This is a genomic window from Marinospirillum perlucidum (assembly GCF_003336805.1).
Classification (GTDB): Bacteria; Pseudomonadota; Gammaproteobacteria; order Pseudomonadales; family Halomonadaceae; genus Marinospirillum; species Marinospirillum perlucidum.
On record NZ_QFWJ01000001.1, the window covers coordinates 1 to 57,545 of the forward strand.

A 57,545-nucleotide genomic window follows, 5' to 3' on the forward strand; every position below is an offset into this window, starting at 1 on the left:
TCCTTCAAAACCCTTCCCCTTGAGAAAAATGATTCAGGGAAGGTACTGGTTCTGGTGGCCAAAGCCACCCTGGAGGTGGGTCAAAATTAATGGCCAGAAGCGGGTCAGTTTAGTTGGCCATTAACAAAAGGGAAACGAAGGAATCACCCCACCCCCGCAGGATGCGAGTCTCACCATGACCCCATTCCCTGGGGCGGTAGCGTGAAAGCGCTGCCTATACCTTGCACACTTTGTCTGCCAGCCATGCTCAAAAGGGCGCTGATCAATCCAAAAAAAGCAATATATTCAAAGGACTGGGGATGCAACTGCGGAGATAGAGAGCAAAGCAAACATTGGAAATTGTGTGCACACGGTTTTACTGGCAAATAGTTAGTCGGTATGCATGGAATAAGTTGCTAAGAATCAACATGTTAAGAGCAGCGGAGGCCTTCGGCTGGATGGCAAATAACGAGGGGGTCTCATGAATAAAAATGTTATGTGGTCGCTCCATGCGGACGCACCGAACCTCTGGATGTTCCCTAGGCTTGCGCGAATCAATTTTCAGAATAAGGGCATTCGGGTGTCGTAGGCATAGAAAACGAGATGAGCTCTGTCACTGAGGTTGTCGAGAACAGCCGGGGGGTGGAAAGCTTTTATGGTAGGGATTGCCCTTGGTTACCAAGCTTGCTTCGTTCACCCTATTTCGATAGAATGCCGGTAATCGCAGTAAAAACGGTGAAAACTCTAAAAAATAGGGTTTTGGTTACCAAAACTAGGAGGCCGGCATGGCTACTGGCATTACCAAACGCGAACAGCACTCTCAGGACGCGATTTCTGCATTGGACTTCTATCGGGAGCCCACCGCTCTTCCTCCAGATAATGCTGAAGTCACACTCAGTTATCCGAATAAGGCAAATCGGTCAGATATCATCAAGCCGGTGCCACGCCGTTTTCTCATAGTCGATGGCGGCAACACTACGGAAACTAGCAGGCTTCCGGAAAACGCGTTTGTCCTTGATGATAACTTTTTTGTGCTAAACGAGCTCATTCGCGAGAATGTGAAAGTCAACCTCTACTACCTTGACCCCCCTTATGGCACGGGCTTCGACTTCCACTCTCGCAACCTTGAGCATGCATATAAGGACAGCATGGGAGCTGCTGCTTATATTGAATTCATGAGACGACGTCTGATCCTTATGCGCGAGACTATGGCCGATGACGGTTCAATCTATGTTCATATTGGCCACCAGATGCTGGGGCATTTGAAAGTCGTTATGGATGAAGTTTTTGGTCCTACCAACTTTCGAAACCTTATCACGCGACGGAAGTGTAGCAGCAAGAACTTTACGAGCAAGCAATACTCAAATATCAACGATTACATTCTCTTTTATTCTAAGACCAAGTCTTATAAGTGGAACAAGCCAGGCATTGAACCTGAACAGAGCTGGATTGATAGGGAGTATCCGAAATTTGATAGCTTTGGACGGCGCTATAAGCTTGTTCCTGTTCATGCGCCTGGTACACGCAACGGAGAGACAGGGCAGCCTTGGCGCGGAATAATGCCGCCCGCAGGTAAGCATTGGCAATACGCACCTACCAAGCTCGAAGAGCTAGACCGGCAGGGTGATATCCACTGGTCACGTAACGGCAATCCGCGCCGCAAGGTTTATTGGTCGGCTGACAAAAAGATGGCGCTGACAGATTATTGGGATCTCTACCGCGATGCGCACCATCAAAGCATCAAGATTACCGGGTACCCAACCGAAAAAAATCTTTCAATGATTAAAATGATTGTCGGTGCCAGTTCCGATGAAGGTGACCTTGTGATCGATCCATTTTGCGGCTCTGGCACGACGTTGCACGCAGCCAGAGATCTCGGTCGTCGTTACCTTGGCGTAGACGCTTCCTTCAGTGCTGCCAAGGCAAGTTTGCATCGGATGCGGCAGGGCCTGGAACCGATGGGTGACTATGTGAACAAGCCAGTGAAGAAAGCTGATAGTCTGCCCTTGCCCCTTGGTGACGAGAAGGAAGAGCAGCGATGTGGCTTCGTGGTTGATAGCCGCCTTTTCGCCGCTTATCCGGATGAAATCAGAGATCTTTCGGAGATTTAGCTTTCCAGCCAATCGGGCGTGATGCGTTTTTCGGCGAGCTTTAATGTGACTACGCGCACACGTCCATCCCATTGCCCGTCTAACATGCAAGCCTCCTCCCATGTATCTCCATGCATGAGCCCAGGCCCGTCGGACAAGAAAATCAATTTGAGACGTGTAGGGGTCACTTGGTCAAAGGCCTTTGCCTTGTCGACCTTATTGGAATTCCCGCCTGTCCTATCATCTGACTGCGCGCCCCCGCGCGTGGAATCGTATCGGGCAAACCCGACCGCGAGTACTTGTTGATCGCTATTGCGGCGGACAACAAAATCACATGGATAAGAGCCTTTGAAGTCGGGGTAAATTTCAGATAGCTCTATATCACGCCCAGCTCCGCGCGGGCCTTCGATTGTGTACTGGTCAGCGAAATGGTCTTCAAACCAATCGAAGAACGCCCCAGTAAGTTGATACCCAAGCTGCCCCCGTGTGTCGTACTCCCCAACCAGCGCGGCCAGGGCGTATTTGTACTCCTTCGGAAGGTCGGAGAACTGTGCTTTAAGCTTATCGATTGGTTTAAATGTGTCGCTATAGGCTTCTACTAGGCTGTCGGTGCTGACTTTTTTTATTTTTTTCGTGGTTTCAGTGTCGAGCACAGGAGAAACGCAGCGGCGATACATCTTGAGAAGCGCCATTCGCTCGTCCGCGTCGCGCTCGGTCGTGCGGATTCTCTCGAGAACCTCAGCGCTTGATTCCGAGTCCTTGACAAGCTGGCAGAATACGTCAATTGCGTTATCGTATTTATCGATCAGGATATTGAGTACTTCGGGGAACCGGATCGTACTATCAATGGGTGTAATAATTTTGCTTACATCAGAAATAGTACGAAGAAAATTATTTTTGCTCAAACTGCTACTCCACTGTTACTGTTTGGTCTTGACTGGTGGACTCGGGCTGTTGAAGAGGGCTTACGTTGAATCACTTCGAACACCTACTGGCCGCATACCCGCGCCTTTCTAATCTTTTACAGAAGGTTCCTGCCTTTGAAGCATTGGAGCCCCAAGCTATTCCCATACCCGAGGCAATTACAAAAATTGTAGTGGGGCAAATGTTATCACGAACTGCTGCTGACGCGATATACCATCGCTTGACACAAAAACGAACCGCCTGTCAACAGGAGGGAGCGTGGCAGTTGTCCGAGGCTGATCTACTTGGCTGTGGGCTTTCTCGCCGGAAAGTCCGAACGATACGTGAATTCGCTGACTTCTATGAACGCGATCAGTTCAAGGTCGAGTCATGGCGCAATCTGGATCATGAGCAACTACGGGCGGTGGTTTCCGAGCATTGGGGGTTGTCCCATTGGTCCGCTGATATGCTGGCTATCTTCCACTTCGCGATGCCGGATGTATTCCCAGAGAATGACGGTGCGATTATCCGGGTCCGCCAAACTCTTGAAAAGCACTATCTAACGGGACCGCTGGAGCCAGAGTTCGCCCGCCCGTACCGGACTTCGCTAGCTCGCTATATGTGGGCGCTTCTAGACAGAAAGATCCTCAGCACTGCGGGGAGCAATTGAGAATTTTAGCTATTAGTATAGTTGTGCTGTCATGTATGTCACAGAGTAAGGATAACTTATAGATAGACTGGTCAGTGAACCCGATACTAGGCTCAAATGCTTGTTGTTCAGCAAGGTACATAGGTATCGTTTTTCGGGAAGTGAGGCATAATACCCACATAACACCTATGAGCCTTCTGCCTGTCAATAGGCCGCAGTGTTTTTTTATTGGCCGCGTGAGCGGCCAACATCAAATCCCTGAGCCAGTGATCCTACTTCATCTGTCATCGTTGGCTGTTGGTGGCTTACAGCAAACACCTATTGAGGCTCTCTTAACGTGGTTGTTCACCACTGCCAGACTGGGTTGCTCCTTGCAGGTTGGTCTGGGGCACTAGACATTCATCGGTTAACCAGCAGCTGTCCTATTCAAAAAGCGGGTTACTTTGCAGTCCCAGTTAGTTTCAGGTTCAGCGCCGGTGTAAGCCCACTCGCTCAGGGTATTGGCGCACGCCAGCAGGATGGATAATCAAAGCGACGGGCTTCGAGTTTGGGTGTAGAAGTCGGGTTTCAGGCCTGAATGACCAGTCAGCAGACACCCGGTTTCAGCACACTCCGTAATGATCCAGTTAGACGTTGATCATCATCCTGCTGCGTGACTAACTCATTAAAAAGCGTTGTTCATCAAACACCTTCTCGTTCTTTAACATGAAATAGACCGCACGCCCCAGCTTGTGAGCCAAAGCTGACAGCGCCTTGGCTTTACTCATACGTTTCTGGAAGCGTTGCAGCAGCTTTTGGGCACCGGGGTTGCCTCTGAGGTATAAAACAGCTGCCTCAGAGAACGCCCATTTCAGATGGGCATTGCCAATTTTGTTGCCCTGAGTGCCGTAAGTTTTACCGGCAGACTCTGCCTTACACTTGATGAGACGGGAGTAAGAAGCAAATTTCTGAACTGATTCAAAGCGGCGAATATCCCCGATCTCATACAGGATGGTCAGAGCCAGAATACGGCCAATGCCGGGGATGGTCTGCAACAGGTGATAATAAGTGGGCCGATGTTGTTTGGCCTGCTTTACCAACAGCCACTCGATTTGACTCAGCTCTCGGTGATAGCACTCCAAGACGGCCATATCCAGATCGATATTACGCTGAACCACTGGATCATCAAACGTTCTGTTTAGCTGCTCTCGGGCACTGACATTCTTCAGATTGACCTTGTTGGGCGGCAAGTTGTACTGACTGGTGGTATTCGCCACATGAGCTTTTAAATCCGCACCATGACGTACCAATCCGGTTCGACGGCGAAGCAGATCACGAGTGGCCCTCATAGTACGTGGATAGACATAAGCCAGCGGGAAGTTGCCACCTCGGATCAGGGCTGCAATCTTGTAAGAATCAATGCGGTCATTCTTGGTTTTGCCACCATGAATCGCCTTCATGTAAAGAGCATGACCCAGAATAAAAGCGATGCCTTGATCTTCACAGAAATCAGCAATCCAGTACCAACAGTGCATGCACTCAACCCCGATGACCAGGTCATCCATATAGGGTTCGATTAATCGAAGTAGAGGTTCAGGCTTGGCAGGGATTTCCTTATGCAACAGGGTTTCACCCTGCTGCCCTAAAATGCAGACATACAGGCTACGAGCATGCAAATCGATTCCACAATAATGACGATGAGTGCTATTGTAAAAGTTCATTGAGTCTTCTCCTGTTTGGGTTTCGTCGCCTTTCCAGTTTAGCCAAACGGCTGAGCTGGGGGAGAAGGCTCAATGAGTATCAAAAGCGTCAACTCGGACCGTCTTTTCCGCTGGCGCTCCAAATCCGGCCGGTTACGCCGGGCGTTCAGGCTGTAGAAAAACCTAAAAGGTTTCGGTTTCTGAGAATTTATCTCGCTTGTACGTAAATCCTGAAGTTTTTGATGGTGAAAAGTGCTCCAGATTTTACGTAGGCTCGGCATTTTTAGTACAAAAAATGATCAATTTTATAGGCTGAGGTTTTCTACAGCCTCATTATACCTTACGGAAGCTCTGGAGTTTTTAATTGAATCTGCAGAAGAAGAAAAAGCAGCACTTCGTGTGGCGTAAGTATCTGAAAGCATGGTCCGAGAACGACAGCATATACTGCCTCATGGACGGAAGGATATTTAAGTCCGGGTTGATGGGGGTCGGGCAAGAACGATACTTCTACAAACTTAAGGAATTAACTAAAGACGAGATCAAGTTTATTAAAGCCCTCATTGATCAAGATAATAGACCAATGATTCGCAAGCTAAATCATGGGTGGATAGATTTCTTTAACCAGGTCTTTAAGATTAGAGACCTGCTTGATAGCCACGGAGTATCACACCCAGAAGCGGATAAAAGGCTAGATGTGCTGATTCATAATTTCGAGGAAGATTTCCATGGCAGGATAGAGTCTGATGCCATTAAATTTCTGGAGATGTTGTATCGCAAAGATCTCTCGTTCTATGACGACGACGATGAGTTGATCGAGTTTTTGTTTTTCATATGTCAGCAGTATTTCAGAACCCAAAACATTGATAGCAAGGTTCAGACGGAAATTAGTTCCTTTAAAGGGTTTAAAATTGATGGAATGTGGGCCGTTCTTAGACATACAAGTGCAACGAGTGTAGGGTTTAGTCTGTACCAAGACAGAGCAGATTTTCGTCCGGTACTCATAGAAAACACTTCGAATATTCCGTTTGTTACTGGCGACCAACCAATAATTAATACTCATGCTATTGGGTTGAGTCTTGAGGAAATCCCATCTGAGCTTGAGTTTTACTATCCATTGACGCCCAAGCTAGCCCTTCTTCTTTCCAGTAATCCAAATTTGAATAGAAAAGAAACAGTATCTTTCGGAGAAGAAAAAGTTACTATGTATAATAAATTTATTCATTCGCAGGCGGGGAAGCAGGTCTATTCGTCCGAAAAAGATGCGTTGGAGCAGCTTTTAAATGGATAGGCGTGAGGAAAGGTATAATCGGGTAGCCGAGTGTTTCTAGCCATCCAGACCCCACAAGACCCTGCATGAGGGTCCTCAGAGGGTGTTTCACTTAAATCACCACTCATCTTAATAGTAAGATTTTAAGGAGCAAAGCATACCGTGAGCACGCTGCTGATTGGCTTTGACTCTGCTTGGACACCTTCCAACTCAGGTGCGCTTTTAGGCATTCTCTCTTCAGGTGGCGGTGCTTATCAAGAGCTTGGCTTACCCCAGGCTGTAGACTACACCGAGGCGTCTGATAGGATTAGCCAGTGGCAATTGAAATACAAGCCGAAGGCGACTTTGGTAATGCTCGATCAGCCTACTATCGTGAAGAATGCCTCTGGTCAGCGGCCAGTAGAGAACTTGGTAGGCTCACCAGTCAGCCGCCGCTACGGTGGTGTGCAGCCAGCCAATACAGGGAAGATCGAAATGTTCGGTCAAAATGCACCTGTATGGTCATTCCTAGACAAGTTTGGTGGTCCAGCTAATCCTCTTGAGGGGCTAGAAGCAACCTGGGTTATTGAAACCTATCCGGTGCTTTCAATGATTGCGCTAGGCTGGACGCTACCTGATTCAGTGCGCTCTACAGGAAGGCTGCCAAAATATAACCCCCAGCGAAGCAAGACCTTCTCAATTTCTGACTGGCAGCATGTTTGCAAACTCATTTCGCAAGAACTGAGTAGCCGCAACCTTCTAAAAAGTGCTGCCTGGCTGGATCTAGCTGCCCAACAAAAGCCCCGTAAAACTGATCAAGACCACCTAGATGCCTGTATTTGCCTTCTGGTCGCCTTGCACCTGATTGAAGGGAAGCAGTGCCTTATGGTTGGGGATATGGACAGTGGCTATATTGTCGTACCCTATTCAGATACTCTTTCAGATGAGCTGGAAGCCCGCTGTATCAAGACTAAAAGAGTTTCTAGTGACTGGGTGAAGCCCTTCATTTTATCAGCACCCTGAAGCAATATGGACCTGAATTAGTTCGCTCTTTAAGCCAAGTTGGCGACATGAAATGACACTTTCATTAAGTAAACTGATGCCATACCCAAACAGGCAATGGTTTAGCGAGGCAGTCGGTCACTGTACCCATGAATTCAAACTCATGGAACGCGCTATCAGCCAAATTCATTAGGGTGCGTGCTATGCTATTGCGAATCAAAAGACAGGGATAAACCCGCGTCACAAACCCACATTGAAGTTGGTTTAAAGAATCAGGAGACAAACCCAGTGACAAAGCAAGTAATGTGGTGCAGGAGAAGAAATACAGCGACCGGCTAGAAGCCACCCTACGCAAATACAACAACCGAGGCATCGAAACCGCACAGGTCATCGAAGAGCTGATCCAGATGGCTAAGGACTTTCAGGCAGAACTGGAAAGAGATGCCGCCCTGGGTCTGAACTCGGATGAAGTCGCCTTCTATGATGCCCTGGCCAATAACGAAAGCGCCGTGCGTGAGCTGGGCGATGAAACCCTGAAGAAGATCGCCGTGGAAATAACCACCAAGCTAAGAGCCTCAACCACTGTAGATTGGCAAGTTAGAGAAAGCGTGAGGGCCAAGCTACGCATACTGGTGCGCCGTACCCTGCAAAGATACAAGTACCCACCTGACCAGGCGAAAGAAGCTGTAGAGCTGGTGTTAAAACAGGCTGAAGTGCTATCCAATGGTTGGAGTGAATAAGAGGTACAGCAGATAAGCAATGGTGGTTGAGATGGAAGAAATAACAGCAGCTGATTCCCTTGGGAGCTAGTGATTTTTATGTTGTTAAGCACGATGAGCCAGGCTGATTTACTAGGCAGCCCCGCCAGTTAGCCCTTTGCGCTGGCGGCGCGAAGTAACTCCGTTTGGATTCCATGGTCGCCGCTTTGAATAAAGCTAGGAGAAAGGTAGTTCTGACTATCTGAACCGCCATCATGGGATATTAGGGTAAGGGGTGGGCAAAAATATAGTTTGCCCAGTCTTGCATCATCTGTCTTCTTTTTTCAAAGAGATCGCCGCGCCGGTACGCAGCTTCCACTTTATTCTCAATTGTGTGAGCTAAAGCCATTTCGGCCACATCACGAGGGTGGTTTGATACTTCACCAGACCAGTCGCGGAAACTGGAGCGAAAGCCATGTGGAACGTAGTCCCCTTTCTCTCCATTACTACCATAGCCCATGCCGCGCATTAGTAGGAGCATTGACATGTTTGACAGGGGTTTACCCTGTTTGGCCCCTGGAAAAACGTAGGGGTTTCCGGCCACCTCTGGCATTGACTTCAGTATCTCTAATGCAGATTTGGACAAGGGAACACGGTGCTCTCTACCAGCTTTCATTCTCTCTTGAGGGATAACCCAAATGCCAGTATCCAGATCAAATTCAGGCCAGGTCGCATTGAGGACCTCTGAAGTACGAGTAGCAGTAAGGATCAAGAGTTGAAGGGCTCTTGATGAAGTGCATTTATTGTTACTCAGCTCTAACCAGAAGTCCGGTAAAAGCTGGTAGGGCATGGCGGGATGGTGGCGAACTTTTTGAATTTTAGAAGGCCTTGGTAAAAGTTTATCCAAGTGGCCGCGCCACCTTGCCGGGTTTACTGGATCACAGAAATTATGAGCCGCAGCATAATCGATAATGTTTTCGATTCGCCCTTGTAAACGCTTCGCTGTCTCGTTCTTGGTGTTCCAGATTGGCTGTAATACAGAAAGAATATCCTGAGTTGTAATGTCATCAATTTTCTTGATGCCTACGAAGGGTCTTGCATAGGTTTTTAGTGTACTGACCCACTGGCGACCATGTTTGGCATTCTTCCATCCGCGTCGGTGAGATCTAATATAGCGTGCAGCGCAGGCTGTGAAGGTAGGGGTTTGTACTGTGGCAGCAAGAAGTTGTTTTTTGCGTTCTTCAGCTGGGTCAATGCCGTTAGCATAAAGCCGACGATATTCTTCTGCTGTTTTTCTGGCTTCTGCAAGTCCAACGCTAGGGTAGCCACCTAGACCAAACTCCTTGCGCTTTCCTGCGTGCATTGCTCTGACAACCCATTTCTTAGCACCAGTTTTAGAAACAACAAGTCTGAGTCCGCCTCCATCTTCATATTTTCCAGGTCCAGCACTCGCAACTTTGCGTGGGTTAAGCTTATGAATTGCCATGATCTACTCCAGAATAGCTTTGCCAACCTAGTCCCCCAATTGGTCCCCCAATTATCATGGATTATGATAGACTTCAGTGGATGGTTGTGCAATATAACTAACTGAAATTAAAGCATGTTGTGGATGTTTGGGTATGCCGGTGGATGCTATTGTGAAGGACTCCTCCTCAGCCCAGTTACATGCTTACTTTTGGACCTGCGTTAGTGAATAGTAATTGTATCCTTATGCAATACAATTTATGGCCTACCTATTTGAAATTTTTAAGCTCAATATTTGCCAATTTCAAACGCTCATATGTATTCCCAGTCTCGAATGACCAATCTTCAGGCATCTTATTTTTAAGACCCAAACCACATTTAGAATCAATATAGCTAGCTTGTCTTTTAGAGATCATCCCAATTTTCCAATGCTTACTTAACAATCCCGCTATTTTCTCTGTAGATACGCCTTGCTTTATAAGTTTACATGACTCCTCTATCAATACCGCGCACGGTACTATGTGTTCAGGATGGGCAGGTTCGCCATCTATAACTTCTTGAGATTCCCCAACACCGACGAAATAAAACTCTGGATGCAAGATGAAGTTAAAAATACGGGAATGCAAACCTAACCCTTCCCGTTCCAAGCAGTCTTGAAAGTGCTTCACCAACAGTATTGATGCTCTATAAACCGACTCTTCTTTATCCATATTCATTCCATAAAAAAACAGTTATACCCCAGAACAATATGCATTCTACCAAGATAAAACAAAAAAAACCCATAAATAAATATTCGGTTACTTGAATATCAATACAGGCACCAGCTCAACAAGGTGCAATGCCTGCCTGGAAAGTAAAACTACATGCTGTATTGCTCAGTCACACTTAGACACGGAGCTAACCCGGCAAAATTGCTAGTCTCTGGTGAATTGCTGTTAAAGCCCTCTAGCCATGTCAATCAGGAACGACTATGCCACAAACTCGATACTTTGCCTTACCCCTTCTTGCCAGCGTCCTCTTGTTACTGGGTGGTTGTCTGGATTCAGATGATAGCAGCCAGTCAGGATCAACCGCTTCTACGGATACCACTTCTGATTCAACCAGTGACTCGGATACTTCTGACAGTAGTTCAAAGACCACCGAGGGAGCAGTTGCCCCCTTAACCGAGCAGGAAATCAATGACTTTATTCAGGTGATTAATAACTACCGCAGCCAGGGTGCCGATTGTGGATCTGAAGGGGTATTTGGGTCGCAACCGGCCTTAAGCTCGGATCAACGTCTGGCTGATGCCGCCCAGGTTCACTCCAATGACCAGTATAAATACCAGAGGCTGACTCACACTGGATCGGATGGCTCGAATGCAGGCGAGCGCATGCAAGCTCAGGGCTACAGCTGGAGCGCCTGGGGTGAAAATGTAGCGCGTGGCTATACTACGGTGGAAGCGGTCGCCAAGGGCTGGATGGATAGTGATGGCCACTGCAAGAATATGATGAGTAGCAATTTCACTGAGCTGGGGATTGCTGCTAGTGGTGAAAATAGCCTGCGTTTCTGGACTCTGAAGCTGGCTAAGCCCAAGAACTAGAAAGCAAGATGCCGTCTATCGCTTGCGCTTGTTAACGGCTATAAAAAAAGCCCTGAATCAAGGATTCAGGGCTTTTAGCAATTCGGTTGGCGGAGGAGGAGGGGTTCGAACCCTCGATACATTAGCTGGTAGACCAGCTAAGTGAGAATTTAAGCTATTGTCTTCACTATTTCTATTTCAAATTTTTACTTGTAGGAATTGTTAACTTTCTTTCTTGTCATCCACTCCTTTTGTCTTCTACTTTTTTTAGAAAGGATATTTTTAATCAAAGGAGTGACTGATGAGAAAGTTCAATCATCGAGCCAAGGGCTTTAGCAAGATCAACCTGTCTTACCTTTCCCACTGTTCCCATCTGGTTTACAAGAGCAAGCAAGAGATCGCCCAGGAGCTGGAAAAGCTGGGTTTTGATTTATCCCGTGACCGCTATTTTTTTTCTGACCCTGAAACGGATACCCAGGCTTTTCTGGTCGGGGATGCCAGGAAGATTATCCTCGCCTTCCGGGGTACGGAGGGTAAGCTGGCCGATTGGGCCACGGATGCGCGAATTTTCAAACGCCAATGGACTCAGGCTCAGCCACTGGGAGCGGTGCATCGCGGTTTTTATAGTGCCCTTTCTTCGCTGTGGGAGGCGCTTGAGGAAGAAGTCGCACACCTGAGAACCAACAATCAGAGCCTCTGGATTACCGGCCATAGTCTAGGTGGTGCTCTGGCCAGTCTGGCAGCAGCCACTTTTGAATTGCAGCATCCGCAGCAAGGGGTGAACGGGGTTTATACTTTTGGCCAGCCCAGAATTGCCGACCAGGAATTCTCGCAAAACTATAACAAGCTGTTGAAGGAGCGCAGTTTTCGCTGTGTGAATAACAATGATGTGGTAACACGGGTGCCTCCGCAGATTTTTGGTTATAGCCATGTCGGCAAGCTGCTTTATTTTGATGCCGACGGAGAACTACAGAGAGATAACAGTCTTTCTTGGTGGGCCAGATTCTGGGATCGCCTGGAAGGTCGCTATGATGATGTCTTTAACCTGACTCCGGATGGCGTCACTGATCACAGTATTGAGATCTATCTCAATCTGGCTGAGAAGACGCATCAGGGCAACTCTTGATCACCTCCCCACAAACCCTGAAAAAACTTCCTCCGGCTTCCCAGCTTTGTTGTTGGTGTTCTAGCGCCGGTTGCAGGGCTTTGCGTAGCAGCCGGTAGGCATCCTTGTCGAAGTGCTCGGGTGGCTTTTGCAAAAGCTGTTGGGCAGCTTCGGGGCTGTCGGCTCTGCCCAGAAATTGCCAGGCATTCAGCGCCAGATAATCACAGCCGCCTGCGCCCTCTTCCTGCAAAATCAGACCATCCGGCCAGGGCCAGTGCTCAAACTGCCACTGGGCGAGGGTGCTTTGCAAACGTTGCTGGTGGGTTTCCAGGCTTTCCTGGCCGCAGCAAGCACCGCGACAATGCCCGAGTTGATGGGCAAAACAGGCCTGGCCCTGGCTGAGCTGTTCCAGGCCGGTGATTGCAGGACAGAGGCCTGCTTCCTGTAGCCGCTCACGTAGTTGTTGCTGGGCCTGACGCCGTTGGTTGAAGAGGCCGTAAGCCTGTCCCTGACTCTCTTGCATGAATTCCTGCAGGCTGATCAGACGCAAGGGGGCTAGCGTTTGAGGTTGCCACCAGGTGAGCAGTTTTTTGTGATACCTCAGGCGGCGGTTAAACAGCGGCTGGTGGTGTTTAACCAGTTGGGCTTCCAGCAGTTGTGCGCCTAAATCTCCGGCGGTGGTGATCCAGTCCAGGTGGCGGCTGGCCTTGATCAGCCGCTGTGCTTTGCTGGAGCGTTGATCAGCACTGAAGTGGGATTTGACCCGGCTGCGCAGGTGAATGCTCTTGCCAATATACAAGGGCGTGGCGGGTTGATCGTCGGATGGAGGCTCGGCATAAAACAGATAAACACCCGGCGTGTCGGGTAGCTGTTGCCAAAGCTGTTGATCGAGATGGGCAGGCAGCAGGCCGGTCTGGCGTTGCTGGCCCAGCCAGGTGTCGAGATTTTCCTGCAAATCGGCTTGCCAGCGGTTGTAGAGCTGCCACAGGAGCAGAACCCGATCAGCCGCCCGCCAGGGACGCAGTACCAGCAGTTGCAGGGCTTCAGCCAGTTGTAAAAGACCCGGTGAGCCTTGAATGCCCGGTTCGATCTGGCTAGCCAGTTTTTGCAGGCACAGCTTAGGGGATGGAGGCAGACTCAGTCCGGCAGCCTTGAGAAAAGCCAGGTGCTCACGCAGGGGGTAGCCCAAAAGCAAACGCCCTTGCAGGCGCTGGTTGATCTCCTGTTGGAGTTCTTCGCGATAGCCCGCTTTTAGTTGGGGACGGGTGCTGGTTTCCAATAGCTCGGTCACCGGCTGATACCAGTGTTCGCCAGCCTGGCCGTTATCCACCAGCAACAGGCTGATTTCTTCCAGCGGGTCTTTTTCCAGAGAAGGCCCCTTGCTGGTGATTTGTACCAGGGCCAAAGGTGGTAGCGCCATAAATTGCCTATTATTAAAAACGGAGGTTTGCTGTCGGTCTTTTGTATAGCTATATTATACTTCTTGTCCAAGAAAGGTTGACCCTGTGCATCATAAATTATCACTTCCGCAAAAAATCTGCCCGGTGTGTCAGCGCCCTTTTAACTGGCGCAAAAAGTGGTGCAATAACTGGGAGCGGGTGATTTACTGCAGCAAGGCCTGTCGTCGCCAGGGGCTGCCTCTTACTGAAAAGGATGTCTGAATGGCTAAAACCCTGCGCCTGATCCTGGGTGATCAACTTAATGCCCGTCACTCCTGGTTTTCGCACGTCGATGATCAGGTGGTGTATCTGCTGGCCGAGCTGAAACAGGAAGCCAGCTACACCCGTCATCATCTGCAAAAGCTCCTGGTCTTTTTCAAAGCCATGCAGGTCTTTGCCCAAGGGCTTCAAGCTCAGGGGCATCGAGTCGAGTGGCTGACGCTGGATGCCACGGCGGATTACGAGGATTTACCCGCTCTGATTAAGGCCAAGGCCGCCGAATACCAGGTGGAGGTCTTTGAATACCAACTACCCGATGAATACCGCCTGGATCAACAGCTAGAGCAACTGGCTGCCGAGCTGCCCTGTCGGGTGAAGGCCGTGGATAGCGAGCATTTTCTGACATCAAGAAGCGCCTGGGATGAGTATCCACACAGTCGCATGGAGTACTTCTACCGTCAGCTACGCCGCGAATACCGGGTGCTGGTGGATGATCAGGGGCAGCCGCTGGGCGGGCAGTGGAACTTTGATCAGGAAAACCGCCAGGCGTTACCGGCGCGCCAGTCACTGCCGGAGCCTTTGCTCTTTGCTCAGGACATCAGTGAGCAAAGGGATAGAATCGAGCGTCACGGCATTGAATACCTGGGCCGGATGAATAACGAAAGCCTGATCTGGCCGGTCAGCCGTGAAGAGGCCCTGGTACTGCTGGAGGACTTCTTGCAGCGGCTACTGCCTGCCTTCGGGCGTTATCAGGATGCACTGACCCAACGTGGTTGGAGTCTGTACCACAGTCGCCTGTCTTTTAGCCTGAATTGCAAACTTCTGCATCCGCTGGAGGTGATTCGTCGGGCGCAAGAACATTGGCAACAGCATCAGGAACAAATCAGTCTGGCTCAGGTGGAAGGCTTTATCCGCCAGATTTTGGGCTGGCGCGAGTTTGTGCGCGCGGTTTACTGGAAGCACCAGCCGGATTATGGCCGGATGAATTATCTGGAGGCCCAGGGCCAGTTACCGGATTTTTTCTGGAATGGCCAGACAGAGATGGCTTGTGTGCGTCATGCGGTGGAGCAATCTCTGGAATTTGCCTATGCCCACCATATTCAGCGCCTGATGGTGACCGGCAATTTTGCCCTGCTGGCCGGGGTGCATCCCAATCAGGTGGATGCCTGGTATCTGGGCATTTACATCGATGCCGTGGAGTGGGTCGAGCAGCCTAATACCCGCGGGATGAGTCAATTTGCCGATGGTGGCCTGATGGCCAGCAAACCCTATATTGCCTCGGGCAATTATCTGAACAAGATGGGGGATTACTGCCGTGGCTGTCGTTATCAGGTCAAACAGAAAACCGGGCCGGATAGCTGCCCTTTTAACAGCCTCTATTGGCATTTTCTTGATCGTCACCAGCAGCGGCTAGCCAGTAACCCCCGGCTTAAATTCCCCTATGCCAATTGGCGCAAGCAGAGTGCCAGTGATCAGCGGGCTGTGCTGGATACAGCGGAGAGTTTTCTAGGCGGCTTGGATACTATCTAGGAAACCTCTGATTAACTACTGTGCTTGGTGATGCTGCGTTGAAATTGACCTCAAAATGCTCATTTACTTTATGTAAACTCCGCTTTCTCGGCCAATTTCGCTGGCGACCTACATGGATGTAGGAAGTGCTGGAATTTATCAGGAATGAATTCAGCCCTGACCTGCGCTCGTGACGTTGATCAGAGGCTCCCTAGGCATTTAGGTGCTGGGTTGCAGCTGACCGCTGGCAAAGCCGGTAACCAGATCCAGCAGCAATTCCTGCAGAGGTTCGCCGGAACCCTTGACGGCGGCATCGGCACGCTGGGCAAGTAGCAAGAGGGCATGCGCCTGGGTGGACTTGAGTCGCTGGCTGGCCTTGCGATAGAGGGGTTTGCGTCTATCCCAGATGGCCAGTTGCTTACAGGCAGCATCAAAGGGCAGGCCTTCGTTGAGATGATGCAGCAGCTTGCCGGTCTGGCGGATTTCGCGGGTCAGGGCCCAGAGCAGCAGGGGGGCTTCCGTGCCTTCACCGCGAAGGCCTTCGAGAATACGCAGGGCGCGTCCAGGTTTGCCTTCCAGGCAGGCATCGGCGAGATCAAAAAGGCTGTAGCGGCTGGCATCTTCGATCAGGCTGACCAGACGATCGGCATCCAGTTGTTCACCCGGTTGTACAAAGAGTTTGAGCTTTTCAATTTCCTGGGCTGCGGCCAGCAGGTTGCCTTCCACTTTTTCGGTGAGTAGTTGCAGGGCCGAGGCTTCCAGTTGCATACCGGCTGCCTGGCAGCGTTGGCTGATCCATTGCGGCAGGCGGGTGCCTTCAATTGGCCAGACGGGCAGAATCCAACCGGCCTGATCCACGGCCTTGTACCAGGCGCTCTTGTTTTGTGCGGCATCCAGCTTGCTGCTGGTAAAGAGAAAAACGTCCGGGGTGTTGGCGGCCTGCTGGCAGAGTTGCTGGATGACTTCACTGCCTTCACGACCGGGTTTATTGCCGGTCAGGCGCACTTCTACCAGCTTGCGGTCCCCAAACAGGGAGAGACTGGCCGAGGCTTCGATCAGTTGTTTCCAGGAAAATTGCGGTCCGGCATCGTGTACTTCGCGTTCATCCAGGCCTTCCTGGCGGGCGCGCGCACGAATCTGATCGGCAGCTTCCTGCATCTGCAGGGGTTCGTCCCCGCTGATCCAGATGACGTCCGGCAGTTGCTTTTGCAAGAGGCCGGGCAGTTTATCGACCGTGATCTTCATGGTGCATCACTGGCCGCCTGAGCGCTTGTTGCTGCGTCTTCAGGGGCTGAGGTGGCTTCCAGGGATTTGATTCTCAGGGTCAACTGGCGCAACAGATTGCTTTGCATCCGTTGTTTCAGATCATCGCGCAGTCGGTCGCGGGCCAGCAGGGAGTCGTTTTCAGAATCATAGGTGTACTGACTGCGGGTGGAGAAGTCCTCATTGCTGAAGAGACTTTCACCGTCACGGTCACGTGCTGAAGCCGTGACCAGCAGTTCCAGCTCGTGTTCTTCCACCTGACCGAAAACCAGTTGGCGCTCGCCAGATCGCAGGTCTTTCAGCCTGATTGTTACTGCTGCAGCCTGGCTGGAATCCGTCGTGGCCACGCCCGACTGGTTTAGCTGGCGCTCCAGCGCAGTGGCCAGGGAGCCAGCGCTGGAATCGGCTTCAACCTTGAGCGGTTGCAGATGATCGGGCAGGGTCAGGTAGCCGCGCAGCTGAAAGCCGCAGCCAGCCAAGAGACCCAGCACTAGCAAGAGCAGAAGCGGGCCGAAGCCCGCCTGTTTTTGCCAGAGCTTCAACATGCTTAACCAACCACCAGGTTGACCAGCTTGCCGGGCACCACGATCACTTTACGCAGTTGCTTGCCTTCCAGGTGTTTTTGCACCTTCTCATCGGCCAGAGCCTGCTTCTCGATGCTGTCTTTATCGGCATCGGCAGGGACTTCCAACTGGGCGCGAACCTTGCCGTTAACCGACACGGCCATGCTGATGGAATCGCGGGTCAGCGCCGCTTCATCGACCTCGGGCCAGGGGGCATCAATTACAGAGCCGCTGTTGCCCAGATCCTGCCACAGCTGGTGGCAGGCGTGGGGGGCGATGGGCGAGAGCATGACCACCAGGGCCTGATAGGCTTCACGGGCCACAGCCAGGCTGAGGGCATCGGTGGCATCAAAGCGGCTGAGGCTATTACTCAGTTCCATCATGGCGGCGATGGCCGTATTAAAGGTGATGCGGCGGCCCATGTCATCGCTGACTTTCTGGAGGGTCTCATGGGTCTTGCGACGCATCTCTTTTTGTTCCTTGGTCAGCTGATCCAGTTTCAGTTCACCCGGCTGACCGGCGGCCAGATGCTGGTGCACCAGACGCCAGAAACGCTTGATAAAGCGGTTGGCCCCTTCGACACCGGAATCCGACCACTCCAGGGATTGTTCGGGAGGCGCAGCAAACATCATGAACAGGCGCACGGTATCGGCCCCGTAGAGGTCGATCATGGCCTGGGGATCAACACCATTGTTCTTGGATTTGGACATCTTCTCGATGCCGCCGATTTCCACCGGCTGGCCGTCGCTGATCAGCTTGGCGCTGGTGGCGCGGCCCTTGGAATCCTTTTCCACTTCAACATCAGCGGGATTGAACCAGTCCTTGCTGCCATCGGGGTTGTTGCGGTAGTAGGTTTCCGCGACCACCATGCCCTGGGTGAGTAGGCGCTTGAAGGGTTCATCGGAATTGACCAGCCCGAAGTCACGCATCAGCTTGTGGAAGAAGCGCGCATACAGCAGGTGGAGAATGGCGTGTTCGATACCGCCGATATAGTAGTCAACCGGCAGCCAGTAGTTGGCACGTTCGTCCAGCATGGCTTCGTCGTTATCGGCACAGCAGAAACGGGCAAAATACCAGCTGGATTCCATGAAGGTATCAAAGGTGTCGGTTTCTCTTTCCCAGCCGTTACCCAGGTCGTAGAAGGCCGGCATCTTCTTGATGGGTGAACCGCCGCTGGCATCGAATTCCACTTCCAGCGGCAGGGCCACGGGCAGGTCTTCGTCCTTGACCGGACGGGTTTCACCGTCAGGGCCGTTTTCAACCGGGATGGGCGCACCCCAGTAACGCTGGCGGGAGACACCCCAGTCGCGCAGACGGAAATTGGTTTTGACCTGACCCTTGCCCAGGCGCTCCAGCTCACCGGAGATGGCATTGAACGCGGCTTCAAATTCCAGACCATCAAACTGGGAGGAATTGATCAGCTTGCCTTTTTCTACAAAGGCTTCCTGGGTGATATCACAGGCTTCATCCTGGGCCGGTTCGATAACCTGCTCGATGGGCAGGTCATACTTGCTGGCAAATTCCCAGTCGCGCTGGTCGTGAGCCGGTACAGCCATGACTGCGCCGGTGCCGTATTCCATGAGTACAAAGTTGGCGACCCAGATGGGTACCTGACGGCCGGTCAGCGGATGCACGGCGGTAAAGCCGGTTTGCATGCCTTTCTTTTCCATCACGGCCAGTTCGGCTTCGGAGGTGCCGCCACGGGCGCACTCTTCGAGGAATTGGGCCAGTTCAGGGTTGTTTTCAGCGGCGGCCTTGGCCAGGGGGTGACCGGCGGCGACGGCAACGTAGGTCACACCAAAGAGGGTGTCGGGGCGGGTGGTATAAACCTGCAGGCCTTCAGGCAGCAGGGCTTCGGCGGCAGCACTGAGGCCGAAGGTCATTTCCACACCGCGGGATTTGCCAATCCAGTTACGCTGCATGGTCTTGACCTGTTCAGGCCATTCCACGTTGTTCAGGTCTTGCAGCAGCTCATCGGCATAGTCGGTGATCTTAAGGAACCACTGAGGGATTTCCTTGCGCTCGACCAGGGCGCCGGAACGCCAGCCACGGCCTTCAATAACCTGTTCATTGGCCAGAACCGTCTGATCCACCGGGTCCCAGTTGACCACGGCATTTTTCTTGTAAACCAGGCCTTTTTCCAGCAGCTTGCCGAAGAACCACTGCTCCCACTTGTAGTAGGAGGCATCACAGGTGGCGAATTCACGCTTCCAGTCATAGGCAAAACCCAGGGCCTTTAACTGGTTGCGCATGTAATCGATATTTTCATAGGTCCACTTGCCGGGGGCGACCTTGTTTTTCATGGCCGCGTTTTCGGCAGGCAGGCCGAAGGCATCCCAACCCATGGGCTGCATGACATTCTTGCCCTGAAGGCGCTGGAAACGGCTGATGACATCGCCGATGGTGTAGTTGCGCACATGCCCCATATGCAGCTTGCCACTGGGGTAGGGGAACATCGACAGGCAGTAGAATTTTTCTTTGCTGGCGTCTTCAAGGGCTTGAAAACACTGGTTCTTTTCCCAGAAATCCTGGGCCTGGCTTTCCAGCTTGCTGGGTTGATAATCAGGGATGGAAGAAGGGTTGTTAGTATCCATAAGTTTTATTGGCTGCCTTGAAATCTTGAGCTCTAGAAAATAACGCCCAAGGATACACCAGACCGGCTTGAATAGGTAGGTAGCCCAGTCTTCTGCGCGATGCCGAAGAGGGTCAGTCAGTCTGGGTGGGAGTGCAGTCCTCTGCGCGATGCCGAAGAGGGTCAGTCAGTCTGGGTGGGAGCGCAGTCCCCTGCGCGATCATTGGACCAGAGCCCTGTAACCCCTCGTGCTCGGAGAGCACTCCTACAGCAAGCTCTCATGGCGAGTGCTTAGTCGAAGGGTGAGTCAGTCTGGGTGGGAGCGCAGTCCTCTGCGTGATAATTGGATCAGAGTCCTGTAACCCCTCGTGCTCGGAGAGCACTCCTACAGCAAGCTCTCATGGCGAGTGCTTAGCGAAGGATCAGCCAGCCTGGGTTGGGCTCCTAGTCCCCTGCGCGATGCTGAAGGGTGAGTCAGTCTGGGTGGGAGCGCAGTCCTCTGCACGATCATTGGATCAGAGCCTCGTAACTTCTCGTGCTCGGAGAGCACTCCTACTGAATTCTCTTCCAGTGGGATTAACTCTTGGCAGGATGTTTGCTAATGAAAAACACCGGAAATTCCCTTCCGGGGTTGCTCATTGGCAATGAAACGATAAAATGCCCGTTTGATCCACCAAAGGTCTTAACCGATGCTTGAACGCCTCTTTCAGCTCAAAGCCCATCAAACCTCTGTAAAAACAGAAGTTCTGGCCGGGGTCACTACTTTTTTGACCATGGCTTACATCATCTTTGTTAACCCTTCCATGCTGGCTGCAACGGGTATGGACCAGGGTGCTGTGTTTGTCGCCACCTGCCTGGCTGCGGCCATTGGCTGCCTGATTATGGGGCTCTGGGCCAACTACCCGATTGCTCTTGCACCGGGTATGGGCCTGAATGCCTTTTTTACCTATGGTGTGGTTCTGGGAATGGGTTATTCCTGGGAAGTCGCCCTGGGTGCCATCTTCCTTTCCGGTGTGGTCTTTATCGCCATCAGCATTTTCAAGATCCGTGAGTGGGTGATCAACTCCATTCCCGGTTCCCTGAAGCTGGGTATTGCCGCAGGTATTGGTCTGTTTCTGGCAATTATTGCCCTGAAAAATGCCGGTATCGTGGTGGAAGATCCCGCGACGCTGGTGACCCTGGGGGATCTGTCCCAGCCTTCAGCTATCTATGGTTTCCTGGGCTTTTTTGTGATTGCTGCCCTGGCCTACCTGCGTATTACCGGTGCCGTGATGCTGGGGATTCTTGGTGTTTCCCTGCTGGCGATGCTGCTGGGCCACAATGAATTTGGTGGTTTTGTTTCCATGCCGCCTTCGGTTGCGCCGACCTTTATGGCCATGGATGTAGCCGGTGCTTTTGAAGTGGGCATGATCAGCGTTATTTTTGCCTTCCTGTTTGTGGATCTGTTTGATACCTCCGGCACCCTGATCGGTGTGGCCCAGCGTGGTGGCCTGCTGGATGCCGAAGGCAAGCTGCCCCGGATCAAAAAAGCCCTGATGGCGGACTCCTCGGCCACAGTCGTGGGTTCGGTGCTGGGGACTTCCTCAACCACCAGCTATATCGAAAGTGCCTCGGGTGTTGCAGCTGGTGGTCGTACTGGCTTGACCGCTGTGGTTGTGGCCGGTCTCTTCCTGATCAGCCTTTTCTTTGCCCCGCTGGCCGGTTCCATTCCTGCTTATGCCACCGCCGGTGCGCTGCTTTACGTTGCTGTGCTGATGACTGGCAGCCTGTCCAAGGTAAACTGGGATGATGTCTCTGAAGCGGCACCGGTACTGATTGCTGCCTTGACCATGCCGCTGACCTTCTCGATTGCTCATGGTATTGCCCTGGCATTTGTCAGCTATGCCGCGATCAAGCTCTTCTCCGGCCAGGGTAAAGAAGTCAGCATCAGTGTTTATGTCCTGGCGGCATTGTTTGTCGTCAAGTTTATTTTCTTCCCTTGATTTGGATCCTTTAAAGGGTCTGATGGCTAGAACCTGGGGCTTATATGAAATACTTCATCGGGACACAAGAAGGTGAATATGAGCCTGGTTCTGGCCAGAAGGTTCTAAGAAATAAGCTGGGAATTCAGTCAGAGCTGGATATGAATGAAGCTGAAGAGGTTTTGTTGCTTCAGCTTTATGAATACCTCTTTGAGCCAGAGTTTGACTTGGCGACCTTAACTTTTGCAAATATCCAAGATTGGCACCATATGTGGCTACAGCCTATTTACGAGTGGGCTGGCAAGCTACGAACGGTGGACATGTCTAAAGCAGACTTCAGATTTGCAGCGGCGCAATTTTTGCCCAATCAAATTCAGCCTTTTGAAAATAGCTATCTTCTGGAATTCGAGAAACTAGGCCATTACACCTTTGATGAGCTGGTAAGCTTTTTGGCTGAGAGCCATGTTGAATTTATTCTTATACACCCATTTCGTGAAGGTAATGGACGCATCTCGCGTCTTTTAATGGACGTTATGGCGACGAAAGCTGGCTACGGTCCTTTGGACTATTCCCTTTGGGATGGGCATAAAGACTTTTATTTTCGTGCCATCCAAGCAGGCGTTGCTGGAGAGCTTCAGCACATGCAGCGGTTGGTAAGAGATGTGTTATTAGTTGACGAGTGACTGAGCGAGCGTTAGATGGCTAAATTTACCTGACTTGGCTTTAAGCTTGGCTTCAATGGACTCGATGGATTGCCCCGCCTCAATGGCACAGGAACTGGCTACTGCTCGGTAGATACGAGCTTTGCTGACTTTTCTGGATTCTTTCTCGTTAGCCATAGAATCACCTCACTTGAACAGACTTCATTATAACATTTCAAGCAAAAGGCTGCAGCTGCTTAGCCATCCCCCTTAAACCACATACAAAAGCACGGCCAGGTAATGGGTCAGGCTGCCGCCAAGTACGAACAGGTGCCAGATGCCATGCCAGTGGCGAAAGCGTTCATCATAGGCGTAGAAGACGATGCCCAGGGTGTAGAGGCCGCCGCCTGTTGCCAGTAAGGCAAAACCGGCGGGGGTCAGGGCCTCGATCAGGGGAGGTACGGCGATCAGGACGATCCAGCCCATGACGGCATAGATGACTACCGAGAGAACTCGAGCAGGGGAGCGGGGTTTGATTTCCTGCAGCATGCCTACCAGTGCCAGTCCCCAGACGATGCCAAAGAGGGTCCAGCCCCAGGGGCCACGCAGGGATACCAGGCAAAAGGGCGTATAGCTGCCTGCGATCAGCAGGTAGATCGATAGATGATCCAGCTTTTGCAGCACCCGTTTGGCCTTGCCCTTGAGGCTGTGGTAGAGGGTGGAGTTGGTGTAGAGAATGACCAGGGTGGCACCGTAGATGGCCATGCTGGTGATCTTCCAGGGATCGCCCTGAAAGCTGGCCAGAACCAGCAGATAAACGCCGCCGGCAATGGCCAGTAGCGTGCCCAAGAGATGCGTCCAAGCGTTGAATTTTTCGCCGTAGTACATTTTGAAAATGTTATCCTGTCGTTTTGTCTAGAGTTGGCCCACGATGCACAATCCTTCTGTAGAAACCTCTCCTTTGGGCAAGGACACCCAGTACGTCAATCAATACGATCCCGGTCTTCTCTATCCGCTGCCGCGTCAGCCGGGTCGTGATAGCCTGGGTCTGGATGCTGCCTCCCTGCCATTCCGGGGAATGGACATCTGGAATGCCTATGAAGTTTCCTGGCTGAATGCCAAGGGCAAGCCGCTGGTGCGTCTGGCCGAGTTTCGTATTCCGGCTGAGTCCACCCATATTGTTGAATCCAAGTCTTTCAAACTTTATCTGAACTCCTTCAATCTGACGAGTTTTGACTCGGAAGAGGCTGTTTTGCAGCGGTTGCGGGAGGATCTTTCTCAAGCGGTGGGCCTGCCGGTGGAGGTGACCCTGTTTCGGGGCGATGCCGGTCTGGTGCCCCAGGCACTGGAAGGGCGGTGTCTGGATGACCTGGATATCAGCGTGGAAGACTATACGCCTGCCCCCCATCTCTTGAAAGCTGATCCGGACCTGCTGGTCAGCGAAACCCTGGTCAGCCATCTGCTGAAATCCAACTGTCCGGTGACCGGCCAGCCTGACTGGGCCAGTGTGCAGATCAGTTATCGGGGTCCCAAGCTGGATGCCGCCGGACTGCTGGCTTATTTGATTTCCTATCGTGAGAAGGGTGATTTTCACGAACACTGTGTTGAAGAGATTTTTGTTGACCTGCTCAAGCAGTGTCAGCCCCAGGAGCTGAGCGTCTATGCCCGTTATCTGCGCCGGGGTGGGCTGGACATCAATCCCTGGCGGTCTACGCTTTCCCTGAAGCCTGCCAATCTGCGTCAGCTCAGGCAATAACTTGCAAAAGGTGGTGATATGAAAGAGGAACTCCTGCAATTGGCCGAGGCAATGCCCAAGGCTGAATTGCACCTGCACATTGAAGGTAGTCTGGAGCCGGAACTGGTCTTCAAACTGGCCAAGCGCAATCAGGTTCAGCTGGATTATGCCAGCGTCGAAAACCTCAAGGCGGCCTATTCCTTCAATAATCTGCAGGAATTTCTGGATGTTTATTATGCTGGCATGTCGGTGCTGCTGACCGAAGATGATTTTTATGACCTGACCTGGGCCTATCTGCAAAGAGTGCACGAAGAAAAAGTGGTGCACGTGGAAATCTTCTTTGATCCCCAGGCGCATCTGGAAAGAGGCGTGCCCCTGACCGTGCAACTGGCCGGTATTCACGGTGCGCTGGAAGCGGGCAAGGCCACGCTGGGCATCAGCTATCGCCTGATTCTGTCTTTCTTGCGGCATCTGCCGGAAAGCAGCGCTCTGGAAACCCTGGAGTTGGCTAAACCTCATCTGGATCAGATCGACGGTTTTGGTCTGGATTCCTCGGAAAAAGGCTTTCCGCCGGAGAATTTCCAGCAGGTTTTTGCCGAGTGCAAAAAACTGGGCAAGCCCATTACCGTGCATGCCGGTGAAGAAGGGCCTCCCGAATACGTCTGGCAGGCACTGGATCTGCTCAAGGTGGATCGCATCGATCACGGCAACCGTGCCCTGGAAGATGACGCCCTGGTGGAGCGCCTGGCCAAAGACAAGATGACCCTGACCGTCTGCCCCCTGTCCAATCTTAAGCTCTGTGTCGTCGAGGATCTCAAGGAGCATCCCTTGTTGACCATGCTGGATAAGGGACTGCATGCCATGGTCAATTCCGACGATCCGGCTTATTTTGGCGGCTATCTGCTGGATAATTATCGTGCCCTGATCGAGCAGCTGCCCGTGACTCGCCAACAGCTGCATCAGCTGGCGCGCAATGCCTTTACCAGCGCCTGGTTGAGTGATGAAGACAAGGCCCGGCACCTGGCCGCCGTGGATGAAGTCTTTGCCGGTTGAGGCCGTCAACCTAAATAGACAAGGCAGCCCGAGAGGCTGCCTTTTTTATTGCGAAAATCAACCAAGGATCAGCAACTGGGGTGAATAGAGCGCCAGACTCAGGCGAGCCACCAGCCAGCCCAGGAGGGCACCGGCTAGGACATCGGAAGGGTAATGCAAACCCAGAACCAGCCGCGACAGGGCCACCAGCCCGGTAAAGCAGCCCAGCAGCCAGGCGCTCTGGGGCAGAGCGATGACCAGCAGGGTGGTAAAGGCGACGGCATGCAGGGTATGCCCGGAAGGAAAACTGTATTTATCCAGCGCGGGCATGCGGGCTTCGATGCTGGTGCTGGCATCACAGGGTCGCAGGCGACTGGTCGAGCGTTTAAGAAAGAGGTAAAGCCAGGTGCAGATCAAACCGGTAAGGGCGGCCTGAAGACTTAACAGCAGACCGGCCCAGCCCAGCGTTAGTGGCAAGAGAATCAAGAGGGCATACCAGAAGAGGCCATCACCCAGGCGGCTGACCAGCTGAAAGGGGCGGCAAATCAGCGGGCGCACACCACAGAGGTTGAACCAGCGGCCCAGTTGCAGATCCAGGTGTTCAAATCTTGCGACCCAGGGACTCAATATCGGCAGCTTGTGTTTGCTGTTCATGGCGTTCACCTCCGAATTGGCTGGCCATTAAATACTGGTAAAAACGCTCACAGACTTCATTCCAACTGAGTTTCTGAATACTTTGGCTGGCCAGGTGACCCATGATCAGCCGCAGGCGGTCTTCACCGGCCAGTTCACGGGCGGCCTGAATAAATCCCTGCTCGCTGGTGTTGGTCTCCACCAGCCAGCCATTCTTGCCCTGGGCAATCAATTCAGCCGCAGCAGCCCGGCGGTAGGCTACTAGAGGCAGGCCGCTGGCCAGGGCTTCAGCCACGACATTGCCGTAGGTATCGGTCAGGCTGGGAAAGAGAAACAAATCCATGCTGGCGTAGTAGCCGGCCAGATTCTCACCTTCCTGGCTACCCACCAAAATTGCTGCAGGGCAGCGCCGCTGGATTTCCTCTTTCCAGGGGCCGTCACCGACCACCAGCAGGCGTGCGCTGGGATGCTCCTGATGAATGGCCTGAAAGCTTTTCAGCAAGAGCTCCAGGTTCTTTTCTGCAGCCAGGCGGCCAACGTAGCCCACGAGGAGATCACCCGGAGCCAGACCCAGTTGGCGGCGCAGTTTTTCACTGCGTTTTTGCGGCCCGAAGATGCGGGTATCCACACCACGTCCCAGGCGTTCGACCTGACCGAAACCGGCATCCTGCAGGAGTTCCTGCTGCTGGATGGACGGGGTCAGGGTGAGGGTCGAGGCTCGGTGAAAAAAGCGCAGATACTGATGCAGGGGTTTTTGCAGCCAGCCCAGACGGTAGTGCTGCAGGTAAAGATCGAAACTGGTGTGATAGCCGGTTACGGCCGGTATCCGGTGTTTGCGTGCAAAGCGCAGGGCATCCAGCCCCAGCGGCCCCTGGGTAGCGATATAAAAGACCTGCGGAGCCCGGTGCAGCCACTGTTTTTTCACCCGCGAAGGCAGCTTCCAGCCAAACTTGAGGCCGGGATAGCCGGGTAGTGGGTGGCCGGGAGCCTGCCAGCTGGTAATTCCCGGCCCCGGTTGCTGGATGCGACCGGGACTGATGAGATCCAGCGTCACGCCTTTTTTGACCAGTCCCTGGCAGAGGTGGCTGAGGGTTTTACTCACCCCGTTGATTTCCGGCAAAAAGGTTTCGGTCACCACTGCAATGTGCATCTTTATATCCCCGTTTAACACTTAAGCCGATGCTGACCCCGGCAAATGACAGGCGGGCGACGCTAAGAGGAAATTTTAATGACAGCCCGGCTGTAACCGGTTTGTCACGACTTGGACACGGTTTTGCCATGCCTCTGCGGCAAGCTGAGGCAAATCGCAGGAGGTAAGACCATGCTGAATATTGAAAAACTGGCCAGTGATCATTATCCGCAACTGGACACCCAGCCCCGTCTGATTCGTCAGCCATTGGTGGCTTTGTTAAAGGATCTCTTTCACGAAGACGAGATCAATGCTTTTCTGGACCAGCATCAGGATCTGGGTCCGCTGGAATTTGTCGATCAGGTGCTGGAGCGTTTCCAGTTCAGTTACCAGGTCGCGGCCCGGGAGAAACAGAATATTCCCGCAGAGGGCCGGGTTGTTATTGTGGCCAACCATCCTATCGGCAGCCTGGATGGACTGGTGCTGCTCAAGCTGGTTAGCGAAATCCGCCCGGACGTCAAAGTGGTCGCCAATGAACTCCTGTGGCAGCTCAAGCCGCTGCGACCTTTGCTGTTGCCCGTGGACAACCTGTCCAGCAAGGGCTTTCGGCAGACCTTCCGCCAGGTCACTGCGAGTCTGGAAAACGAAGAAGCCGTGATCATCTTCCCGGCCGGAGAAGTCTCGCGAATGACTGCCAAAGGGATTCGCGACTGCCAGTGGCAAAAGGGTTTTGTTCACTTTGCCCGTAAAACCAATAGTCCGCTGCTGCCGGTACACCTGGATTACACCAATTCGGCCCTCTTCTATTCCCTGTCGATGATCTACAAACCGCTGGGTGGTCTGCTGCTGGTGCGCGAGATGTTCCGCAAGCATCGGCGCGACCTGCCGGTTCGCATCGGTGAACTGATTCCGCTGGAGCACTTTGATCTGCCCGGCCTGCCGGTCAAGACCAAGGTCAAGTTGTTGCGCAAGCAGGTCTATCGCCTGCCCACGCGCAAGTCTTCACTGTTTGTGACCAGCAAGACTCTGGCACATCCGGAAAATCCTCAAGCCATCAAGCAGGAACTCCAGGAAGCCGAATGCCTGGGCCAGACCGAAGATGGCTGGAAGATCTTTCTGGCCGATTATCGACCCGATTCCGCTCTGCTGCGTGAAATCGGCCGCCTGAGAGAATTGACCTTTCGGCGTGTGGGCGAAGGCACGGGCCAGCGCCGGGATATTGATCACTATGATCGCCATTACCAGCAACTGGTGCTCTGGAATGAAGAGAGCCTGGAAATCGTGGGCGCCTATCGCCTGGCAGAAACCGGCCCTTTGGTCAAAGAACAGGGCTTGGACGGTCTTTACTCCTCTAGCCTGTTCAAGCACCAACGCCAGCTTTTGCCCTGTCTGGAGAAGGGTGTAGAGCTGGGACGCAGCTTTGTGCAGCCCAAGTATTGGGGCAGACGCAGCCTGGATTATCTCTGGCAGGGCATTGGTGCCTATCTGCGCAGCCGCCCTCAATTGCAATGGATGCTGGGGCCGGTTTCCATTTCCAATGCCTTGCCGCCCGCGGCCAAGGATCTGCTGGTGATCTACTACCGCTATTACTATGGCCAGACCAGCCATCTGTCGCTGGCGCGGGCGCCCTATATGGTCAGCGAAGAAGGTCGCAAGGAAGCCCTGCGTATCTTCGGTTTCCAGTCCTGCGAAGAGGACTTCAAAACCCTGAAAAAGGCTCTGGCCTTCTACGGGGTTACGGTGCCGACCCTGTACAAGCACTACACCGGCTTGTGTGAAACCGGGGGTGCCCATTTTCTTGATTTCAACGTGGATGCCTATTTCAGCTACTGCATTGATGGTCTGGTGTTGGTGGAGACCGCCCAGATCAAGCAGAAGAAAAAACAACGTTATCTGCGTTCACTCTAAGCAGGGAGAGGCAGAATGAATTCCAGCTTCACACTGGGTGATTCCGACGAGCAGCTGCCCGGGGCCTTGGCCACTTTGGAGGAAGACCTTCATCAACTGCTGGATCAACACCAGGTCTTCAGTGTTTTCCAGCCCCTGGTCAGCCTGCGTGAAAAACGCATCTACGCCTGGGAGGCCCTCTCGCGCGGGCCCCTGGATACGGAACTGCATTCCCCCCTGAGACTTTTCGGAACGGCTCGTAAGCTGGGCAAGCTGGCAGCGGTGGAACAGCTCTGTCGGGAAAAGGCTGTTCAGGGGTTTGCCGACCAGCAGCTACCGGGCAAGCTGTTTATCAATGTTTCCCCGGACCTGCTGATCCAACCCGATCACGAGCCCGGTCAGTTGTTGCAGCTACTGGAGATGGCCGGGATACGTCCTGATCGCGTGGTGATCGAACTGACCGAAAACCACCCGGTGCATGACTTTGAACTCATGCGCCAGGGGCTGGAGTATTATCGCAACCACGGTTTCCAGGTGGCTCTGGATGATCTGGGGAATGGTTATTCCGGCCTGCGTCTCTGGTCGGAACTCAAACCCGATTACGTCAAAATCGATCGTCATTTTGTTCATCAGGTGCATCGGGATAGAGTCAAACAGGATTTTATGCAATCCCTGTTCAAACTGGCGACCTCCCTGGGTACGCGTCTGGTCGCCGAAGGCGTGGAGAGTCAGCAGGAACTGGAATTCTTGCAACAGCTGGGTGTGGATCTGGTGCAGGGTTACTACTTCGCCTGTCCCCAGGCGAAACCTCTGTTGCAGGTGGATACCTCGGTGATTCCCAATCTCTCGATTCGCGGTGGCAGGGACCCGGGTGAGACTTCGGAAAGCATCGGTCTGTTGCTTCGCAAGGTTCGTTGTGTTTCGCCCCAGACCAGTGTGGCAGAAGCCGTGGAGATTTTTCGCCAGGACGAAGACCTGTTTTCCCTGCCGGTGGTGGACAGTCACCTGCGCCCCCAGGGTTTATTGCTGCGTAACCAGTTGATGAAAGAGTTGCTTAGACCTTTCGGCAAGGAAATTATCTATCGGCGTTGTGTTGCCGACATGATGTACCCGCATTCACTGTGCGTTGATATCGATTTCCCTCTGGAAGAAGTCAGTCGCCTGGTGACAGAACGCCATCGTGACCATCTGGATGATGATTTTATTGTCACCCGCTCGGGTTGTTATGCCGGAATCGGACAGGTGGTGGATCTTTTGAAAACCATGACTGACCTGAAGGTTCGCAATGCCCGCCAGGCCAATCCGCTGACTCTTTTGCCGGGGAATGGGCCCATCCAGTCCACGCTGGATAAATGGCTGGCCGAACAGCAGCCACTGGTGGTCTGCTATCTGGATCTGGATAACTTCAAACCCTTCAACGACACCTATGGCTATGCCCTGGGCGATCAGCTATTGCAGAGCCTGGCTGCTTGCATGCAGGAGCATCTGCACCCTCAGGATGATTTTATCGGCCATATCGGCGGGGATGATTTTGTTGCCCTTTGCCGCAGTACTGACTGGCAAAAGCGTATGCTTGAAGTGCTGCATCAGTTCTCGCGGCATAGCCTGGAATACTACCAGGAAGAGGATCGCCAGGCCGGTGGCATCTATGCCGAAGATCGTTACGGAACCAGGCGCTTTTTTGCCTTTGTCGGGGTTTCCATCGCAGCCTTCAGAACCTTGCCGGGAGACAAGATGACGGCCCATATGCTGGCAGCCGAGGTGTCTCATCTCAAGCATGCCGCCAAAAAAATCGATGGTTCCAGCCTGATTTACCAGGATCGACAAAGTCTGCAACAACTCTGGCCGACAAAAAATCCCCCCCAGGATCTGCAGTAGGCTAAGCTACTCCCTTTTGCAGGGAGTCAGCGTTTGGAACTCAGTCTGGAAATCCTCTCCTGGTTATTTGTTGCAGCCCTTGTGGCCGGATTTATCGATACCCTGGCCGGAGGCGGCGGACTTATCACCATCCCGGCCTTGCTTCTGGCCGGGGTCGCTCCGCTGGAGGCACTGGCCACCAATAAACTGCAAAGTGTTTTTGGTGTGGCGACCGCTTCGGCGACTCTCTTTCGTCGGCGTCTACTGGTCTGGCAGGAGATGCGTGCCCTCTTTTTTGCGGCTTTGGCAGGTTCGGCCCTGGGTGCAGCCAGCGTCCAGTTGATCAATCCGCAAATGCTGGACTGGGTTATTCCCCTGGTACTGCTGTTGATTGCAGCCTACTACCTGCTGGCCCCCAAGGCGGGTGATCTGGAAACCCGGCCACGAATCCGCGCCCTGACCTACCAACGCTTCTGGGTGCCGGTGATCGGTTTTTATGATGGCATGTTCGGCCCGGGCACAGGTTCCTTTTTTGCGACCTCAGCAGTTGCTCTACGTGGCTACACACTGCTAGATGCCACGGTTCGGGCCAAGTTTTTGAATCTGGCCACCAATCTGGCCGCCCTGGCGGTTTTTGCCCTGGGGGGTGAGCTGGTCTGGTCAATCGGTTTGGTGATGCTGGTGGGCCAGGCTCTGGGTGCCTGGCTGGGCACTCAGGCTGTACTCAAGGGGGGGAGCCGACTGATTCGCCCCCTGCTGGTCACCACCTGTGTGCTGATGCTGATACGCTATTTTTGGACAGGGTGAGGGCAGGTGTTCAAGGAAATGGTTAGTCATTCATCCTGAATTTGGTTATTTGTTTGGTTTTTAATTCTGTTTTTTTGATTTTAATCAGTCCAACAAACTGAGTTTTTTTCGCTAAACTGAAGGTTAAACTGATTGACCGGAGGTTCTATGCAGACGATTGCCGTAATCGGAGGTGGTATTACCGGGGTGACCACCGCCTATGCCCTGCTGCGCAGGGGCTATGAGGTGACTCTCTATGAAAGCCACCGCTATGCTGCCATGGAAACATCCTACGCCAATGGTGGCCAGCTATCGGCGAGTAATGCCGAAGTCTGGAATTCCCTGCCCACCCTGCTCAAGGGACTGCGCTGGATTTTTACCCAGGAGGCTCCTTTACTGGTCAATCCCAAGCCTTCCTGGCACAAGCTATCCTGGATGGCCGCTTTTGTGGCTGCACTGCCCAAACACGATGACAACACCTGTGAAACCGTGCGTCTGGCTTTGCAGGCACGTGAACACCTCTTTACCTGGGCACGGGAAGAAAAGATCAATTTTGACCTGAAAAAAGAAGGCATCCTGCATGTCTATCGAAGCCGTGAAGAATACCAGCAGGCAGCCAGAATTCAGCGCCTTCTGACCGAGGCCGGGCTGGAAAGGCACCCGGTCACGGCCGAGGATATTCACCGCCTGGAACCCACCTTGCATGGTCACTTCCATGCCGGCTACTACACGCCCGGTGATGCCACCGGCGATATTCACAAGTTTACCAAGGGATTGGCGACCGCCTGTGAGCGGCGGGGTGGCAAGATTCATTACCAGACCCGGGTGGATCAGCTCCTGGCCGATGAAAAACAGGCCTGGGTAACCTCCCATTCTCCTTCGGGTACTCATACGCAAAGCTATGACCGGGTGGTGATCTGTGCCGGCACTGCCAGTCGTGAACTGGGAGCCCAGGTGGATGACAAGCTGAACATCTATCCGGTCAAGGGTTATTCCATCACCCTGGATCTCAAGGACAAGGCCAGCCGCGAAGCTGCACCCAACGTCAGCCTTTTGGATGAAGCCCACAAGCTGGTTTCCAGCCGCCTGGGAGCTTCCCGCCTGAGGGTGGCGGGTACGGCCGAGTTCAATGGATATAACCGCGATATACGGGATGATCGCATCCGTCCATTGATCCGCTGGGTGGAGGATTTCTTTCCTGGAGTATCGACTGAATCCGTGGTGCCCTGGACAGGTTTGCGGCCCATGACGCCGGATATGATGCCGCTGGTTAAACGCGGTAAATACCCCAGTGTTTATTACAACACCGGTCATGGCCATCTGGGCTGGACACTGGCGGCAGCCACTGCGGAAATGCTGGCTGATAGTTTGCGTTGATATCGAAGACTGTAAAGCCGGGACCCGAGCTTTAAGAAACCTCTGATTAACTAATGCGCTGCGACCTATAACCTGCGCTCATCACGTTGATCAGAGGCTCTTTAATCTGTGCCCGCAGCCGGAGAGCGCTTTTTACGCAGGGCCTTGAGCTGGACAAAGTCGTAAAGATCACTCAGGAAAAACTGTTGCACTTCCGGGTCGCGCAGGTGGCTGAGGGCATCGGGCTTTTTGGCTAGATAACGCCTGGCCGTGGTTACAAAGGGCTGGGGTAGACTGGCATTAAAATCCGAGGGCTGGATCAGCATGCGCATGACCCGGGCAAACACCAGCTCCAGCCGGGGAGTCGTCTGACTTTTGATGGCTTCGGCATAATGCTCGAGTAGTTGTTGGTAATCCTCTAATTGCGGCGCTTTCATCGTTTTATCTTGTCTTTCAGTCGGCTCAGCAGACTCTGGGGTTGTTCCAGGCGCTTGGCTTGAACTTCTTTCTCTACCCTCAAAGAGGCCTGGTACTTGGCCTGCTGGTAGAGCTCATGCAACTCTTCGGTGGTGATATCTCGATAGGAGTCCAGTTCTGCCAAGGCCTTGTCAAAATCTTCCGGCTCAGGGTCGGCAGTAAAATTCTTGGGTAGTGGTGGTTCAGTACGCGAAATCAATGCCAGCGAGACAGGGTAACGGCGCCAGGGGAAAAAACTGTTAAAGATAATCGCCACCAGAATCAGGCTGGCCACGTTCATGAAGACCGGAGTCAAAAGGTATTGGTAACCCATTTCCTGAATCTGTTCACCACCGACCACGGCTACCATGGCTGTAGCGCCACCGGGAGGATGAATGGAGTGCAGATAATGCATGCTGCCCATGGCCAGGGCCACCGCCAGTGAAGGGGTCCACCAGTCACTGGGAAAAAAGCGGCTCAGGGTGACACCGATGGCCGCCGAGATCATGTGGCCGCAAATAACCGGCCAGGGTTGTGACAGGGCACCGTGAGGCATACCGAAGATCAGAATGGCGGTGGCGCCCATGGAGGCAATCATCAGTAAAGAGCTGCTGTCTTCCAGATACCAGCTGGAGATCTCGTGAATCGTGATCAGGCCCACCAAGACGCCGGTGATGGAAATCAGCTTCTCGGTGTGGGAGGTGGAATTTCTGTCAACGCCCAGAAAATGGCCAAGCTGGCTGAAGAAGTTCTGCATTCTGGCCTCGGTTACCTACTGAAAAATATTGGAAGTTTAAAGCATACAAAGCTGCAGCAGGGGGGGCAAGCCATCTGCCTGATTTATGGGTCTTTAAGCTTATAAAGGCGGGTTTATTCCAGCGGCCAGTCCAGCTCTTTACCCAGGGAAGAACTTGGCAGGGCGACACCAAAAGTAAACGCCTTGGGTCTTTCCTCGTTTTGCAGGGCTTCCAGACACCAGCTTTCCAGACGTTCCTGCAGTTCGGTGATCCTGGTATCTGCTGCTGCCGGAACTATAAAGGCTTTGAGCCGGTCACCTTCGGCTGCTGTCATCAAGCGCACACGGGCCTCATGAACTTCCGGAAGGCTTTCCAGCAGGCGGGCAATGCGCTGAGGGTAAACATTGATGCCGCCTACCTGAACAGCCTGGTCGAGGCGCCCACAAGGGTAAAAGTGGCGCTGATCCACCCATTCCAGTTCATCCTGCAGGGGGTAGCGCTGGTGGCGCTGGATATCCAGAAGCAGGTGGGTGTCACGGGTACAGGGCTGCCAGCGGGGTAGAAGGCGATAAGGAGCCTGGGGGTCGGAGCGAAAGCCCACCCCGGCGGTTTCCGTGGCACCATAGATTTCCATCATCTGTAAGCCCTGGCTCTGTAGTTGGTGGAAGACTTCAGGAGCACAGGGGCCGGTCGAGGTGAGGCCCAGTAGACCGTCAGGAAAACGCGAAGAGGTTCGGGCCAGTTGTTGCCAGGCAAAGGGAAAACCAACGATCAAATCACCGGCTTCAAGTTGGGAAGTGGATGCCAGAGCCAGGGCTTCCTGTCCTCTGATGACCGGACAGCCCAGGTATTCCGGCAAGAGCACAGAGAAAAGAAAACCATAGATGTGATGGCAGGGGGCCAAGGCCACCACTCTTTTTAGCGGCTGTTGCAGCAGGGCAGTGAAGAGGCTATCGAAAAACTGGATTTCACCGATCAATTGATCCCAGTCGTGTTCACTGGCTTGAGGCTGGCCGCTACTGCCCGAGGTGGTGAAGGTAAGATGACGGCTGCCCCTTTTACGGGCGGTGGCTATCACCTCGGCCCATTGGCCCAGGCTGTTATAGCGCAGCAGGTAGTCTTCCAGTCCTGATTCATGAATCTGGAAGAATTGCGCAACCCGACTGCCCAGCGCCAGAATTTCCAGGGAATCGGCTTCCAGCGTGGTGCAGTAGCCAGCATCCCGCTGGCGGTAAAAACAGGTTTGCGCATCCCAGTCTTCGGTCAGTAGCTGTCTGGGCTGAGACTTGCGCAATTGGCTCAGCTCATCGGCAACCAGTGATTTTATAATCTCCAAAAGGCTGTTTCGGCTCAGGTCCATGCTGGCCATAGTCGCTCCTTAGCTAAAGCCGTTTGACGAGTATCCAGAAGCTGGCTTCACGGGCAGACTTTTGCATGTGAATTTTGACCCGGGTCGGGCGCATTACATAATCGAAGGTGTATTCAAAAATGACGTTCAAGCGTCCCTGGGCAACACCTTCATCAAAACGCCCCTTGAATTCCGGCTGGTCAGTACAGGGGGCAATATCGCGAAAAAAATTCCTGCCGATGACCTGCTCCGGCTGGCGACCGGTAATGGCCGCTTCAGTGGCGTTGAATTGAAGGATAGTACCTTCTGCGTCGAGTTGTATGGCACCAAAGGCCAGTTCATCCAGTTCTTCCGCAGTCATTTTCGAGAGGACATTTTCCAGACTGCTGGAATCAAAAGACAATAACTCCATATAAACCCTTGCATAACAGTGAGATAAACAAAATTATCACCAGTGTATAGAAAAGCCGGAAGGGGTTTGTATCAAAAAGCCTTAACCGGCTAGCTTTGAAGCCTAGCAGGCCTGACCGGGATTGTTTGGCTAGATGGGCGCCTGCTGTCAGGCCTGGCCTACTACTTTTCTTTGTCGGTGAAATTCTTGTTCAACTAAGACTGGTGCGCATAGGTTTATGTTAAATATTTGTACAGTTATTTTGTGTTGGTTGTTGCATCCACTAAACTGCTATAAAACGCTTGTTAGCTGTAAGATGCCTTGGGTAAAAACGACAAAACAACTCTGTACAAGAATCAGGAGCCTTCCATGCACGCTATGCTTCCCCGCTTGATTGCAACGGATTTTCCCCCTCTAATCCGGGGAGAACTGGAGGTGTTGCAGGCCAATCTCACCTTGACCTGCAACCAGTCCTGCCTGCATTGCCATGTGGCCTCCAGTCCCAAACGCAAGGAGGCGATGAGCCAGGAAACCCTGGATTTACTTCTGGCACTGCTGGACCGTCATCCCGGCATTCATACTCTGGATGTCACTGGTGGGGCGCCAGAATTGCACCCCCGGTTTCGTTGGCTGGTCGAGGAAGCCAGAAAACGTCAGGTTAAGGTGATCGATCGCTGTAACCTCACGATTCTCAGTGAGCCAGGGCAGGAAACGACGGCTGAATTTCTGGCTGAGCAGCAGGTTGAGGTGGTGGCTTCCCTGCCCTGTTATTCGGCAGCCAATGTTGATGCACAACGGGGAGACGGGGTTTTTGAGGCCAGTCTGGCCGGGCTTAAGCAGCTGAATGCCCTGGGCTATGGTCAGGAGGGTTCCGGCCTGCAGCTGAGTCTGGTGTATAACCCCCTGGGACCGAGTCTGCCGCCTGCCCAGGAAGGTCTACAGGAAGCCTACCAGAAGGAGCTTTACGAGCATTTCGGTATCCGTTTCAATCGTCTGCTGACGCTGGCGAATATGCCCATCCAGCGCTTTGGCAGCACTCTGATTAGCCGGGGCGAGTTTGATGCCTATATGGATTTGCTCAAGCAGAGCTACAATCTGGCCACCCTGCCCGGAGTGATGTGCCGCAACACCCTTTCGGTGGATTATCGTGGCCAGGTGTATGATTGTGATTTCAATCAGCAACTGGGCTTGCCCCTGGGCGAGGCGCGTGACGGGGTCTACCTGAAGGATATTCTGGATGCTTCCCTGCAAGGGGAGCCCATTCGTGTCGCCGAGCACTGTTATGGTTGTACTGCCGGTCAGGGCAGTAGTTGTGGTGGTGCCTTGTCATGAGGCCGACCCCTTAAGAAGCAAGCAACGAGGAATCAATTCATGACCTGGGAAGCAGCCTTGCGGCTGGGCATTTTTTTACTGGTTTTATTGGTGGTGGCCAGCCTGGAATTCTGGCGGCCCAAGCGTAGCTGGCGGGAAGCCCGTAAAACCCGCTGGGGCATCAACCTGGGATTGATCGGCCTGAATGTGATCCTGCAGCGCCTGACCCTGGGAGCGGCGGCGGTGCTCATGGCTGTGCATGCCCAGAGCGAGGGCTGGGGGCTGCTCAATCTGGTTGACTGGCCGGGTTGGTTGACCTTCCTGGTGGGCCTGCTGCTACTGGATCTGGCGATCTACCTGCAGCATGTCCTGGCTCATGCCCTGCCGTTTTTCTGGCGCTTGCATCAGGTACACCATGCTGACCTGGATCTGGATGTTACCAGCGGGCTGCGTTTTCATCCGCTGGAAATCCTGCTGTCACTGATTTACAAGGTGCTGGTCGTGGCTGCCCTGGGCTTGAATCCGCTGACTGTCCTGGTGTTCGAGGCACTGCTGAATGCGGCTTCCATGTTCAGCCATGCCAATATCCGCCTGCATCCCCGGCTGGAGCAGGTGCTGCGCTGGTTTATCATTACCCCGGATATGCACCGTATCCATCACTCCGTCTATCGTCAGGAAACCGATAGCAATTTTGGTTTTTTCCTCTCTGTCTGGGATCGTCTTCTGGGCACCTATACCCAGGCACCCAGGGACGGGCATTTGCAGATGGATCTGGGCTTGGCACCCTATCGTGATCAGACGCGTCTGGGCCTGGTCTCCCTGCTGATGATGCCTTTTCGCTCACCTGGCGGGGGGAGTCAATCAGAAGCCGAAGAGGCGTTTGCGCAGCGGTTTAATCGCCATCAACACCAGCAGGGCCAGAGCGATCCCTTCAAGGGGCGCGGGCAGGAGTTCCTGAACACCGGTGGCCTGGGCGACGGGGTTCCAGGTAAAAAACTGGAGAAGCTGATCCAGCAGCCAACCGAGCAGAACACTGACCGAGACAATCGAGAGCAGATAGACGCTCAGCGCGCGACTACCCAGTTCCCGGCGCAGTACCCCCAGGGTCGCCAGACTGGTCACCGGTCCAGCGAGTAGAAATACCAGGGCCATGCCTGGGGAAATGCCGGTTAACAGCAGACCTGCAGCCAGGGGAGTCGCCGCCGTGGCGCAGATGTAGAGGGGGATACCCACCAGGGCCATGAGTAGCAGCGGCCAGAAATCGCCCTGAACCCCGGCCAGGGTTTCCGGTGGCAGGAAGGTGACCAGCACACCTGCCAGCAGCAGCCCGGCAAAAACCCAGAGGCTGATGTCATCGAGCAGATCACTGAAGGCATAAACCAGTCCCTGGCGCAGCTTGGCACTCGTCCCTGTAGGAGGCGCTGCGGGCGTTTCATCACAGCAACCGGATTTTGAGCAGCAGCTTTTATTGGCTGCTTCGGTTTGAACGCCAGCGGCAGGTTCGCAGGTGCGACCGACCAGCCAGCCGGTGGTTATGGCGGTAACCAGGGCACCCACCAGACGTGCCAGGGTCATCACTGGGCCCAGGAGCACGCTGGTCAGCAACAGTGAGTCCACGCCCACGCCGGGGGTGGCAATCAAAAAAGAGGTGGTGGGGCCGCGACCGGCTCCGCCACGATGCAGGGCCAGTGCCGTCGGAATAGAACCACAGGAACACAGGGGCAAAGGCATGCCGATAATAGCTGCCCGCAGGATACTGGCCAATCCCTGACCGCCCATCCAACGTTGCAGGAGACTTTCCGGCAGCCAGGCCTTGATCAGCCCAGCCACCACCAAGCCAAGTAGCAACCAGGGCGCTGCACTGAGAGCAAGGCTTAAAATCGAATTCAGCTCCTGCATCTTCATCACCTCGTTTATTGGTTTCGGGATTACTGCTTAGCTTAAACCCTGTAATCATTACAGGGTCAAGGCTGAATCCTTCGTCCCTCTCAGTGAGTTGACCAGCTTGCGGGCCAAAAAAGTAAAACACAGGTTGCGTTCTGCCTGAATTCATCTAGGTTAAAGACTCCTTTGGCCTTTGTTAGGCTGGAAGCAGGTTATTGCCTGTCCGACCCGGACGTCAGGAGTCTTAGCAAGCATGACCCATCAGAGTGTCGAGTTTTCTCAAGTCCACAAGGGGTTTGCCAACCAGCGTCTTTTTGAAGGCCTGGATCTGGAACTCCCGGCCCAGCAGGTCACGGCTCTGGTGGGGGCCAGTGGCTGTGGTAAATCCACGCTTTTACAAATGATCAATGGGCTGCTGCAGCCGGATGCCGGTCAGGTGCGGGTCTTTGGTGAACCTCTGGATTACCGCGACCTGCCCAGGATTCGCCGTAAAATCGGCTATGCCGTGCAGCAGATCGCGCTTTTCCCGCACTTGACGGTGGCTGCCAATATCGCCGTGATGGCTCGTCTGGAAGGCTGGAGTGAGGCAGCCATGGCTCAGCGCATCAGTAAACTCTTCCAGTTTATGTATCTGGATGAGGCACTTCTGGAACGCTATCCCCACGAAATTTCCGGGGGCCAGGCCCAACGGGTCGGGCTTTGCCGGGCCATGATGCTGGACCCGCCCCTGCTGCTACTGGATGAAGCCTTTTCTGCCGTGGACCCCATTACCCGGGTGGATGTGCATTCGCGTTTCCAGGCCTTGCAGGAAGCCGAGGCACGCAGTGTCGTGCTGGTCACCCATGATATGCAGGAAGCGCTGAAACTGGCTGACTATCTGGTGGTTCTGGAGCCTGGTCGAGTCCTCCAGGCAGCGGTCCCGGAGGAGGTGGTTCGCCAACCCGCCAATGAACAGGTGGCTCGCCTGCTGGAGGCACGCTGATGCAACGTTTGCTGGTTTTTTTGATGGCTTGGCTCCTGGCAGGTCTGGCACCGGCAGCAACCCTGACTGTTGGCTCCAAGCTGGATAGTGAAGGACGCCTGCTGGGTGAAATCTTTGCACAAAAACTGGAAGCCTCCGGGTTCGAGGTGGAACGGCAACTGGGCCTGGGCAGTACCTCCGTTGCCTGGCAGGCACTGCTGAGCGGGGAAATTGATGTTTATCCCGAATACACTGGCACCCTGGCGTTAAGCCTGCTGGAGCTGGATTCGACGCCGGGTCGGCCTCGCCTGAACCGCGAATTGCAGGAAGTGGATCTGATCGCTCTGCCAGCTCTGGGGTTTAACAATACCTATGCCCTGACCATGAAGCAGTCCCAGGCTGAAGAGCTAGGCATAGAGCGGATCGGTGATTTGGCCGAGCATCCGCAGCTGCGCCTGGGGCTTTCCCATGAATTTATCCAGCGTAATGATGGCTGGCCCGGTCTCAAGGAGCGTTATGGTCTGCCTTTCACCCCGCGCGGGGTGGAACACGGTCTGGCTTATGAAGCCATCAATGCCGATCGCATCGACCTGACCGACGCCTATTCCACGGATGGGGATCTGGAGCGTTTTCAGTTGGTATTGCTGGACGATAATCTGGATTATTTTCCCCAGTATCTGGCGCTACCCTTGGCCAGGGCCAGCCTGTCCGCCCGAGCCCAGGCCAGCCTGTCGGAATTGGCCGGTCTTCTTGACGAAACTCGTATGCAGGCCCTCAACGCCCGGATTGCCACCCAGGAAGGCAGCTTTGCCCAGGTAGCCGAAGACTTTCTGCAAGAAGAAGGCCTGCTGGATGCTGGTCGTGAAGGTCAGGCTTCCGGGCGTAAATGGGATAAGCTGGGCACCAATCTGCTGGAGCATTTGCAGTTGACCCTCCTGGCCTTGCTGCTGGCTTGTCTGGTGGGGCTACCCCTGGCCATTCTGGTCTATCGCAGTCCGCGTCTTTCTCAGGGCGTGCTCTATGTGGCTGGTCTTTTACAAACCATCCCTTCCATCGCTCTGCTGGCGCTGATGATTCCTCTGTTCGGCATCGGTTTTTTACCCGCCATTATCGCGCTATTTCTGTATTCCCTCCTGCCGATCGTCAGGGCGGCGATTACCTCTTTGCTGACCATCAATCCGCTGCTGGTCCAGGTCAGCTCGGGGATGGGGATGACGGCCAGTGAGCAGCTCAGGCATATTCTTCTGCCTCTGGCCGCTCCCAACCTCCTGGTGGGGATCAAGACGGCGGCGATTATCAATATCGGCACAGCCACCCTGGCGGCCTTTATCGGAGCCGGAGGCTTGGGGGAACCCATCGTCACCGGCCTGGCTTTAAATGATCATACCCTGGTGCTCTATGGGGCGGTTCCGGCAGCCTTGATGGCGATTATCACCGAATTGCTGTTTAACCTGGCTGAACGCCGCTGGATTCCAGCCCACTTGCGGGGGGTACAAGCCAAGGCCTAATGCCTTGTTAGGTGAACCGGCTGTGACTAAGCTAGCCCTCAAACTATTACAGGGTTGGAGAAGTGGATGTCAGCTGTTTTGCAAATCGGTGAAGTGGCCCGGCGCAGTGGTTGTTCGCGAGAAACCCTGCGTCACTACGAAAAACTGGGTCTGTTATCACCACCTCAAAGGGGTGAACAGGGCTATCGCTTGTATACCCCGGAGGATGTGGAGCGTTTGGCCTTTATCCGCCATGGTCGTGAGCTGGGGCTGGAACTCGAAGCGATCCGTGAACTGCTGGCCTTGTCGGACCATCCGGATGCCGACTGCACGGCTGCGGACGATCTGGCCAGTCGTCATCTGCAGGCTTTGGAAGAACGTATTGCTTCTTTGCAAGCCTTGGCAGATGAACTCAAAGAGGTCGTGCACCAGTGCCGGGGAGGGAAAATTGCCGAATGCCGGATTATCAAGACCCTGTTTGAGTCCAGTGAGAAAGAGGGTGGCAGGGAATCAAGGCTGGGTTCAATCCGTGATCAGAATCCATAAAAAAACCCGGAAGGTGGCCGGGTTTTTTATTAAAAAAGCTTAGGAAACCTCTGATTAACTATTGCACTTGCTCATACTGCGTTGAAATTGATCTCAAAATGCTCATTTACCCACTGTAAACTCTGCTTTCTCGTTCAATTTCGCTGGCGACCTACACGGATGTAGGAAGTGCTGGAATTTATCAGGAATAAATTCAGCCCTAACCTGCGCTCATTACGTTAATTAGAGGCTTCTTAGGCTTTTTTCAGCTGCTTCTTCAGCTTTTTCAGTTTCTTTTCCTGCTTGGCTACTTTTTCTTTCAGCTTCTTCTTGGTCTTGGACATCTTCTTCTCCATAAATTTCTTTAGTCGATACTGCATTTTTAGATTAGTTATATTAATTGAATTTGTCAAAAAAACAGCACAGAGCTGTAATATCGGTGTGCTTGCAGAGACTAAGAGCTAGAATCAATTGATAAAAAAGGATCGGGCATGTTGAAAAAACTTCTGTTGTTAACGGCTGTTCTGGCTCTGGTCGTGGTGGTTTGGCAACTGGGCTGGCTGGAGCTTTTGACCTTTGATCAGCTCAAGGCCCAGCAGGCTGAACTTCTGAATTTCCGCGATGCCCGTCCCTGGTTGCTGAGTGGCCTCTTTTTTCTTTTTTATGTCGGAGTCACTGCGCTGTCTTTACCCGGTGCAGCCATTATGACTCTTGCCGCTGGCGCTATTTTTGGTCTGGCCTGGGGCGTGCTGCTGGTTTCCTTTGCTTCCACCCTGGGGGCAACCCTGGCCATGCTGGTTTCCCGCTTCCTGCTGCGTGACTGGGTCCAGCAGAAAATGACCCGCAGCATGCAGAAGCTGGATGCCGGCATCGAAAAGGAAGGTGCCTTCTATCTTTTTGCCCTGCGTCTGGTGCCAGCTTTTCCCTTTTTTGTGATCAATCTGGTGATGGGGCTGACCGCAATTCGCGTGGCGACCTACTGGTGGGTCAGTCAGTTGGGCATGCTGGCGGGTACCCTGGTTTACGTCAATGCCGGTACCCAGTTAGCACAGATCGAGAGCCCTGGCGATATTCTTTCTCCTGGCTTGTTGCTTTCCTTTGCTCTGCTCGGTTTTTTTCCGTTGCTGGCACGCAGGCTATTGCAGTGGTTTCAAAGCTGCAAGGTCTTCAGCCGCTGGCAGCGTCCACGCCAGTTTGATACCAATCTGCTGGTCATAGGCGCTGGTAGTGGGGGCCTGGTGGCGGCCTATATTGCCGCAGCAGTCAAAGCCAGGGTGACTCTGGTAGAAAAAAACCGGATGGGGGGTGATTGTCTGAATACGGGCTGTGTTCCTTCCAAGGCCCTGTTGCGCACGGCTCGCCTGGCCCAGGAAATGCGTACAGCCGATCACTTGGGTTTACCAAGCCGGGAGCCCGAGGTGGATTTTGAGCAGGTCATGCAACGCATTCAGCAGGTGATTCAGCAGATTCAGCCGCATGATTCCGTGGAGCGCTACACAGGGTTGGGAGTGGAAGTGAAAGAAGGGCAGGCACGTTTGCTTTCGCCCTGGGAAGTGGAAGTAACCCTGAACACCGGTGAGGTCGAGCGGATAACCAGTCGCAGTATTATTCTGGCGACGGGTGCTGAACCCCTGGTGCCGGATTTACCGGGACTGGATAGTGTGGATTATTTGACCTCCGATAATCTCTGGTCGCTGCGTGAACTGCCGCAACGGCTGCTGGTACTGGGGGGTGGCCCCATCGGTTGTGAACTCAGCCAGGCTTTTCAGCGTCTGGGGTCCCAGGTGACCCAGATCGAGCGGGGTGAGCAGCTCCTGCCGCGTGAGGATACCGATGCCAGTCACGCTGTGCTTGAAAAAATGCAGGCCGTAGGAGTGGCGGTCAAACTGGGTCATCAGGCTGTACGGATCGAAAAGCGTGGCCAGCAACAGTATCTGATTGCGACTGGCCCTGAAGGTGAAGAGGTGGCGCTGGCCTTTGATCGCCTCTTGGTCGCTGTGGGTCGCAAGCCTCGACTCAAGGGTTATGGTCTGGAAGAACTGGGTCTCTTACCGGAAGCGGGTCAAACCCTGGAAACCAATGCCTATCTGCAAACGCTTTACCCTAATATTTTTGCCTGTGGTGATCTGGTGGGCCCCTATCAATTAACCCACGCTGCTTCTCATCAGGCCTGGCATGCCACCGTCAATGCCCTCTTTGGCCACCTGAAAAGCTTCAAAGTGGATTATTCCTATCTGCCCTGGGCCACCTTTACCGATCCTGAAGTAGCCCGCGTGGGTTTGAACGAAAAGGAAGCCAGAGAAAAGGGCATTGCCTATGAAGTGACCCACTATGGCATCGATGATCTGGATCGGGCTCTGGCTGATGGACAGGCCTATGGTTTTGTCAAAGTCCTGACCCCTCCGGGCAAGGACAGGATTCTAGGCGTGACCCTGGTGGGAGCCCAGGCTGGTGACTTGATTGCTGAATTTGTTCTGGCCATGAAGCATGGATTGGGCATGAATAAACTCCTGGGCACGATTCATATCTACCCGACCCTGACCGAGGCCAACAAGTTTGCAGCGGGTAACTGGAAAAAAGCCCATGCCCCTCAGCGTGTTTTGCGTTGGCTGGCCATCTATCATCGTTGGCGACGAAAATCCTGAATCCCAGTTGAACAAGCTTTCCTACTTAGTGCTATTGGTTTTCAGCTGGGTGAGAGGGGCAGCCGGGGTGCTCGCCTGTGGCCGAGAGGTGTAGTCGGGAATACCAGGCTTCGGCTTCCCGCCCGGTGTTATCGGCATCGGTCATGATGGCCAGGGCCTGGATTTGTGGATCAGAGTTATTGAAATAGCGGGCAAAGTCTTTTTGCAAGTGTCTGCTTTCAGGCAACCAGCGGTTGATCTCTGTCGGCCCGGATCGTAAAGCCAGCAGGTGGGCGCGTTCGGTGAAAGCACTGGGCCAGGCACTGCCTTGAGGTTGCTCACTGGCCCAGACATAATTCAGGGCTTGAACCTGCCAGCGGAAAAAACCGGTGGATGCCACCACATAGAGACGGGCAGGATAATCATCGCCCTCGCGGGTGGTTTCATCGATGCCTGGATAGGTGTTGCTGACTTGCCAGCACCAGTGCAACCAGGGGGTTGCTGCCAGATCCACTTGTCCCTCCCAGACCAGACCGGATGCAGCTCCTTGGGTCTGGGCAAAAAGGACGGCAGTATTCCCGGCCTGAACACTCAGGTAGCGGGTTAGGTCGTGAAAGCTTTCACGTTCCCATTCCTCTAAGTCTGAGGGTGTAAACCCCGGTGGCTGTGATCCGGCTTGAGCGCCAGTCGCTACCCATCCCAGCAGTAGGCCAAGCAACAGGGGTCGTGGTGATTTGCAAAACATGGCAAGATCCTCAGGCGATTAAGCAAAAACCAGCTGGGAAACCTCTGATTAACTATTGCGCTTGCTTATGCTGCGTTGAAATTGGCCTCAAAATGCTCATTTACTACTTGTAAACTCCGCTTTTTCGTTCAATTTCGCTGGCGACCTACACGGATGTAGGAAGTGCTGGAATTTATCAGGAATAAATTCAGCCCTAACCTGCGCTCATCACGTTGATCAGAGGCTCCCTAGGCCTGTTAACTGCAGCTTAGGTTATTTAAATAGGGTGAAGCCATTTGATTTTAGCCAGTCTTATTCTTCCTGTGCTTAATGAAGAGACTACTCTGCCGTCCTTGCTAACTGCCTTGCAACCCTTGAGAAGCGCCGGGGTGGAGGTGATTCTGGTGGATGGCGGCAGTCAGGATGCAACCTGCAAACTGGCTCTGGGGCAGGTGGATCAGCTATTGCAAGCACCTCCGGGCAGGGCGGGCCAGATGAATCTGGGGGCTCAGGCAGCCCAGGGTCCTTGGCTGTTTTTTCTGCATGCGGATACCTCGCTGACCCCGGAGGCCAGTGATCGACTTTTGCAGGTGGCCGCTGGCGAAGAAGCGGCCTGGGGACGCTTTGATGTTTGTATTCTGGGGCAGGCAAGGTTGCTAAGACTGGTTGCCCTGCTGATGAACCTGCGCTCACGCTGGACCGGCATAGCAACCGGTGATCAGTTGATCTTTATGCATCAGGCGTTGTTTCATGCCCTGGGCGGTTATCCGGAGCAACCGCTGATGGAGGATATTGAAATCAGCAAGCGCCTGAAAAAGATGCAGCGCCCCTGGTGCCTGCGGGAAAAGGTGCTGACTTCGGGTCGGCGTTGGGAGCAAAAAGGCCTTTGGCGCACCATCTTTTTAATGTGGCGTTTACGCTGGCGCTACTGGCGGGGAACTCCGGCCCGTGAACTGGTGAAGGCCTACTATCCATGACCCCGGAAATTGCTGTTTTGGCCAGAGCTCCGGTTCCCGGCCAGTGTAAAACCCGCCTTTTATCGGAATTCACCCCGGAAGAAGCTGCCGCGATCCAGGCGGAATTAACCAGGGATACGCTTAGCCAGGCCCTGGCTGCTGACCTGGGGCCGGTGACTCTCTGGACTGCTGGAGATAGCGAGCATCCATTTTTCATGCAACTGCTTCAGCACTACCCGCAATTGCAGCTTAAGCCCCAACCTCCAGGTGATCTGGGCCAGAAGATGCACCTGATTTTTACTGCCACTGGCTGGCCCTGTTTGTTGCTGGGCAGTGATTGCCCGGTGATTACGGCATCTCTCCTGCGGCAGGTGGCCGAGGCTTTGCGCCAGGTGGATGCTGTTTTTTTACCGGCAGAAGACGGAGGCTATGGTCTGGTAGGTTTGCACTCGCCCTGTCAGGGCTTGTTTAACCAGGTACCCTGGGGGAGTAACCAGGTCATGACAGAGACCCGCAAGCTCTTGCAAAAGGAAAAACTGGTCTGGTCGGAAGTAGCCAGTATCTGGGATGTGGATTACCCTGAAGATGTGCGACGTTATCAGAAATTCAAGGAAAAGGCTGAAGCAAGTCGGTAAGCCTGCTAAGCTTGACTGAATTGCTTGGTTTTTAGTTGGAGTAGGAGAGACGTCATGTCCACAGGTCAGGGATGTTCCTTGTCTAGGTTGTGCATCCTTTTGTTTGCCCTGCTCCCTGTCTGGTCTGTGCAGGCCGAGCATCAGGTTAGGGTGGGCATCTATGACAATCCTCCCAAGATTTTTGTTTCCGATGCCGGTGAGCCCAGCGGGATACTGGTCGAGGTTCTGCAGGCTATTGCCTCACGGGAAGGCTGGACGCTGGAGTTTCAACCCTGTACCTGGCAGGAATGCCTGGCCTTGCTGGAAGCAGGCCAGCTGGATCTGATGCCGGATGTCGCCCTGAGTGAAGAACGTCTTGAGCGCTTTGCCTTTCATCAGGTTCCTGCCCTGGATAGCTGGTCGCAAATCTACCGGGACCCGGCGGTACATCTGGAGTCCTTGCTGGATTTACAGGGTAAGCGAATTGCATTGCTGGAAGGCAGTGTCCAGCAACCCGCCCTGAATCATCTGCTGGAAGGTTTCGAGCTGGATTATATCCCGATAGCCGTGGCTTCTCTGGATGAGGCTTTTGCCCGGGTCGCTGCAGGCGAAGCTGATGCAGCCATTTCCAACTACCAGTTCGGCGGTTATCGGGCAGCGGATTATGGGCTGCGGGAAACCCCGATCGTTTTGATGCCCAGCCAACTCTACTATGCGGCCCCTCAAGAGGAAGCCCATTTATTTCTGCCTACCCTGGATAGCTACCTGGAAGACTGGCGCTCCTCGGCTGCATCTCCCTATTACGATATCCTGCGTCGCTGGGGTGGCCGCGAACCGGAAACCCTTGTACCTGCTTATCTGACTCGAGTGTTAACAGCCCTGGTGCTATTGGGGTTGCTGCTGTTGGCGGGCGTCCTCTTCTTGCGTCGAAAGGTTCGGGAGCGTACACGCGAGCTGGAAGCCCTGAATCAGCATCTGGAGCACCTGGCTCACTATGATCTGTTAACCGGTCTGCCCAATCGTCTGCTTTTGACCGAGAAGCTGCAGATTGCCATGCAGGAAGCCGATGAGCGCCAGGAGCTACTCTTGGTTGCCTTTATTGATCTGGATGCTTTCAAACAGATTAATGATCGTTATGGCAACAAAAGGGGAGACCAACTGCTCAAAGCCATCAGTCGTGAGCTGCAGTGCCACCTGGATGATCAGGCCTGTCTGGGGCGTGTAGGGGGTGATGAATTTGTTCTGGTTCTCAGGCAGCTTGAAGACTGCCAGACGGGTAAACACTTGAGTGGCCAGCTACTGAATTTGCTGGCCCAGCCCTTTCAGCTGGATTGTCTGCAGGTCAAAATTTCCGGCAGTATGGGGCTGTGCTTTTACCCTCAGGAAGGTATTTCCACGGCCGATCAGTTAATCCGTCAGGCTAATCAGGCCATGTATCAGGCCAAGCTGGAAGGCAAGAATGGCTGTTATGAATTTGATGCTGAAAAAGACCGCTATGTGCGCGGCTATTACGAAACCCTAGAAAGAATTCGCCAGGGGCTGCATGAGGAAGAACTGCTGCTCTATTATCAACCCAAGGTGAATTTGCGTACAGGACGGGTAATCGGCGTAGAAGCCCTGATTCGCTGGCAGCATCCGCAACGCGGTCTCTTGCCGCCAGCAGCCTTCCTGCCGGTGGTGGAAGGGCAGCCACTGGATGCCGAACTGGGTCACTGGGTTCTGCAAAGGGCATTACAGCAGCTATCAGCCTGGCAGGCTGAGGGGCTGGTGTTGCCCATCAGTATCAATATTTCTGCTTATCATCTGCAAACACCTGATTTTGTCAGTCAACTCAGATCGGCTTTGGCGCACTTTCCACATCTGCGGCCAGAGCACCTAGAACTGGAAGTACTGGAAACCAGTGCGCTCGAGGATGTACTTCAGATTTCCGAGGTGATGCGAGCAGTCCATAAACTGGGGGTGGGCTTTGCACTGGATGATTTCGGGACCGGCTATTCCTCCCTGACTTATCTTAAACGTCTGCCAGCCGATTTATTGAAAATCGACCGCAGTTTTGTGCTGGATCTGCTGGAGGATGAAGAGGATCGCGCCCTGGTGGAAGGGGTGATACGCCTGGCGGCCGCTTTTCAGCGTCAGGTGTTGGCTGAAGGGGTGGAAACCCGTGCCCAGGGTGAATGCCTCCTGCAACTGGGCTGTGAACTGGTGCAAGGCTATGGTATTGCCAGGCCCCTTCCTGCTGAAGAAATTCCAGCCTGGGTTGAGCGCTGGGAAAAAAATGAGGCCTGGGATTTTCAAAAATTGGTCAGTGCCTGAAAACGGACTTTTTGAGGTTGATTTAAACGCAGTAGAAGGCAGGATTCACTCCTGATGAATCCCTGCACTTCCCACCGGCATGTGGGTCGCAGCACAGTAATCAATCAGAGCAGAGGCTTTCTAGCCGCGAGGGTGCAAACAGTCGGGATGTTGGCAAAGCAAATTTATCTGAGAGGAAGATCATGCAATTAAGGAAGACAGCCCTTAGCTGGCTGCTGGGTGGTATTTCGACCCTGGGCCTGACCGGCCAGGTGCTAGCTGCACAAGCGGAGGAAGCTGCTTCCCCTCAGGAAGAGATCCCTCTGGAAGAACGCCTGGATAACTATCGTTCCCAACTGAGAGAACTCTATGAAGACTACAGTCAGGAACTGGAAGCCTATCCTTTTGATTACAGTGATACCCAGCTGGAAAAACGCTTGCAACAGGAATTAAGGCTGGATTCCAACCCCTTTGCTTTTACCCCCCACCAACGCAATTACCTGCTGCCGTTCAGCTACACCTCTGATACCAATGAAGAAGGTTTTGATGCCATTACCCAGGATGCTGATCTGCAACCGGTGGAAATCAAATTCCAATTCAGTCTCAAGGTGCCGGTCATGCAGCAGTGGCTTTCTGAAGAGGACAGCCTGCATCTGGCCTTTACCCAGACTTCCTGGTGGCAGGCCTATCATCGCGATGCCTCCCGCCCATTTCGGGAAAGTAATTACCAGCCGGAAATCTTCTATACCCACCGCAGTGATCTGCATTTTCTGGGCTTGCAGAACAACTACAATCGCCTGGGGATTGCCCATGAATCCAATGGCCGTACCAATCCGCAATCACGCAGTTGGAATTACATCTATTGGTCGACTGCCCTGGCCAAGGGGCGCTGGATGCTGGAGTTCAGCCCCCGCTACAAGCTGCCCCGCATTACCGGGGAGGCCAACAATCCGGATATCGAAGATTATCTGGGCTATTTTGATCTGACGCTGGCCTATGCCAACTGGAAGCAGGAATGGGTGGTGACTACCCAGGGTAATTTTGAAACGGAAAAAGGCGGGCTCCAGCTGGATTGGTCGTTTCCGATATTGGGACGTTTGCGAGGTCTGCTACAGGTCTATGGTGGCTACGGAGAAAGCCTGGTGGATTACAACCATGAGAATTATCGCATCAGCCTGGGCATCCAGTTTACCAATCAGCTCTTTGGTGAGAATTGAATGCCCTGCTGAGGTTTAGAGGGTCACCACCCGAAGTGCCAAGAGCAGGAGCAGGCAGCCAACCAGGCGATTGATCCAGATGGACTGGCGCTGTAACCAGGGCAGCACCTTGGAATGCGAAAGAGCATAGGCTACCAGCAGATACCAGCCGGTATCGATCCCGCAGGCGGTGGCGGCCAGGATCAGCTTGGCTTCCAAGCTTTGTCCGGGCTGAATGAACTGGGAGAAGAGGGCGATAAAAAAGATCGCCAGCTTGGGGTTCAAAAAGGCAACGAAGAAGCCATCACGCAAGGCCGCTTTAGTGCTGGTGGTGGCGACTTCTTCCGAGGTTTCCAGAGCACTGGCCCGGGTCGCTCTTAACGCCTGCCAGCCCATCCAGGCCAGATAGGCTGCCCCGGCATAAATCAGCAATTCATACAGCCAGGGCAGCTGTTCCAGCAGGCTGCCCAGACCCAAAACAACCAGCAGGGCATAAAGACCCACCCCGGCCCCGTGGGCCAGGCCGGTCAACATGCCATGGCGGCGGGAACCCTGAAGGGTATGCCGCAGAACCACGGCCAGACTGGGGCCGGGTGACATGGCACCCAGCAGGCAGATACTGGCAACAGACATCCAGGCTGTCAGTGTCATGGATCTTGCTCCTTGGAACCTAGGCGGCTGGTTGGGCAATCAGGTTGCGCTGATCGACACGAACCTCGGTCAACTCGACCTGCAGTTCATCGGTCAGGCGATAGATGATTTCATCTTTCAGCTGTACCCAGCCGTGATCGCCATCACAGGTCAATTCGTCCTTGTTGGCGTGGATGCTGGAGGCGGGGATAAACACCACTGCACCATTGGCCAGCAGACGGGCACGCATGCCGCCGCGATTGATGGCGATAATCTGGGCCGCAAAACGCTGACCGATCTGGGGTTCCAGAAAACGGGCATAGAGCCAGTCTTTGACGTCCCTTTCCGCCATGCGATTGATCTTGCGAGCCGCCGTGAGTTCTTCGGTCAGTTCGTCTTCCAGTTGTGGAGCCGGAGTATCCGCCAGCACTGCCTTGATCAGGCGGTGGTTAATCAGATCGCCATATTTACGGATGGGTGAGGTCCAGGTGGCATAGCTGCTAAAGCCCAGGCCAAAGTGGGGACCGGGTTCATTGGATAGCAGCGAGAAGCCCTGATGCTTGCGCAGACGTGAATCCAGCCAGCCGGAGGGGAGGTCATCCAACGCCAGGCGCAGATGGCGGAAACCGGCCAGGGTATCCAGATTTTCTGCTGTAAAGGCTTCGTCGTGGTAGGCCAGCCCCTGTTCTTCGATCAGTTCCAGCGCCTTGCCGACTTTTTCCGGATCAAAGCCGCGGTGGACATTGTAGATGCCCTTGCCCAGTTTCTGAGCCAGGAAGTCGGCCGCCGCGACGTTGGCCAGCAGCATGGCTTCTTCCACCATCTTGTGGGCCAAGCGTCTTGCTTCCACTTCGATGTCAGTAACCCGGCCTTCGGCATCCAGAACAAAACGGTAATCGGGCTGATCCTTGAACACCAGTGCGTTGTCATGCCGCCATTGCAGGCGGGTTTCGGCAAAGGCCTTGAGCTGGCGCAGTTGTTCGCCGATTTCATCGCTGGCCGGCTGCCAATCGCCTTGCTCTTCCAGCCAGTCAGAAACCAGTTGATAATCCAGTTTGGCTCGCGATTCCACCCAGGCTGCCTGAAAACGGGTGGTCTCCAGCAGCTTGCCTTGACTATCCAGTTCCAGGGTGGCAACCAGTGCCGGACGCCGAGCGGCCTCCTTGAGGGAGCAGAGGTCGTCAGACAACTCCTTGGGCAGCATGGTGACCGTGCGTGCAGGCAGGTAGAGGGTAAAAGCCCGGGTCTTGGCTTCAATATCAGCCGGGCTGCCTTCAGCGACATAGGCAGAAGGGTCGGCAATGGCGATCTGTAGCTGCCAACCACCTTCTTCACGGGGACGAATGCTCAGGGCATCATCCATATCCAGGGTGGAGGCACTGTCGATGGTAAAGAAAGGAATGTCGGTCAGGTCCTGCCTGTCCAGGGATTCAGGGTCGTTGAGCTGCCAGTCTTCTTCGATGACGGGCTGTTCATGGGGCAGGGCATGACGGGCCAGGATTACCCACCAGGGCGCATAGTGGTCATCCTTCTTGGCGACCAGTTCAGTCACCTCGATAAAAAAGCTCTTGTCCTGGGGACGCAGAGGGTGGCGTTCCAGAAAAGCCACCACCCAGTCACCATCTTCCAGGTCGGCATCCTTGAGACCGGAGACACAACGGCCCTTCAAGGGCAGTTTCAAATTGGGGTGATCAGGCACTACGGCCAGCTTGCCTTGCACTCTTTGTACTCGGCCGACAAAACGGTTCAGTGAGGCTTCCAGCAGTTCCTCGGGTTCGGCAATTTCGCGCATCTCTCCGTTGCGACCGGCTTCTTCACGCAGCAGGGCGCGCACCTGGTCACCATGCAGAACCTGTTTCATGTAGGGGGGGGGAACAAAAAAGCTCTTGCCGTCTTCGCATTCCAGGAAACCAAAGCCCTTGTCGGTTGCCTTGATTTTACCTTCTGCCCGGGGTGTGCTTTCGCGCAGCTGGCCTTTGAGCTGGGACAGGAGGTCATTATTTTTCAACAGTGCATTTTGCATTCAAAAACCTGTAACGGTGGGATTGAAAAGAAATCGGAGGTTTATTCATCGGCAGAATTCAGGCGTTCTTCCTGGCGCTGTTCTTGTCGCAGTTCATTGAGATTCTGGGCTGCAAAGTGGCCATACCAGACCGGGGCGGTACCGATTAAAAAGCCCAGAACGGCAAGCAGACTGCCCAGAATTTTGCGTTTTGGGCGCAGGCTGAGTCCAACCAGAACAACGGCCAGGCCGATAAAATGCAAAAAGAAAATGCTGGGTGCCATAAATACTTCCTGAAGTTGTTGACAAGGGTTGTCGCGAGTAAACTGGTATTTTAACTGACTTAAGTCTGCTTTTCAGCGTTGGAGTGCCTTATGATGCATCCCCGCAGTTTTTCCCATCAAGATGCCGCAGCAGTGGTTGCTGGCGTGCAAATGAATACCAGTGACGACTGGCAGGCCAATCTGGCCCGGGCCGAAGAATTGATCACCCAGGCTGCAGAGGCTGGTGCCGAGCTGGTGGCTCTGCCCGAGTTCTTTCCCCTGATTTCCGGCGACCGTCAGCTGAAGCTGGATCTGGCCGAAGAAGAGGGTAAAGGGCCCCTGCAGGAGGCGCTGGCCGCCCTGGCCGCACGCCTGGGCATTTGGCTGGTGGCCGGCAGTCTGCCCCTGAAAAGCTATGTCGCCGACAAGACTACCAATACCTGCCTGGTCTATGGTCCGGATGGCCGCCAGGTGGTTCGTTACGACAAGATACATCTGTTTGGTTTTCAAAAGGATGGTGAAAGCTACAACGAAAGCGAGACGCTGGTTCCCGGCAATCAGCCGGTCACTTTTGATACACCTTTCGGCCGGGTAGGGCTGGCTATCTGCTATGACCTGCGTTTTCCCGAGCTGTTCCGGGCGCTGGATGAGGTGGATCTTCTGGTCATTCCTGCTGCCTTTACCGTTCCTACCGGCCAGGCTCATTGGGAGCTACTCCTGCGGGCTCGAGCTGTGGAAAATCAGTGTTATGTACTGGCCCCGGCTCAGGTCGGTCAGCATGCCGATGGTCGCAAAACCTGGGGCCATACTCTGCTGATTGACCCCTGGGGAGAGGTGGTGTCCTGCTTGCCCCAGGGAGAAGGCAGCGTGCTGGGTGAGTTGAACAGCCAGCGTCTGCAGGAAATCCGAACCCAATTACCCGCCTTGAGTAACCGGCGTCTCTGAAGCTTCGTCATTATCTTCATCGGCCGGATCCTTCCAGATCTCCAGGGTTTCCTTGAGCAGCCAGGCATGGCTTTGCTCAGGTTCCCGCTCCAGGGCCAGAAGGGTGACCTTGCCTTTCTGGGCTTGGGCTCTTAGTGCACGAAGTTCTTCGGGCCGGGTATAGAGTTCGTTGCGGTAGAGGCGTGCGAATTCTTTCCAGTCAATATCTTCCCGATTCAAGCGGCGTTTAAGTGCGCTGCTGGGTGCAGCATCACGCCACCAGTGGTCGACATCCAGTTCGTTACGGTCACGGTCATGTGGCCAGAGGCGATCGACCAGAATCCGGGTGCCGTCCTCAGGTTCGCTGGGTGCATAGATCCATTTGATAAAAACGGGATATTTCATGGCTTTTTCCCTGATTCTTCAGTGAAGCCGGCGGCTCACTCGGTTAGAATGGCTGCTTTTCTGCTGGCTCGAACTTGTTTCTTCCCTTGGGGGTATTTTTTGTCTGTTTCCTTGTCCATCTGGCTGCGTCCACTGACTCTGCTTTCACAAGATGATCGTGAAAATGCTGAAATCCTGGCCGAGTTGCGCCTGAGTCATCTGGCCGACGCCTATGCCTATTTATACCAAGCCTGGCAGGAAAAAACAGCCGATAAACTCCTGACCAGTATACAGGTTATCCAGGCTTTGGATCGACTCCACTGGTTGGATGCAGATGAAAGCCAAGCCTGGTTGGGTCTGTTTGCCCGGCGTTTGCAGCAGACCTTTCCTCAAGCTGCTGCCCTTCTGGAAGAGTTGGAAAGCAAAAATTATCCTCAGGTGCGCCTGCAAAAACTTCAGGCAGCCGACTGGACGCGCTGGCACGAGGAGCTGGATATACCCTGGATTGCCTGCCCGGATCGGGTGACTCTGCCGCCGGAATTGCAGGTGCGCTCGACACCGATCGGTTATGCCCTGGCCGTGCGTTCTTCCAGTTTTGTTATCTATCGCCAGCCGCTGAAAGATCCGGAAAGCTTGCGTGAACGCTTCTGGCCGGATGTTAAATCCACTCTCAACACCTATTGGCAGGTGCATACAGCCAATGATTGCCTGCAGTTGATTTTCTGGTTGGGCGGTCAGGGGCAGCGTTATGCCTGGCAACTGGATTATCAGTGGTTACGCACCGCCGAAGAGGAAGACAAGAGCAACTGGTATCGTGAACTGCCGGAAGGTTTTGAAGGCTATGCCCAGCTACTGGAAGAAAAGGTAGCCACCGGTGGCGACGAGCTGGATGTTGCCGCCTGGGACTGGGTGAGAATGGCTGATCTGGCCTTGGCCGGTTATCTGGCCGGCTATCTGAGCGCAACCCAGTGGCGCAGTTTTGCCCTGGTAGCCCTCTGGTTGCTGCGCAGTCGTTACAGCTCCTGGGAGGCTCTGGCAGACAGCTATCTGCTGGGGTATCAGCTGTGGCAGACGCAAACCGATTTCAGCCTGAGCCCGGAACTGGAAGTAACCTGGCAGCAGCTACTGACATTGCCCTTTTCGCCCTTGAAGCAACTGGATTGGCAGGCGCTATCGCTGGATCATCCCGATTTTCGTGATGCTTTGAGTTTCTATTCCCAACAGTTGGATGATCCCCTGATGTTGGGAAGTCTGCTGGCCAGCCTGCGTGATGATGTCAGTCTGCTGACCGGTCTGGCCCTGGATGATTTGCCGTCCAGTCGCAAAAATGAGGCCAGGGACTATCTCTTTGCCGGTCTGGATATTCATCCGGACGAGCAGTTAACCGCTACCCTGGCCCGTTTCTGGCAGCCAGGCCGGGTGCATCATTATGATCAGCTGGCACTAAATAGTCGGGTCGGCAAGCAACCTCTGCTGCCGGATAACCTGGCAGCCGTGGAGGCTGTCTGGGAGACCTGGCGGGAACAGGCACCCCAATTGGCTCAATTGGTGGCCCATCCTGCGGGCATCATCATGGCGGAAAAATACGCCTTCTATCTGGTCAAGGCCCTGGAAACCGATCACTACCCCTTGGAAGAAATCCAGCAACTGGCTCTGGCATTAAAGGATTATCTCAGTTGGCACTATTCCTCGGCCCTGGATCTGCTCCAAGCCTGGCAGGCCTGGGACAGGGTGTTGGGGCAGGACAGTGAAGAGCGCCCTCTCAGTAATGAGTTGAACTGGCATCTGCAGGATGCTGGCAGCCTCTTTCGGTTTTTGCCCTGGAAACGGCCTCCGGCGCGTCTGGTCGAGCCGGGCAAACCGGTTTCCGAAGCTGATCTGGCAACCCTTAATCTGGTCGGTCCCCTGACGGGTCTCCACTGGTCCTGGCCGGAAAAGCTGCCCCAGCATCCGCGTCAGGAATTAAAGAATCTATTACAGGATACCCACCTGTTTCAGGATGCCGGTGATCTCAAGGATTACCTGAACCACCTGCTGGTAGCCGGGGATCGTCAGGAATACATGATTGTCTTCTCGCCCTTTACCCTCAACAGCCAGCGTCTGGAGCATGAAATCGAAGCCCAGCAGCAAGAAGGCCGGGATGATGAGCAGGAAGGCTATTACCAGCGGCTGCTTCGGGTCAGAGATAATGTGCTGGGTGTCAATGACGTTGATCTGACGGCCTGGGACATGGCTCAACTGGTGGATCTGGCCGTGGCCGGTTATCAGCTGGACTGGCTCTCCGATGCTGAGCTCAGGGAGTGGTTGGGTAAGGCCCGTAGCTTGATTACCCGTGAATATACCGGCTGGTCGGATTTTGCCCAGGCATTACTGGCCGGGTATAACTTTTTCATGCATGAAACCGAAAAGCGTGAAGAGCTGCTGGAGGTTTTCAGCCAACGGCTGCTTAGTCTGCTGATTGCTGTGCCCGCCCAGGCCGGGCTTTGGTACACCCTGGCCTGGCCGGGTGATCGGCAGCCGGCCTGGAATCATTCAGCCGCCAGTTTGACCGGAAACCAGCGGCTGCATTGAGGCTTTAGCTACCCTGGAGATGATCCCGCCCGTGAGGACGATCCAGATCCAGATCCGGTCCCAGGGGCACCACCCGGGTGGGATTGATCATATCGTGGCTTTCATAGTAGTGGCCCTTGATATGCTGGAAGTTGACCGTCTGCTTGACCCCTGGCCACTGGTACAGCTCGCGTAGATAACCGGAAAGGTGGGGGTAGTCCTCCAGGCGTCTGAGGTTGCATTTGAAGTGCCCCACATAAACGGCATCAAAGCGAATCAGGGTGGTGAACAGGCGCCAGTCGGCTTCGGTGATGACGGAACCACAGAG

50 protein-coding genes and 2 pseudogenes (1 of these 52 running past the window's edge) are annotated in these 57,545 nt (G+C 53.8%); 29 read left to right on the forward strand and 23 right to left on the reverse strand.

Features of this window, described 5'->3' with window-relative positions:
• Window positions 1–764: 764 nt before the first annotated feature.
• Window positions 765–2,090, forward strand: coding sequence for a DNA methyltransferase (locus DFK18_RS00005; protein WP_114416160.1), 1,326 nt, complete (start codon window positions 765–767; stop codon window positions 2,088–2,090).
• Here DFK18_RS00005 and DFK18_RS00010 read toward each other — a convergent pair.
• Entirely contained in the window at window positions 2,087–2,974 is an 888-nt protein-coding gene (locus DFK18_RS00010; protein WP_114416161.1) for a hypothetical protein, read from the reverse strand. The genes DFK18_RS00005 and DFK18_RS00010 overlap by 4 nt on opposite strands.
• Window positions 2,975–3,039: 65 nt before the next feature.
• Between DFK18_RS00010 and DFK18_RS00015 the strand changes: the two genes are divergently transcribed.
• Entirely contained in the window at window positions 3,040–3,642 is a 603-nt protein-coding gene (locus tag DFK18_RS00015; RefSeq protein WP_114416162.1) for a DNA-3-methyladenine glycosylase family protein, read from the forward strand.
• A gap of 635 nt (window positions 3,643–4,277) precedes the next feature.
• On the opposite strand, the gene DFK18_RS00020 is transcribed toward DFK18_RS00015, so the two are convergent.
• Window positions 4,278–5,321, reverse strand: a complete 1,044-nt coding sequence (locus DFK18_RS00020) for an IS110 family RNA-guided transposase (RefSeq protein WP_114416163.1) — start codon at window positions 5,319–5,321, stop codon at window positions 4,278–4,280.
• A 343-nt stretch (window positions 5,322–5,664) separates the two neighbouring features.
• Here DFK18_RS00020 and DFK18_RS00025 point away from each other — a divergent pair, with 343 nt between their 5' ends.
• The 3 genes and pseudogenes from DFK18_RS00025 to DFK18_RS00035 all read left to right on the forward strand — a co-directional run.
• Complete coding sequence (locus tag DFK18_RS00025) at window positions 5,665–6,588, forward strand: DUF4238 domain-containing protein (protein WP_114416164.1); 924 nt, start codon at window positions 5,665–5,667, stop codon at window positions 6,586–6,588.
• Window positions 6,589–6,729: 141 nt separating this feature from the next.
• Entirely contained in the window at window positions 6,730–7,569 is an 840-nt protein-coding gene (locus DFK18_RS00030) for a DUF429 domain-containing protein (protein WP_114416165.1), read from the forward strand.
• A 278-nt stretch (window positions 7,570–7,847) separates the two neighbouring features.
• Window positions 7,848–8,288, forward strand: a pseudogene (locus tag DFK18_RS00035) (type I restriction enzyme endonuclease domain-containing protein); the annotation flags it as partial.
• Between the two features lie 241 nt (window positions 8,289–8,529).
• On the opposite strand, the gene DFK18_RS00040 reads toward DFK18_RS00035, so the two are convergent.
• The gene (locus tag DFK18_RS00040; RefSeq protein ID WP_114416166.1) at window positions 8,530–9,732 is read right to left on the reverse strand and encodes a tyrosine-type recombinase/integrase; all 1,203 of its coding nucleotides are present in this window, start codon (window positions 9,730–9,732) and stop codon (window positions 8,530–8,532) included.
• A gap of 247 nt (window positions 9,733–9,979) precedes the next feature.
• Window positions 9,980–10,420, reverse strand: coding sequence for a hypothetical protein (locus tag DFK18_RS00045; protein ID WP_114416167.1), 441 nt, complete (start codon window positions 10,418–10,420; stop codon window positions 9,980–9,982).
• A 260-nt stretch (window positions 10,421–10,680) separates the two neighbouring features.
• Between DFK18_RS00045 and DFK18_RS00050 the strand changes: the two genes are divergently transcribed.
• Together DFK18_RS00050 and DFK18_RS00055 are read left to right on the forward strand one after the other, a co-directional pair.
• Window positions 10,681–11,292, forward strand: coding sequence for a CAP domain-containing protein (locus DFK18_RS00050; RefSeq protein ID WP_114416168.1), 612 nt, complete (start codon window positions 10,681–10,683; stop codon window positions 11,290–11,292).
• 280 nt (window positions 11,293–11,572) lie between these two features.
• Window positions 11,573–12,397, forward strand: coding sequence for a lipase family protein (locus DFK18_RS00055; protein WP_218563860.1), 825 nt, complete (start codon window positions 11,573–11,575; stop codon window positions 12,395–12,397).
• Here DFK18_RS00055 and DFK18_RS00060 read toward each other — a convergent pair.
• Window positions 12,360–13,796, reverse strand: a complete 1,437-nt coding sequence (locus DFK18_RS00060; RefSeq protein WP_114416169.1) for a hypothetical protein — start codon at window positions 13,794–13,796, stop codon at window positions 12,360–12,362. The genes DFK18_RS00055 and DFK18_RS00060 overlap by 38 nt on opposite strands.
• An 85-nt stretch (window positions 13,797–13,881) precedes the next feature.
• On the opposite strand from DFK18_RS00060, the gene DFK18_RS00065 reads away from it, so the two are divergent.
• Together DFK18_RS00065 and DFK18_RS00070 are read left to right on the forward strand one after the other, a co-directional pair.
• Entirely contained in the window at window positions 13,882–14,037 is a 156-nt protein-coding gene (locus tag DFK18_RS00065) for a DUF2256 domain-containing protein (RefSeq protein ID WP_114416170.1), read from the forward strand.
• Window positions 14,038–15,564: a cryptochrome/photolyase family protein gene (locus DFK18_RS00070; protein WP_114416171.1), complete on the forward strand. Its 1,527-nt coding sequence runs from the start codon at window positions 14,038–14,040 to the stop codon at window positions 15,562–15,564.
• A gap of 198 nt (window positions 15,565–15,762) precedes the next feature.
• On the opposite strand, the gene holA is transcribed toward DFK18_RS00070, so the two are convergent.
• The 3 genes from holA to leuS are packed head-to-tail and all read right to left on the reverse strand — an operon-like array spanning window position 15,763 to window position 19,963.
• Window positions 15,763–16,788: a DNA polymerase III subunit delta gene (gene holA, locus DFK18_RS00075; RefSeq protein WP_114416172.1), complete on the reverse strand. Its 1,026-nt coding sequence runs from the start codon at window positions 16,786–16,788 to the stop codon at window positions 15,763–15,765.
• Complete coding sequence (locus DFK18_RS00080) at window positions 16,785–17,351, reverse strand: LPS-assembly lipoprotein LptE (protein ID WP_114416173.1); 567 nt, start codon at window positions 17,349–17,351, stop codon at window positions 16,785–16,787. Before DFK18_RS00080 ends, holA begins: the two co-directional genes overlap by 4 nt.
• Before the next feature lie 2 nt (window positions 17,352–17,353).
• On the reverse strand, window positions 17,354–19,963 hold the full coding sequence (leuS, locus tag DFK18_RS00085; protein ID WP_114416174.1) for a leucine--tRNA ligase: 2,610 nt from the start codon (window positions 19,961–19,963) through the stop codon (window positions 17,354–17,356).
• A gap of 667 nt (window positions 19,964–20,630) precedes the next feature.
• On the opposite strand from leuS, the gene DFK18_RS00090 reads away from it, so the two are divergent.
• Window positions 20,631–21,923: an NCS2 family permease gene (locus tag DFK18_RS00090; protein WP_114416175.1), complete on the forward strand. Its 1,293-nt coding sequence runs from the start codon at window positions 20,631–20,633 to the stop codon at window positions 21,921–21,923.
• Window positions 21,924–21,967: 44 nt separating this feature from the next.
• Entirely contained in the window at window positions 21,968–22,585 is a 618-nt protein-coding gene (locus tag DFK18_RS00095) for a Fic/DOC family protein (RefSeq protein ID WP_114416176.1), read from the forward strand.
• Here DFK18_RS00095 and DFK18_RS14530 read toward each other — a convergent pair.
• Together DFK18_RS14530 and trhA are read right to left on the reverse strand one after the other, a co-directional pair.
• Window positions 22,571–22,741: a hypothetical protein gene (locus DFK18_RS14530; RefSeq protein ID WP_178006161.1), complete on the reverse strand. Its 171-nt coding sequence runs from the start codon at window positions 22,739–22,741 to the stop codon at window positions 22,571–22,573. The genes DFK18_RS00095 and DFK18_RS14530 overlap by 15 nt on opposite strands.
• 72 nt (window positions 22,742–22,813) lie before the next feature.
• Window positions 22,814–23,431: a PAQR family membrane homeostasis protein TrhA gene (gene trhA, locus DFK18_RS00100; RefSeq protein ID WP_114416177.1), complete on the reverse strand. Its 618-nt coding sequence runs from the start codon at window positions 23,429–23,431 to the stop codon at window positions 22,814–22,816.
• A 43-nt stretch (window positions 23,432–23,474) separates the two neighbouring features.
• On the opposite strand from trhA, the gene queF reads away from it, so the two are divergent.
• Both queF and DFK18_RS00110 read left to right on the forward strand, forming a co-directional pair.
• Window positions 23,475–24,299, forward strand: a complete 825-nt coding sequence (queF, locus tag DFK18_RS00105) for an NADPH-dependent 7-cyano-7-deazaguanine reductase QueF (RefSeq protein WP_114416178.1) — start codon at window positions 23,475–23,477, stop codon at window positions 24,297–24,299.
• 18 nt (window positions 24,300–24,317) lie between these two features.
• Complete coding sequence (locus DFK18_RS00110) at window positions 24,318–25,331, forward strand: adenosine deaminase (protein ID WP_114416179.1); 1,014 nt, start codon at window positions 24,318–24,320, stop codon at window positions 25,329–25,331.
• A 57-nt stretch (window positions 25,332–25,388) separates the two neighbouring features.
• On the opposite strand, the gene DFK18_RS00115 is transcribed toward DFK18_RS00110, so the two are convergent.
• Together DFK18_RS00115 and DFK18_RS00120 are read right to left on the reverse strand one after the other, a co-directional pair.
• Complete coding sequence (locus DFK18_RS00115; protein WP_114416180.1) at window positions 25,389–25,964, reverse strand: phosphatase PAP2 family protein; 576 nt, start codon at window positions 25,962–25,964, stop codon at window positions 25,389–25,391.
• A complete protein-coding gene (locus DFK18_RS00120; protein ID WP_114416181.1) occupies window positions 25,912–27,093 on the reverse strand; it encodes a glycosyltransferase family 4 protein in 1,182 nt (393 codons plus the stop codon). Before DFK18_RS00120 ends, DFK18_RS00115 begins: the two co-directional genes overlap by 53 nt.
• Before the next feature lie 171 nt (window positions 27,094–27,264).
• Here DFK18_RS00120 and olsF point away from each other — a divergent pair, with 171 nt between their 5' ends.
• The 4 genes from olsF (at window position 27,265) to DFK18_RS00140 (ending at window position 32,979) form a co-directional block, all read left to right on the forward strand.
• Window positions 27,265–28,980, forward strand: a complete 1,716-nt coding sequence (gene olsF, locus DFK18_RS00125) for a bifunctional ornithine lipid synthase OlsF (protein ID WP_114416182.1) — start codon at window positions 27,265–27,267, stop codon at window positions 28,978–28,980.
• 15 nt (window positions 28,981–28,995) lie between these two features.
• Window positions 28,996–30,837, forward strand: a complete 1,842-nt coding sequence (locus DFK18_RS00130; RefSeq protein WP_114416183.1) for a bifunctional diguanylate cyclase/phosphodiesterase — start codon at window positions 28,996–28,998, stop codon at window positions 30,835–30,837.
• A gap of 33 nt (window positions 30,838–30,870) precedes the next feature.
• Entirely contained in the window at window positions 30,871–31,623 is a 753-nt protein-coding gene (locus DFK18_RS00135) for a TSUP family transporter (RefSeq protein ID WP_114416184.1), read from the forward strand.
• 147 nt (window positions 31,624–31,770) lie between these two features.
• On the forward strand, window positions 31,771–32,979 hold the full coding sequence (locus DFK18_RS00140) for a D-amino acid dehydrogenase (protein ID WP_114416185.1): 1,209 nt from the start codon (window positions 31,771–31,773) through the stop codon (window positions 32,977–32,979).
• Between the two features lie 101 nt (window positions 32,980–33,080).
• On the opposite strand, the gene DFK18_RS00145 is transcribed toward DFK18_RS00140, so the two are convergent.
• The 4 genes from DFK18_RS00145 to pyp form a co-directional block, all read right to left on the reverse strand.
• Window positions 33,081–33,395, reverse strand: coding sequence for a hypothetical protein (locus tag DFK18_RS00145; protein WP_114416186.1), 315 nt, complete (start codon window positions 33,393–33,395; stop codon window positions 33,081–33,083).
• Window positions 33,392–34,171: an HPP family protein gene (locus tag DFK18_RS00150; RefSeq protein WP_114416187.1), complete on the reverse strand. Its 780-nt coding sequence runs from the start codon at window positions 34,169–34,171 to the stop codon at window positions 33,392–33,394. The genes DFK18_RS00145 and DFK18_RS00150 overlap by 4 nt, the downstream gene beginning before the upstream one ends.
• 113 nt (window positions 34,172–34,284) lie before the next feature.
• Complete coding sequence (locus DFK18_RS00155; RefSeq protein WP_114416188.1) at window positions 34,285–35,520, reverse strand: AMP-binding protein; 1,236 nt, start codon at window positions 35,518–35,520, stop codon at window positions 34,285–34,287.
• Between the two features lie 13 nt (window positions 35,521–35,533).
• Window positions 35,534–35,911, reverse strand: a complete 378-nt coding sequence (gene pyp, locus DFK18_RS00160; RefSeq protein WP_114416189.1) for a photoactive yellow protein — start codon at window positions 35,909–35,911, stop codon at window positions 35,534–35,536.
• A gap of 348 nt (window positions 35,912–36,259) precedes the next feature.
• On the opposite strand from pyp, the gene arsS reads away from it, so the two are divergent.
• Together arsS and DFK18_RS14605 are read left to right on the forward strand one after the other, a co-directional pair.
• Complete coding sequence (gene arsS / locus DFK18_RS00165) at window positions 36,260–37,222, forward strand: arsenosugar biosynthesis radical SAM (seleno)protein ArsS (RefSeq protein ID WP_114416190.1); 963 nt, start codon at window positions 36,260–36,262, stop codon at window positions 37,220–37,222.
• 228 nt (window positions 37,223–37,450) lie between these two features.
• Window positions 37,451–37,921 (forward strand): annotated as a pseudogene (locus tag DFK18_RS14605) (sterol desaturase family protein); the annotation flags it as partial.
• Between the two features lie 141 nt (window positions 37,922–38,062).
• Here the strand turns inward: DFK18_RS14605 and DFK18_RS00175 are convergent.
• Window positions 38,063–39,100, reverse strand: a complete 1,038-nt coding sequence (locus DFK18_RS00175; RefSeq protein WP_218563861.1) for an SO_0444 family Cu/Zn efflux transporter — start codon at window positions 39,098–39,100, stop codon at window positions 38,063–38,065.
• A 238-nt stretch (window positions 39,101–39,338) separates the two neighbouring features.
• Here DFK18_RS00175 and DFK18_RS00180 point away from each other — a divergent pair, with 238 nt between their 5' ends.
• From DFK18_RS00180 to DFK18_RS00195, 4 genes are all read left to right on the forward strand, one after another.
• The gene (locus tag DFK18_RS00180; protein WP_114416192.1) at window positions 39,339–40,067 is read left to right on the forward strand and encodes an ATP-binding cassette domain-containing protein; all 729 of its coding nucleotides are present in this window, start codon (window positions 39,339–39,341) and stop codon (window positions 40,065–40,067) included.
• A complete protein-coding gene (locus tag DFK18_RS00185; protein ID WP_114416193.1) occupies window positions 40,067–41,554 on the forward strand; it encodes a glycine betaine ABC transporter substrate-binding protein in 1,488 nt (495 codons plus the stop codon). The genes DFK18_RS00180 and DFK18_RS00185 overlap by 1 nt, the downstream gene beginning before the upstream one ends.
• A gap of 66 nt (window positions 41,555–41,620) precedes the next feature.
• Entirely contained in the window at window positions 41,621–42,079 is a 459-nt protein-coding gene (locus tag DFK18_RS00190) for a MerR family transcriptional regulator (protein WP_114416194.1), read from the forward strand.
• A gap of 470 nt (window positions 42,080–42,549) precedes the next feature.
• On the forward strand, window positions 42,550–44,703 hold the full coding sequence (locus DFK18_RS00195) for an FAD-dependent oxidoreductase (RefSeq protein WP_178006162.1): 2,154 nt from the start codon (window positions 42,550–42,552) through the stop codon (window positions 44,701–44,703).
• Between the two features lie 31 nt (window positions 44,704–44,734).
• Here DFK18_RS00195 and DFK18_RS00200 read toward each other — a convergent pair whose 3' ends face one another.
• A complete protein-coding gene (locus tag DFK18_RS00200; protein ID WP_114416195.1) occupies window positions 44,735–45,427 on the reverse strand; it encodes a DUF3047 domain-containing protein in 693 nt (230 codons plus the stop codon).
• Between the two features lie 275 nt (window positions 45,428–45,702).
• On the opposite strand from DFK18_RS00200, the gene DFK18_RS00205 reads away from it, so the two are divergent.
• The 4 genes from DFK18_RS00205 to DFK18_RS00220 all read left to right on the forward strand — a co-directional run bounded on the left by DFK18_RS00205 (window position 45,703) and on the right by DFK18_RS00220 (window position 50,485).
• Window positions 45,703–46,383 (forward strand): TIGR04283 family arsenosugar biosynthesis glycosyltransferase, encoded by a 681-nt coding sequence (locus tag DFK18_RS00205; RefSeq protein WP_281269745.1) that lies wholly within the window; start codon window positions 45,703–45,705, stop codon window positions 46,381–46,383.
• Window positions 46,380–46,997 (forward strand): TIGR04282 family arsenosugar biosynthesis glycosyltransferase, encoded by a 618-nt coding sequence (locus tag DFK18_RS00210; RefSeq protein WP_114416196.1) that lies wholly within the window; start codon window positions 46,380–46,382, stop codon window positions 46,995–46,997. Before DFK18_RS00205 ends, DFK18_RS00210 begins: the two co-directional genes overlap by 4 nt.
• Before the next feature lie 54 nt (window positions 46,998–47,051).
• Window positions 47,052–49,289, forward strand: a complete 2,238-nt coding sequence (locus tag DFK18_RS00215; RefSeq protein WP_114416197.1) for an EAL domain-containing protein — start codon at window positions 47,052–47,054, stop codon at window positions 49,287–49,289.
• A 182-nt stretch (window positions 49,290–49,471) separates the two neighbouring features.
• Entirely contained in the window at window positions 49,472–50,485 is a 1,014-nt protein-coding gene (locus tag DFK18_RS00220; RefSeq protein WP_114416198.1) for a phospholipase A, read from the forward strand.
• Window positions 50,486–50,500: 15 nt separating this feature from the next.
• Here the strand turns inward: DFK18_RS00220 and DFK18_RS00225 are convergent, their stop codons facing one another.
• From DFK18_RS00225 to DFK18_RS00235, 3 genes are read right to left on the reverse strand one after another with little or no spacing between them, the layout of a single operon-like run.
• A complete protein-coding gene (locus tag DFK18_RS00225; RefSeq protein WP_114416199.1) occupies window positions 50,501–51,115 on the reverse strand; it encodes a LysE family translocator in 615 nt (204 codons plus the stop codon).
• 19 nt (window positions 51,116–51,134) lie between these two features.
• Window positions 51,135–53,117, reverse strand: coding sequence for an exoribonuclease II (locus DFK18_RS00230; protein ID WP_114416200.1), 1,983 nt, complete (start codon window positions 53,115–53,117; stop codon window positions 51,135–51,137).
• A gap of 41 nt (window positions 53,118–53,158) precedes the next feature.
• Window positions 53,159–53,380 (reverse strand): hypothetical protein, encoded by a 222-nt coding sequence (locus tag DFK18_RS00235; protein WP_114416201.1) that lies wholly within the window; start codon window positions 53,378–53,380, stop codon window positions 53,159–53,161.
• Window positions 53,381–53,470: 90 nt separating this feature from the next.
• Here DFK18_RS00235 and DFK18_RS00240 point away from each other — a divergent pair, with 90 nt between their 5' ends.
• Window positions 53,471–54,304 carry a carbon-nitrogen hydrolase family protein gene (locus DFK18_RS00240; protein ID WP_218563862.1) on the forward strand — a complete coding sequence of 278 codons (834 nt, stop codon included), beginning with the start codon at window positions 53,471–53,473 and terminating at the stop codon, window positions 54,302–54,304.
• On the opposite strand, the gene DFK18_RS00245 is transcribed toward DFK18_RS00240, so the two are convergent.
• Window positions 54,275–54,688, reverse strand: coding sequence for a DUF488 domain-containing protein (locus DFK18_RS00245; RefSeq protein ID WP_114416614.1), 414 nt, complete (start codon window positions 54,686–54,688; stop codon window positions 54,275–54,277). The two genes, DFK18_RS00240 and DFK18_RS00245, sit on opposite strands and share 30 nt — an antisense overlap.
• Window positions 54,689–54,787: 99 nt before the next feature.
• Between DFK18_RS00245 and DFK18_RS00250 the strand changes: the two genes are divergently transcribed.
• Window positions 54,788–57,238, forward strand: a complete 2,451-nt coding sequence (locus tag DFK18_RS00250) for a YbeU/YbeR family protein (protein ID WP_162299639.1) — start codon at window positions 54,788–54,790, stop codon at window positions 57,236–57,238.
• Between the two features lie 4 nt (window positions 57,239–57,242).
• Here the strand turns inward: DFK18_RS00250 and DFK18_RS00255 are convergent, their stop codons facing one another.
• Window positions 57,243–57,545: the final stretch of a glutathione S-transferase family protein gene (locus DFK18_RS00255; RefSeq protein WP_114416203.1), read on the reverse strand. It continues 684 nt past the right edge of the window; only the last 303 of its 987 coding nucleotides appear in the window; its start codon lies off the right edge, out of view; its stop codon occupies window positions 57,243–57,245.

Coding starts and splice junctions, on each gene's coding strand:
- DFK18_RS00005 (WP_114416160.1), top strand. CDS start 765: ATGGCTACTGGCATTACCAAACGCGAACAGCACTCTCAGGACGCGATT.
- DFK18_RS00020 (WP_114416163.1), bottom strand. CDS start 5,321: ATGAACTTTTACAATAGCACTCATCGTCATTATTGTGGAATCGATTTG.
- DFK18_RS00040 (WP_114416166.1), bottom strand. CDS start 9,732: ATGGCAATTCATAAGCTTAACCCACGCAAAGTTGCGAGTGCTGGACCT.
- DFK18_RS00045 (WP_114416167.1), bottom strand. CDS start 10,420: ATGGATAAAGAAGAGTCGGTTTATAGAGCATCAATACTGTTGGTGAAG.
- DFK18_RS00050 (WP_114416168.1), top strand. CDS start 10,681: ATGCCACAAACTCGATACTTTGCCTTACCCCTTCTTGCCAGCGTCCTC.
- DFK18_RS00055 (WP_218563860.1), top strand. CDS start 11,573: ATGAGAAAGTTCAATCATCGAGCCAAGGGCTTTAGCAAGATCAACCTG.
- DFK18_RS00060 (WP_114416169.1), bottom strand. CDS start 13,796: ATGGCGCTACCACCTTTGGCCCTGGTACAAATCACCAGCAAGGGGCCT.
- DFK18_RS00070 (WP_114416171.1), top strand. CDS start 14,038: ATGGCTAAAACCCTGCGCCTGATCCTGGGTGATCAACTTAATGCCCGT.
- holA (WP_114416172.1), bottom strand. CDS start 16,788: ATGAAGATCACGGTCGATAAACTGCCCGGCCTCTTGCAAAAGCAACTG.
- DFK18_RS00080 (WP_114416173.1), bottom strand. CDS start 17,351: ATGTTGAAGCTCTGGCAAAAACAGGCGGGCTTCGGCCCGCTTCTGCTC.
- leuS (WP_114416174.1), bottom strand. CDS start 19,963: ATGGATACTAACAACCCTTCTTCCATCCCTGATTATCAACCCAGCAAG.
- DFK18_RS00090 (WP_114416175.1), top strand. CDS start 20,631: ATGCTTGAACGCCTCTTTCAGCTCAAAGCCCATCAAACCTCTGTAAAA.
- DFK18_RS00095 (WP_114416176.1), top strand. CDS start 21,968: ATGAAATACTTCATCGGGACACAAGAAGGTGAATATGAGCCTGGTTCT.
- DFK18_RS14530 (WP_178006161.1), bottom strand. CDS start 22,741: ATGGCTAACGAGAAAGAATCCAGAAAAGTCAGCAAAGCTCGTATCTAC.
- trhA (WP_114416177.1), bottom strand. CDS start 23,431: ATGTACTACGGCGAAAAATTCAACGCTTGGACGCATCTCTTGGGCACG.
- queF (WP_114416178.1), top strand. CDS start 23,475: ATGCACAATCCTTCTGTAGAAACCTCTCCTTTGGGCAAGGACACCCAG.
- DFK18_RS00110 (WP_114416179.1), top strand. CDS start 24,318: ATGAAAGAGGAACTCCTGCAATTGGCCGAGGCAATGCCCAAGGCTGAA.
- DFK18_RS00115 (WP_114416180.1), bottom strand. CDS start 25,964: ATGAACAGCAAACACAAGCTGCCGATATTGAGTCCCTGGGTCGCAAGA.
- DFK18_RS00120 (WP_114416181.1), bottom strand. CDS start 27,093: ATGCACATTGCAGTGGTGACCGAAACCTTTTTGCCGGAAATCAACGGG.
- olsF (WP_114416182.1), top strand. CDS start 27,265: ATGCTGAATATTGAAAAACTGGCCAGTGATCATTATCCGCAACTGGAC.
- DFK18_RS00130 (WP_114416183.1), top strand. CDS start 28,996: ATGAATTCCAGCTTCACACTGGGTGATTCCGACGAGCAGCTGCCCGGG.
- DFK18_RS00140 (WP_114416185.1), top strand. CDS start 31,771: ATGCAGACGATTGCCGTAATCGGAGGTGGTATTACCGGGGTGACCACC.
- DFK18_RS00145 (WP_114416186.1), bottom strand. CDS start 33,395: ATGAAAGCGCCGCAATTAGAGGATTACCAACAACTACTCGAGCATTAT.
- DFK18_RS00150 (WP_114416187.1), bottom strand. CDS start 34,171: ATGCAGAACTTCTTCAGCCAGCTTGGCCATTTTCTGGGCGTTGACAGA.
- DFK18_RS00155 (WP_114416188.1), bottom strand. CDS start 35,520: ATGGCCAGCATGGACCTGAGCCGAAACAGCCTTTTGGAGATTATAAAA.
- pyp (WP_114416189.1), bottom strand. CDS start 35,911: ATGGAGTTATTGTCTTTTGATTCCAGCAGTCTGGAAAATGTCCTCTCG.
- arsS (WP_114416190.1), top strand. CDS start 36,260: ATGCACGCTATGCTTCCCCGCTTGATTGCAACGGATTTTCCCCCTCTA.
- DFK18_RS00175 (WP_218563861.1), bottom strand. CDS start 39,100: ATGCAGGAGCTGAATTCGATTTTAAGCCTTGCTCTCAGTGCAGCGCCC.
- DFK18_RS00180 (WP_114416192.1), top strand. CDS start 39,339: ATGACCCATCAGAGTGTCGAGTTTTCTCAAGTCCACAAGGGGTTTGCC.
- DFK18_RS00185 (WP_114416193.1), top strand. CDS start 40,067: ATGCAACGTTTGCTGGTTTTTTTGATGGCTTGGCTCCTGGCAGGTCTG.
- DFK18_RS00190 (WP_114416194.1), top strand. CDS start 41,621: ATGTCAGCTGTTTTGCAAATCGGTGAAGTGGCCCGGCGCAGTGGTTGT.
- DFK18_RS00195 (WP_178006162.1), top strand. CDS start 42,550: ATGTTGAAAAAACTTCTGTTGTTAACGGCTGTTCTGGCTCTGGTCGTG.
- DFK18_RS00200 (WP_114416195.1), bottom strand. CDS start 45,427: ATGTTTTGCAAATCACCACGACCCCTGTTGCTTGGCCTACTGCTGGGA.
- DFK18_RS00210 (WP_114416196.1), top strand. CDS start 46,380: ATGACCCCGGAAATTGCTGTTTTGGCCAGAGCTCCGGTTCCCGGCCAG.
- DFK18_RS00215 (WP_114416197.1), top strand. CDS start 47,052: ATGTCCACAGGTCAGGGATGTTCCTTGTCTAGGTTGTGCATCCTTTTG.
- DFK18_RS00220 (WP_114416198.1), top strand. CDS start 49,472: ATGCAATTAAGGAAGACAGCCCTTAGCTGGCTGCTGGGTGGTATTTCG.
- DFK18_RS00225 (WP_114416199.1), bottom strand. CDS start 51,115: ATGACACTGACAGCCTGGATGTCTGTTGCCAGTATCTGCCTGCTGGGT.
- DFK18_RS00230 (WP_114416200.1), bottom strand. CDS start 53,117: ATGCAAAATGCACTGTTGAAAAATAATGACCTCCTGTCCCAGCTCAAA.
- DFK18_RS00235 (WP_114416201.1), bottom strand. CDS start 53,380: ATGGCACCCAGCATTTTCTTTTTGCATTTTATCGGCCTGGCCGTTGTT.
- DFK18_RS00240 (WP_218563862.1), top strand. CDS start 53,471: ATGATGCATCCCCGCAGTTTTTCCCATCAAGATGCCGCAGCAGTGGTT.
- DFK18_RS00245 (WP_114416614.1), bottom strand. CDS start 54,688: ATGAAATATCCCGTTTTTATCAAATGGATCTATGCACCCAGCGAACCT.